Annotated in this window: 51 protein-coding genes, 1 tRNA gene and 1 pseudogene (1 of these 53 only partly in view); 29 read left to right on the forward strand and 24 right to left on the reverse strand. The window is 61.8% G+C overall.

Annotated elements, in window-relative coordinates:
* Positions 1-115 precede the first annotated feature (115 nt).
* The 6 genes from OIU37_RS26450 to OIU37_RS26475 all read left to right on the forward strand — a co-directional run bounded on the left by OIU37_RS26450 (position 116) and on the right by OIU37_RS26475 (position 8,139).
* Positions 116-595: a formate dehydrogenase subunit gamma gene (locus OIU37_RS26450; RefSeq protein WP_264259152.1), complete on the forward strand. Its 480-nt coding sequence runs from the start codon at positions 116-118 to the stop codon at positions 593-595.
* Complete coding sequence (locus OIU37_RS26455) at positions 592-2,148, forward strand: NADH-quinone oxidoreductase subunit NuoF (protein WP_264259154.1); 1,557 nt, start codon at positions 592-594, stop codon at positions 2,146-2,148. The genes OIU37_RS26450 and OIU37_RS26455 overlap by 4 nt, the downstream gene beginning before the upstream one ends.
* A gap of 57 nt (positions 2,149-2,205) precedes the next feature.
* Positions 2,206-5,085 carry a formate dehydrogenase subunit alpha gene (gene fdhF, locus OIU37_RS26460; RefSeq protein WP_264259156.1) on the forward strand — a complete coding sequence of 960 codons (2,880 nt, stop codon included), beginning with the start codon at positions 2,206-2,208 and terminating at the stop codon, positions 5,083-5,085.
* Between the two features lie 190 nt (positions 5,086-5,275).
* Entirely contained in the window at positions 5,276-6,100 is an 825-nt protein-coding gene (gene fdhD, locus OIU37_RS26465) for a formate dehydrogenase accessory sulfurtransferase FdhD (RefSeq protein ID WP_264259158.1), read from the forward strand.
* On the forward strand, positions 6,090-6,326 hold the full coding sequence (locus OIU37_RS26470) for a formate dehydrogenase subunit delta (protein WP_171604640.1): 237 nt from the start codon (positions 6,090-6,092) through the stop codon (positions 6,324-6,326). The genes fdhD and OIU37_RS26470 overlap by 11 nt, the downstream gene beginning before the upstream one ends.
* A 160-nt stretch (positions 6,327-6,486) precedes the next feature.
* The gene (locus OIU37_RS26475; RefSeq protein WP_182208508.1) at positions 6,487-8,139 is read left to right on the forward strand and encodes an OFA family MFS transporter; all 1,653 of its coding nucleotides are present in this window, start codon (positions 6,487-6,489) and stop codon (positions 8,137-8,139) included.
* Between the two features lie 133 nt (positions 8,140-8,272).
* Here OIU37_RS26475 and OIU37_RS26480 read toward each other — a convergent pair whose 3' ends face one another.
* The 4 genes from OIU37_RS26480 to rocF form a co-directional block, all read right to left on the reverse strand.
* Positions 8,273-8,749: a chemotaxis protein CheW gene (locus tag OIU37_RS26480; RefSeq protein ID WP_003543427.1), complete on the reverse strand. Its 477-nt coding sequence runs from the start codon at positions 8,747-8,749 to the stop codon at positions 8,273-8,275.
* Positions 8,749-9,054: a hypothetical protein gene (locus OIU37_RS26485; protein WP_264259171.1), complete on the reverse strand. Its 306-nt coding sequence runs from the start codon at positions 9,052-9,054 to the stop codon at positions 8,749-8,751. The genes OIU37_RS26480 and OIU37_RS26485 overlap by 1 nt, the downstream gene beginning before the upstream one ends.
* A complete protein-coding gene (rocD, locus tag OIU37_RS26490; protein ID WP_180696439.1) occupies positions 9,018-10,217 on the reverse strand; it encodes an ornithine--oxo-acid transaminase in 1,200 nt (399 codons plus the stop codon). The genes OIU37_RS26485 and rocD overlap by 37 nt, the downstream gene beginning before the upstream one ends.
* Positions 10,218-10,293: 76 nt before the next feature.
* Positions 10,294-11,229, reverse strand: a complete 936-nt coding sequence (gene rocF, locus OIU37_RS26495) for an arginase (RefSeq protein WP_025396247.1) — start codon at positions 11,227-11,229, stop codon at positions 10,294-10,296.
* Positions 11,230-11,352: 123 nt separating this feature from the next.
* Between rocF and OIU37_RS26500 the strand changes: the two genes are divergently transcribed.
* Positions 11,353-11,790: an Lrp/AsnC family transcriptional regulator gene (locus OIU37_RS26500; RefSeq protein WP_171376692.1), complete on the forward strand. Its 438-nt coding sequence runs from the start codon at positions 11,353-11,355 to the stop codon at positions 11,788-11,790.
* A gap of 56 nt (positions 11,791-11,846) precedes the next feature.
* On the opposite strand, the gene OIU37_RS26505 is transcribed toward OIU37_RS26500, so the two are convergent.
* From OIU37_RS26505 to OIU37_RS26515, 3 genes are all read right to left on the reverse strand, one after another.
* Positions 11,847-18,269, reverse strand: coding sequence for a translocation/assembly module TamB domain-containing protein (locus OIU37_RS26505; RefSeq protein ID WP_264259172.1), 6,423 nt, complete (start codon positions 18,267-18,269; stop codon positions 11,847-11,849).
* A gap of 66 nt (positions 18,270-18,335) precedes the next feature.
* Positions 18,336-20,264, reverse strand: coding sequence for an autotransporter assembly complex family protein (locus OIU37_RS26510; RefSeq protein WP_264259173.1), 1,929 nt, complete (start codon positions 20,262-20,264; stop codon positions 18,336-18,338).
* Positions 20,265-20,433: 169 nt separating this feature from the next.
* A complete protein-coding gene (locus OIU37_RS26515; RefSeq protein ID WP_065281468.1) occupies positions 20,434-20,691 on the reverse strand; it encodes a YMGG-like glycine zipper-containing protein in 258 nt (85 codons plus the stop codon).
* A gap of 325 nt (positions 20,692-21,016) precedes the next feature.
* Here OIU37_RS26515 and hemA point away from each other — a divergent pair, with 325 nt between their 5' ends.
* From hemA to OIU37_RS26550, 7 genes are all read left to right on the forward strand, one after another.
* Entirely contained in the window at positions 21,017-22,231 is a 1,215-nt protein-coding gene (hemA, locus tag OIU37_RS26520) for a 5-aminolevulinate synthase (protein ID WP_264259174.1), read from the forward strand.
* 346 nt (positions 22,232-22,577) lie between these two features.
* Complete coding sequence (locus OIU37_RS26525) at positions 22,578-23,549, forward strand: LacI family DNA-binding transcriptional regulator (protein WP_264259222.1); 972 nt, start codon at positions 22,578-22,580, stop codon at positions 23,547-23,549.
* A 60-nt stretch (positions 23,550-23,609) separates the two neighbouring features.
* Positions 23,610-24,848, forward strand: a complete 1,239-nt coding sequence (locus OIU37_RS26530; protein ID WP_264259175.1) for a sugar ABC transporter substrate-binding protein — start codon at positions 23,610-23,612, stop codon at positions 24,846-24,848.
* 74 nt (positions 24,849-24,922) lie between these two features.
* Entirely contained in the window at positions 24,923-25,840 is a 918-nt protein-coding gene (locus OIU37_RS26535) for a carbohydrate ABC transporter permease (RefSeq protein ID WP_264259176.1), read from the forward strand.
* Entirely contained in the window at positions 25,837-26,700 is an 864-nt protein-coding gene (locus OIU37_RS26540; RefSeq protein WP_012759218.1) for a carbohydrate ABC transporter permease, read from the forward strand. Before OIU37_RS26535 ends, OIU37_RS26540 begins: the two co-directional genes overlap by 4 nt.
* 19 nt (positions 26,701-26,719) lie before the next feature.
* Positions 26,720-28,642 carry a glycoside hydrolase family 127 protein gene (locus OIU37_RS26545; protein ID WP_264259177.1) on the forward strand — a complete coding sequence of 641 codons (1,923 nt, stop codon included), beginning with the start codon at positions 26,720-26,722 and terminating at the stop codon, positions 28,640-28,642.
* A gap of 24 nt (positions 28,643-28,666) precedes the next feature.
* Complete coding sequence (locus OIU37_RS26550; RefSeq protein WP_264259178.1) at positions 28,667-29,740, forward strand: ABC transporter ATP-binding protein; 1,074 nt, start codon at positions 28,667-28,669, stop codon at positions 29,738-29,740.
* Positions 29,741-29,795: 55 nt separating this feature from the next.
* Here OIU37_RS26550 and dxr read toward each other — a convergent pair whose 3' ends face one another.
* Entirely contained in the window at positions 29,796-30,986 is a 1,191-nt protein-coding gene (gene dxr, locus OIU37_RS26555; protein WP_264259179.1) for a 1-deoxy-D-xylulose-5-phosphate reductoisomerase, read from the reverse strand.
* Between the two features lie 376 nt (positions 30,987-31,362).
* Here dxr and OIU37_RS26560 point away from each other — a divergent pair, with 376 nt between their 5' ends.
* The gene (locus OIU37_RS26560) at positions 31,363-32,013 is read left to right on the forward strand and encodes a hypothetical protein (protein WP_264259180.1); all 651 of its coding nucleotides are present in this window, start codon (positions 31,363-31,365) and stop codon (positions 32,011-32,013) included.
* A 62-nt stretch (positions 32,014-32,075) separates the two neighbouring features.
* The gene (locus OIU37_RS26565) at positions 32,076-32,366 is read left to right on the forward strand and encodes a BON domain-containing protein (protein ID WP_171604653.1); all 291 of its coding nucleotides are present in this window, start codon (positions 32,076-32,078) and stop codon (positions 32,364-32,366) included.
* Positions 32,367-32,438: 72 nt separating this feature from the next.
* Here the strand turns inward: OIU37_RS26565 and OIU37_RS26570 are convergent, their stop codons facing one another.
* Positions 32,439-32,591 carry a hypothetical protein gene (locus OIU37_RS26570; protein WP_003543398.1) on the reverse strand — a complete coding sequence of 51 codons (153 nt, stop codon included), beginning with the start codon at positions 32,589-32,591 and terminating at the stop codon, positions 32,439-32,441.
* Positions 32,592-32,709: 118 nt separating this feature from the next.
* The gene (locus OIU37_RS26575; RefSeq protein WP_138389537.1) at positions 32,710-32,952 is read right to left on the reverse strand and encodes a hypothetical protein; all 243 of its coding nucleotides are present in this window, start codon (positions 32,950-32,952) and stop codon (positions 32,710-32,712) included.
* A gap of 159 nt (positions 32,953-33,111) precedes the next feature.
* On the opposite strand from OIU37_RS26575, the gene OIU37_RS26580 reads away from it, so the two are divergent.
* Positions 33,112-33,630 (forward strand): DUF2937 family protein, encoded by a 519-nt coding sequence (locus OIU37_RS26580; RefSeq protein WP_264259181.1) that lies wholly within the window; start codon positions 33,112-33,114, stop codon positions 33,628-33,630.
* Positions 33,631-33,779: 149 nt separating this feature from the next.
* Here the strand turns inward: OIU37_RS26580 and OIU37_RS26585 are convergent, their stop codons facing one another.
* Positions 33,780-34,106 (reverse strand): hypothetical protein, encoded by a 327-nt coding sequence (locus OIU37_RS26585; protein WP_264259182.1) that lies wholly within the window; start codon positions 34,104-34,106, stop codon positions 33,780-33,782.
* Between OIU37_RS26585 and OIU37_RS26590 the strand changes: the two genes are divergently transcribed.
* A complete protein-coding gene (locus OIU37_RS26590; protein WP_264259183.1) occupies positions 34,105-34,464 on the forward strand; it encodes a DUF3307 domain-containing protein in 360 nt (119 codons plus the stop codon). The two genes, OIU37_RS26585 and OIU37_RS26590, sit on opposite strands and share 2 nt — an antisense overlap.
* Positions 34,465-34,581: 117 nt before the next feature.
* The gene (locus tag OIU37_RS26595) at positions 34,582-34,797 is read left to right on the forward strand and encodes a hypothetical protein (protein ID WP_264259184.1); all 216 of its coding nucleotides are present in this window, start codon (positions 34,582-34,584) and stop codon (positions 34,795-34,797) included.
* Positions 34,798-34,839: 42 nt separating this feature from the next.
* On the opposite strand, the gene OIU37_RS26600 is transcribed toward OIU37_RS26595, so the two are convergent.
* A tRNA-Arg gene (locus OIU37_RS26600) sits at positions 34,840-34,916 on the reverse strand.
* A gap of 157 nt (positions 34,917-35,073) precedes the next feature.
* The gene (locus OIU37_RS26605) at positions 35,074-36,237 is read right to left on the reverse strand and encodes a M20 aminoacylase family protein (protein WP_171376685.1); all 1,164 of its coding nucleotides are present in this window, start codon (positions 36,235-36,237) and stop codon (positions 35,074-35,076) included.
* Between the two features lie 158 nt (positions 36,238-36,395).
* On the opposite strand from OIU37_RS26605, the gene OIU37_RS26610 reads away from it, so the two are divergent.
* Together OIU37_RS26610 and OIU37_RS26615 are read left to right on the forward strand one after the other, a co-directional pair.
* Positions 36,396-37,529, forward strand: coding sequence for a D-alanyl-D-alanine carboxypeptidase family protein (locus OIU37_RS26610; RefSeq protein WP_180696431.1), 1,134 nt, complete (start codon positions 36,396-36,398; stop codon positions 37,527-37,529).
* Between the two features lie 18 nt (positions 37,530-37,547).
* The gene (locus OIU37_RS26615) at positions 37,548-38,738 is read left to right on the forward strand and encodes a GTP-binding protein (protein WP_182208492.1); all 1,191 of its coding nucleotides are present in this window, start codon (positions 37,548-37,550) and stop codon (positions 38,736-38,738) included.
* A 30-nt stretch (positions 38,739-38,768) separates the two neighbouring features.
* Here OIU37_RS26615 and OIU37_RS26620 read toward each other — a convergent pair whose 3' ends face one another.
* The 9 genes from OIU37_RS26620 to OIU37_RS26660 form a co-directional block, all read right to left on the reverse strand.
* Positions 38,769-39,542, reverse strand: coding sequence for a FadR/GntR family transcriptional regulator (locus OIU37_RS26620; RefSeq protein ID WP_264259185.1), 774 nt, complete (start codon positions 39,540-39,542; stop codon positions 38,769-38,771).
* A 9-nt stretch (positions 39,543-39,551) separates the two neighbouring features.
* Positions 39,552-40,832, reverse strand: coding sequence for a TRAP transporter large permease (locus OIU37_RS26625; protein ID WP_264259186.1), 1,281 nt, complete (start codon positions 40,830-40,832; stop codon positions 39,552-39,554).
* A 4-nt stretch (positions 40,833-40,836) separates the two neighbouring features.
* Complete coding sequence (locus OIU37_RS26630; RefSeq protein WP_171604662.1) at positions 40,837-41,415, reverse strand: TRAP transporter small permease; 579 nt, start codon at positions 41,413-41,415, stop codon at positions 40,837-40,839.
* A 147-nt stretch (positions 41,416-41,562) separates the two neighbouring features.
* Complete coding sequence (locus tag OIU37_RS26635) at positions 41,563-42,540, reverse strand: TRAP transporter substrate-binding protein (RefSeq protein WP_171604663.1); 978 nt, start codon at positions 42,538-42,540, stop codon at positions 41,563-41,565.
* A 676-nt stretch (positions 42,541-43,216) separates the two neighbouring features.
* Positions 43,217-43,441, reverse strand: a complete 225-nt coding sequence (locus tag OIU37_RS26640) for a sulfurtransferase TusA family protein (protein ID WP_180696427.1) — start codon at positions 43,439-43,441, stop codon at positions 43,217-43,219.
* Between the two features lie 5 nt (positions 43,442-43,446).
* Positions 43,447-44,673 carry a murein L,D-transpeptidase family protein gene (locus OIU37_RS26645; protein ID WP_171604664.1) on the reverse strand — a complete coding sequence of 409 codons (1,227 nt, stop codon included), beginning with the start codon at positions 44,671-44,673 and terminating at the stop codon, positions 43,447-43,449.
* 306 nt (positions 44,674-44,979) lie between these two features.
* Positions 44,980-45,933, reverse strand: a complete 954-nt coding sequence (locus OIU37_RS26650; protein ID WP_264259187.1) for an acetyl-CoA carboxylase carboxyltransferase subunit alpha — start codon at positions 45,931-45,933, stop codon at positions 44,980-44,982.
* A 62-nt stretch (positions 45,934-45,995) separates the two neighbouring features.
* Positions 45,996-46,949 carry a site-specific tyrosine recombinase XerD gene (gene xerD, locus OIU37_RS26655; protein WP_171604666.1) on the reverse strand — a complete coding sequence of 318 codons (954 nt, stop codon included), beginning with the start codon at positions 46,947-46,949 and terminating at the stop codon, positions 45,996-45,998.
* A gap of 5 nt (positions 46,950-46,954) precedes the next feature.
* Positions 46,955-47,131, reverse strand: a complete 177-nt coding sequence (locus tag OIU37_RS26660; RefSeq protein ID WP_012759201.1) for a hypothetical protein — start codon at positions 47,129-47,131, stop codon at positions 46,955-46,957.
* 148 nt (positions 47,132-47,279) lie between these two features.
* Between OIU37_RS26660 and OIU37_RS26665 the strand changes: the two genes are divergently transcribed.
* Genes OIU37_RS26665 through OIU37_RS26675 form a run of 3 tightly spaced genes read left to right on the forward strand, consistent with a single transcriptional unit; the run spans position 47,280 to position 50,307 of the window.
* Complete coding sequence (locus tag OIU37_RS26665; protein ID WP_180696426.1) at positions 47,280-47,870, forward strand: shikimate kinase; 591 nt, start codon at positions 47,280-47,282, stop codon at positions 47,868-47,870.
* Positions 47,867-48,997, forward strand: a complete 1,131-nt coding sequence (gene aroB / locus OIU37_RS26670; RefSeq protein ID WP_264259188.1) for a 3-dehydroquinate synthase — start codon at positions 47,867-47,869, stop codon at positions 48,995-48,997. Before OIU37_RS26665 ends, aroB begins: the two co-directional genes overlap by 4 nt.
* The gene (locus OIU37_RS26675; protein WP_180696424.1) at positions 48,997-50,307 is read left to right on the forward strand and encodes an HlyC/CorC family transporter; all 1,311 of its coding nucleotides are present in this window, start codon (positions 48,997-48,999) and stop codon (positions 50,305-50,307) included. The genes aroB and OIU37_RS26675 overlap by 1 nt, the downstream gene beginning before the upstream one ends.
* 47 nt (positions 50,308-50,354) lie before the next feature.
* Here OIU37_RS26675 and OIU37_RS26680 read toward each other — a convergent pair whose 3' ends face one another.
* On the reverse strand, positions 50,355-50,639 hold the full coding sequence (locus OIU37_RS26680) for a BolA family transcriptional regulator (protein ID WP_018243805.1): 285 nt from the start codon (positions 50,637-50,639) through the stop codon (positions 50,355-50,357).
* 102 nt (positions 50,640-50,741) lie between these two features.
* On the opposite strand from OIU37_RS26680, the gene OIU37_RS26685 reads away from it, so the two are divergent.
* The 5 genes and pseudogenes from OIU37_RS26685 to OIU37_RS26705 all read left to right on the forward strand — a co-directional run bounded on the left by OIU37_RS26685 (position 50,742) and on the right by OIU37_RS26705 (position 56,249).
* Positions 50,742-51,359, forward strand: coding sequence for a J domain-containing protein (locus OIU37_RS26685; protein WP_018482761.1), 618 nt, complete (start codon positions 50,742-50,744; stop codon positions 51,357-51,359).
* Positions 51,360-51,669: 310 nt separating this feature from the next.
* Positions 51,670-52,662 carry a cobaltochelatase subunit CobS gene (gene cobS / locus OIU37_RS26690; protein ID WP_064647653.1) on the forward strand — a complete coding sequence of 331 codons (993 nt, stop codon included), beginning with the start codon at positions 51,670-51,672 and terminating at the stop codon, positions 52,660-52,662.
* A gap of 12 nt (positions 52,663-52,674) precedes the next feature.
* Positions 52,675-54,576: a cobaltochelatase subunit CobT gene (cobT, locus tag OIU37_RS26695; protein WP_264259189.1), complete on the forward strand. Its 1,902-nt coding sequence runs from the start codon at positions 52,675-52,677 to the stop codon at positions 54,574-54,576.
* Between the two features lie 13 nt (positions 54,577-54,589).
* The gene (locus OIU37_RS26700; RefSeq protein ID WP_182211759.1) at positions 54,590-55,612 is read left to right on the forward strand and encodes an esterase-like activity of phytase family protein; all 1,023 of its coding nucleotides are present in this window, start codon (positions 54,590-54,592) and stop codon (positions 55,610-55,612) included.
* Between the two features lie 81 nt (positions 55,613-55,693).
* A pseudogene (locus tag OIU37_RS26705) lies at positions 55,694-56,249 on the forward strand (adenylate kinase).
* Positions 56,250-56,255: 6 nt separating this feature from the next.
* Here OIU37_RS26705 and OIU37_RS26710 read toward each other — a convergent pair.
* A protein-coding gene (locus OIU37_RS26710) for a VUT family protein (RefSeq protein WP_264259190.1) crosses the window boundary here: on the reverse strand, positions 56,256-56,595 show its 3' portion. Its footprint extends 296 nt past the window's final position; 340 of the gene's 636 nt are visible here — the last part of the coding sequence; the start codon falls outside the window, past its right edge; its stop codon occupies positions 56,256-56,258.

Genomic DNA, 56,595 nt, shown 5'->3' on the forward strand with positions numbered 1-56,595 from the left:
GACGAGATAGCTTTATTGATCGCCGGCTGCTTCCCTGAGATGGTGGTGACGGAATAGCACTCGGCTGGGGAGGCCCGCTGTTTCGAAACGAGCAAGCCGCTGGGAGGGCTGCCTTATGACCATTCATATCGCCGAAGGCGATATTGCAGCACGCACCCGAGCCATCGTCGCCGATCTTCGCTTTCTCGAAGGGCCGCTGCTTCCCATTCTGCACGAGGTTCAGCAAGAATTCGGCTATGTGCCGCAGGAAGCCATGCCGATCATCGCGGAGGAATTGAACCTCTCCCGCGCCGAAGTGCATGGCGTGGTGACCTTCTATCACGATTATCGCGACCATCCCGCTGGCCGGCATGTGCTGAAGCTCTGTCGCGCCGAAGCCTGTCAGTCGATGGGCGGCGATGCGCTGGCCGAACGCGTCAAGGCGCTGCTTGGCATCGATTTTCATCAGACGACGCTCGATGGCAGCGTAACGCTGGAGCCGGTCTACTGTCTCGGGCTCTGCGCCTGCGCGCCGGCGGCGATGCTCGACGGCGAGGTCTATGGCCGGGTCGACGATCGGACGGCGGCGGAACTCGTCGCGGAGGCACGCCGATGACAGTCAGGATATATGTTCCGCGCGATGCCGCAGCGCTGGCGCTCGGGGCCGAAAAGGTGGCAAAGGCGATTGCCCAGGAGATCGCCGCCCGCGGCTTCGATGCCGAGATCGTGCGCAACGGCTCGCGCGGAATGTTCTGGCTGGAGCCGCTGGTCGAGGTCGAGCTTGCCGGCAAGCGCATCGGCTACGGGTCGGTGAAGGCGAGGGATGTGCCTGATCTGTTCGATGCCGGGATGACTGATGGAGGCGAGCATCGGCTCTGTCTCGGGGAGGTTGAAGACCTCCCGTTCCTCAAGGAACAAACTCGCCTGACCTTCGCCCGCTGCGGCGTCACCGATCCGCTTTCGCTTGGCGATTACGAGGCGCATGGCGGTCTTGCCGGCCTTCGCCGCGCCGTTTCGATGACACCAGTCGATATCGTCAAGGAAATCACCGATTCCGGCTTGCGCGGACGCGGCGGCGCCGGCTTTCCCACCGGCATCAAGTGGAAGACCGTTCTCGATGCCGTCGGCGACCGCAAATATATCGTCTGCAATGCCGATGAGGGCGACAGCGGCACCTTTGCCGACCGGATGATCATGGAGGGCGATCCCTTCGTGCTGATCGAGGGCATGGCGATCGCCGGCCTCGCCACCGGGGCGACCAAGGGTTTCGTCTATACGCGTTCGGAATATCCGCATGCGATCGCAACGATGACCGAGGCCGTCGGCATCGCGCGCCACGCCGGCATTCTCGGACCATCGGTGCTCGGATCCGGCCGCGCCTTCGATATCGAGGTGCGCACCGGCGCCGGCGCCTATGTCTGCGGCGAGGAGACGGCGCTGCTCAACAGCCTCGAAGGCAAGCGCGGCATCGTGCGTGCCAAGCCGCCGCTGCCGGCGCATAAGGGGCTGTTTAACTGTCCGACGGTCATCAACAACGTGATCTCACTGGCTTCGGTGCCGGTCATCATGGAAAAGGGTGCGGCCTTCTACCGCGATTTCGGCATGGGCCGCTCACGCGGCACCATCCCGCTGCAGATTGCCGGCAATGTCAGATATGGCGGCCTCTTTGAGACGGCCTTCGGTCTTTCGCTCGGAGATATCGTCGACGGGATCGGTGGCGGTACAGTGACGGGACGGCCGGTCAAAGCCGTGCAGGTCGGCGGACCGCTCGGCGCTTATTTTCCGCGGGCGCTGTTCGACACGCCGTTCGACTACGAATCCTTCGCCGCCAGGGACGGGCTGATCGGCCATGCCGGCATCGTCGTCTTCGACGACACGGCCGATATGCTGAAGCAGGCGCGTTTCGCCATGGAATTCTGCGCCGTCGAAAGCTGCGGCAAGTGCACGCCCTGCCGCATCGGCTCGACGCGCGGCGTGGAGACGACCGACAAGATCGCGCACGGCATCGAGCCGGAGAAGAACCGGGCGCTGCTTGCCGATCTCTGCAATACGATGAAGTTCGGCTCGCTCTGTGCGCTGGGTGGGTTCACGCCCTATCCTGTCATGAGCGCCATGACGCATTTCCCGGAGGATTTTTCGCCGGCACCTCAGGTGGAGGCGGCGGAATGACGTGTTTTTCATGGAACGCCTGCGCTGACCTCACCATCTCAAGCAAGGAGACCAATCATGTCTCTCATCCATGAAATCGACTACGGCACCCCCGCTTCGAAATCCGAGGCCATGGTGACGCTCACCATCGACGGACAGCAGATCAGCGTGCCGGAGGGCACCTCGATCATGCGCGCCTCGATGGAGGCCGGCATCAAGGTGCCGAAGCTCTGTGCCACCGATATGGTCGATGCTTTCGGCTCCTGCCGGCTCTGCCTCGTCGAGATCGATGGCCGCAACGGCACGCCCTCCTCCTGCACGACGCCGGTGGCGGCAAACATGGTAGTGCACACGCAGACGGGGCGATTGAAGGATATCCGCCGCGGTGTGATGGAACTCTATATTTCCGACCATCCGCTCGACTGTCTCACCTGCGCAGCCAACGGCGATTGCGAATTGCAGGACATGGCGGGCGCCGTCGGCCTGCGCGATGTGCGCTACGGCTATGAGGGCGACAACCACGTCAAGGCGCGCAGCAATGGCGACATCAATCTGAAATGGATGCCGAAGGACGAATCCAATCCCTATTTCACCTATGATCCCTCCAAGTGCATCGTCTGTTCGCGCTGCGTGCGCGCCTGCGAAGAAGTGCAGGGAACCTTCGCGCTGACGATCGAGGGGCGCGGTTTCGGCTCGCGCGTTTCGCCCGGCATGCACGAGAACTTCATCGAATCCGAATGTGTCTCCTGCGGCGCCTGTGTCCAGGCCTGCCCGACGGCGACGCTGACGGAGAAGTCGGTGATCCAGATCGGCCAGCCGGAGCATTCGGCCGTGACGACCTGCGCCTATTGCGGCGTCGGCTGTTCTTTCAAGGCGGAAATGCGCGGCGAGGAACTGGTGCGCATGGTGCCGTGGAAGGACGGTCAGGCCAATCGCGGCCATTCCTGCGTCAAGGGCCGCTTCGCCTATGGCTACTCCACCCACAAGGACCGCATCCTCAATCCGATGATCCGCGAAAAGGTCAGCGATCCCTGGCGGGAAGTGAGCTGGGACGAGGTCTTCGCGCATGTGGCGCTGGAGTTCCGCCGCATCCAGTATCAATATGGCCGCGAGGCGATTGGCGGCATCACCTCGTCGCGCTGCACCAATGAGGAAACGTATCTGGTGCAGAAGCTGATCCGCGCCGGCTTCGGCAACAACAATGTCGACACCTGCGCCCGCGTCTGCCATTCACCGACCGGTTACGGCCTCGGCCAGACATTCGGCACGTCGGCGGGCACGCAGGATTTCGACAGCGTCGAGCATTCCGACGTCGTCATCGTCATCGGCGCCAATCCGACCGACGGACATCCGGTGTTCGGCTCGCGGCTGAAGAAGCGGCTGCGCCAGGGCGCCAAGCTCATCGTCATCGATCCGCGCCGCACTGATATCGTCCGCTCGCCGCATATCGAGGCTTCCTATCACCTGCCGCTGAAGCCCGGCACCAATGTCGCGGTCATGACGGCGCTGGCGCATGTGATCGTCACCGAAGGGCTCTTTGACGAGGCGTTCATCCGCGAGCGCTGCGACTGGTCGGAGTTCGAGGACTGGGCGGCCTTCGTCGCCGAACCGCAGCACAGTCCCGAAGAGACCGAGATCTTCACCGGCGTGCCGGCGGCGGATCTGCGCGGCGCGGCAAGGCTCTATGCCAAGGGTGGCAACGGTGCGATCTACTATGGCCTCGGCGTTACCGAACACAGCCAGGGCTCGACCACGGTGATCGCGATCGCCAACCTGGCGATGGCGACCGGCAATATCGGCCGCCCCGGCGTCGGCGTGAACCCGCTGCGCGGCCAGAACAATGTGCAGGGCTCCTGCGACATGGGTTCCTTTCCGCATGAATTGCCGGGCTACCGGCACATTTCCGACGATGCGACGCGCGATATCTTCGAAAAGCTCTGGGGCGTGAAGCTCAACAACGAGCCGGGCCTGCGTATTCCGAACATGCTGGATGCGGCAGTCGACGGCACCTTCAAAGGCATCTACATCCAGGGCGAAGACATCCTCCAGTCCGATCCGGATACCAAACATGTCGCGGCCGGGCTTGCGGCGATGGAATGCGTCGTCGTGCAGGACCTGTTCCTCAACGAGACCGCTAATTACGCCCATGTCTTCCTGCCGGGCTCGACCTTCCTCGAGAAGGACGGCACCTTCACCAATGCGGAGCGACGCATCAATCGCGTGCGCAAAGTGATGTCGCCGCGCAACGGCTATGGCGACTGGGAAGTGACGCAGAAACTTGCCCAGGCGATGGGGCTCGACTGGAATTACACCCATCCGTCGGAAATCATGGACGAGATCGCCGCGACGACCCCGAGCTTCGCGATGGTTTCCTACGACTATCTCGAAAAAATGGGCTCGGTGCAGTGGCCCTGCAATGAGAAGAACCCGCTCGGCTCGCCGATCATGCATGTCAACGGCTTCGTGCGCGGCAAGGGCAAGTTCATCCGCACCGAATATGTGGCGACCGACGAACGTACCGGTCCGCGCTTCCCGCTGCTTCTCACCACCGGCCGCATCCTCAGCCAGTACAATGTCGGGGCACAGACGCGGCGGACCGAGAATGTCGCCTGGCATGCAGAAGACCGGCTGGAAATCCATCCGCACGATGCCGAGCAGCGCGGCGTTCGCGACGGCGACTGGGTGAAACTCGGCAGCCGCTCCGGCGACACGACGCTGAGGGCGCTGATCACCGATCGCGTCGCGCCGGGTGTCGTCTATACGACCTTCCATCATCCCACGACGCAGGCGAACGTCATCACCACCGATTTCTCCGACTGGGCGACGAACTGCCCGGAATACAAGGTGACGGCGGTGCAGGTCTCGCCTTCCAACGGGCCAAGCGAATGGCAGCTCGAATATGACGAGCAGGCGCGGCAATCACGCCGCATCGCCGGCAAACTCGAGGCGGCGGAGTGACGATGCGGGGGCGATCTGGTGTGGCTTCCCCTTCTCCCCTTGGGGAGAAGGTGCCCGAAGGGCGGATGAGGGGGCGGCTCGACAAATGCGAACTCGCTTTGGCTCGTTCGTTCGCGCCTATCGTCGCTCACCCCCTCATCTGCCCTAACGGGCATCTTCTCCCCGCTGGGGAGAAGGGGGAGTTTGCATCATGACCTTCACCGTCACCGCCCGTGCTCCCGAAACCGCCCGCCGCAACGGCATCCTCCAGACCGGTTCGCGCATCGTGCCGGAAGAGGTGCCGATCGCCTTTTCCTATGGCGGCAGTTCGCATGCGGTGATGATGGCTACGCCTGATGATCTCGAGGATTTTGCGATCGGACTCAGCCTGACCGAAGGGATCATCACCGGGCCGGCGGAGATATCAGGCATCGAGGTCGTCGAGGGCGAGCAGGGGATCGATGTGCAGGTGAGCCTGGTCGATGACGTCGCCGATCAGCTGCGGGCACGACGCCGCAGCATGGCGGGACCGGTCGGCTGCGGGCTCTGCGGCATCGAATCGATCGAACAGGCGGTCCGGCCGGTGCCTGATGTTTCAACATCGCCGTTGGCGCTGTCGCATGCGGATATCGTCCGCGCCGTTTCGCTTCTGAACGAGGCGCAGCCGCTGCATCGTGAGACGCGGGCGGTGCATGGCGCCGGGTTCTATCTTCCCGGCAGGGGGCTGATTGCCGTGCGCGAAGATGTCGGCCGGCACAATGCGCTGGACAAGCTCTGCGGCGCCGTCATCCGCGCCAGTGAAAGAGGCGGGGACGGCGCCGTCGTCGTCACCAGCCGGCTCTCCGTCGAGATGGTGCAGAAGGCGGCGATCCTCGGCAGCCCGGTGCTCATCGCCATTTCGGCGCCGACGGCTCTCGCCATCCGCACGGCCGAAGAGGCCGGCATGACGCTCGTTGCGCTGGTGCGTGGCGAGGATTTCGAGATTTTCACCCACCCGCACCGCATCTCGCCCGGAAGCATTGCCGATGTCGCATGATACCAAGACCAAGCTCGTTTATATGGCAAACCAGATCGCCACCTTCTTCAAGAGCCAGCCGGAAAGCGAGGCCGCGCAGGGGGTCGCTACCCATATCAACAAATTCTGGGACCCGCGCATGCGGCGGCAATTGTTCGAAATTCTGGAGAATGAGGAGAACGGCCTGGACGCGCTCGTGCTTCAGGCCGTTCCTCTTATCCGAAAGCCGGAGCCGGCAACACACTAAAGCGCGTTCCTCGCGCTTTAGGTCTTTATTTCAATGCTTTAGTCCTAAAAACCAGGATCGATCCGTGCGGGAGGGGAGGCAGGAGCAACCTGCCTGCGCATGTGCCGGTGACCAGTAAAAAGCTGAAATCAAACCCGATTTGAATCAAGGAGGAGTTTTCATGACTGCAGCGGAAACACGTACAGACGGGGCGTTGGCGGGCCTGCTCGATCGGGAAAGGATCGTCGCAAGGCCTGGGTTCAATCGGTGGCTGGTGCCGCCGGCAGCGCTCGCCATTCATCTCTGCATCGGCATGGCCTATGGTTTCAGCGTGTTCTGGCTGCCGCTTTCCAAATCGCTCGGGATCACGGCCTCGACAGCCTGCCCCGATCTGACACTCGCCTCGGCGCTGTTCACCACGACTTGCGACTGGCGCGTTGCAGACCTCGGCTGGATCTATACGCTGTTCTTCGTCCTGCTTGGTTCATCCGCCGCCATCTGGGGCGGCTGGCTCGAGCGGGCCGGTCCGCGCAAGGCCGGCGTCGTTTCCGCCTGCTGCTGGTGCGGCGGCATCATTCTTGCCGCGATCGGCGTCATCACTCATCAGCTCTGGCTGATGTGGCTGGGTGCCGGCGTCATCGGCGGCATTGGTCTCGGCCTCGGTTACATCTCGCCGGTCTCGACGCTGATCAAATGGTTTCCCGACCGGCGCGGCATGGCGACCGGCATGGCGATCATGGGCTTCGGCGGCGGTGCGATGATCGGCGCCCCATTGGCCAACCTGCTGATGAATAATTTCAAGACCGACAGTTCGGTCGGCGTCTGGCAGACCTTCATCGTCATGGCGGCGATCTATTTCGTCTTCATGATGGGCGGCGCCTTCGGCTATCGCATTCCGCCGGCCGGCTGGCGTCCCGAGGGTTGGACGCCGCCTGCAGCCAAGAGCACGATGATCACCACCAAACATGTGCACCTGCGCGATGCCCACAGGACAAAACAGTTCTGGCTGATCTGGGCGGTGCTTTGCCTTAACGTTTCCGCCGGTATCGGCGTTATCGGCATGGCCTCGCCAATGCTGCAGGAAATCTTCGCCGGTTCGCTGATCGGCCTGCCGGATGTCGGCTTCGCCCAGCTCGACGCCGGGCAGAAGGCATCGATTGCCACGATCGCCGCCGGTTTCGCCGGTTTGCTGTCGCTCTTCAACATCGGCGGACGGTTCTTCTGGGCGTCGCTGTCCGACAAGATCGGCCGCAAGAATACCTATTATTGCTTCTTCGTCCTCGGCATCGTGCTCTATGCGCTGGCGCCCACTTTCGCGGGCATGGGCAACAAGGCGCTGTTCGTTCTCTCCTTCGGCATCATCCTGTCGATGTATGGCGGCGGCTTCGCGACCATCCCGGCCTATCTTGCCGATATTTTCGGCACGCAGTTCGTCGGCGCCATCCACGGCCGGCTGCTGACGGCCTGGGCAACGGCCGGCATCGTCGGGCCTGTCGTCGTCAACTATATCCGCGAAGCGCAGATCGCCGCCGGCGTGGCACCCGGGCCAACCCTTTATACCGGCACCATGTATATCCTCGCAGGCATGCTGGCGCTCGGGCTCATCGCCAATGCGCTGATCAGGCCGCTTTCGGACAAATGGTTCATGTCCGATGACGAGGTCGCCGCGTTGCAAGCGAAGTCGGCGGCCGTCAATGCCGGGCCGACGGGTTCTTTCGGCATCGGCACTGGCGGGTTGGACGCCAAGGCGATGCTTGCCTGGGCCGTCGTCGGCATTCCGCTGCTGTGGGGTGTCTGGGTGACGCTGAGGGCGACTTTCGCGCTGTTCGGATGAGCAAAAGTGCCGCCTCGCGGCGGCACAACCAATCCAGTGAGGCTGCCGTTTTCCTGCAGCCTGCTGCTTGTTCCGCAATAAAAAACCGCCCGTTACCGGGCGGTTTTCGAATATCTGAATTGTATCGACCGGATCAGGCGGCCAGTTCGTCCGTTTCGTTTTCCTTGAACATCTTGGCGAGGTTCAGGAAGCAGATCATGCCATTCTCCGAGGCGATGATGCCTTCGCAATAGGCGCGGTCGAAGGAGGCGGTCACTTCAGGCACCGGCTGGACCTGGCTGGACGAGATGGTGAGAATATCCGAGACGCGGTCGACCAGCATGCCGATGACCATGCTGTGAACTTCGGCGACGACGATGGCGCTGCGCTCATTGGCGACCGTGCTCTTCATGCCGAGCTTGAAAGCAAGATCGATGATCGGGATCACCGAGCCACGCAGATTCATGACGCCGATGACATCGGCCGGCGCATGCGGGATCGGCGTCGACGGCGCCCAGCCGCGGATTTCGCGGATGGTCGTGGTCTTGACGCAGAATTCCTGGTCATGCAGGCGGAAGGCAATAATTTCGAGCGTATCGCCGCTGAAGTTAGTCGAATTGATCGTGGCCATTAGAATTCTTCCCAACTATCGTAAGCCAGGGCAGAAGCGGATGCGCCACCATTGGCGCGGACAAGCTTTGCCTTCATACCACGCGATGGCTTTGCGCTCGGCGAAGCATCGTTACGGTTATTGACGACTTTAGCGAAAGAGTGTTGCCCAAATCTAAATTGGCAGGCGGGATTGCGAAGGTTTTTAACCTTGGATGAAAGCCAGGCGGTTTTGCTGCCGATCTCCTTCGCTGTAGTCGAGATCGTGAGAAGAATTTTCGCCAATTTACTCAGCTGATCGTCTTTTCGATCTGCGAGACCGCCCAATCGACCTGCCCCCTTGATATGACCAGTGGTGGAGCGAGGCGAATCGTGTGGTCGTGGGTATCCTTGGCGAGAAGACCGCGCTCCTTCAGCGCATGGCAATATTGCCGGGCGCCGCCGGCTTCGGGTTCCAGCTCGATGGCCATCATCAGGCCGCGGCCACGCACGTCCCTGACGATGTTTGAGCGGATCGACCTGAGGCCTTCGAGGAAGTAGTCGCCCATGACAGCGGCGTTCTCGATCATGCCCTCTTCCGTCAGCACCTTGAGTGCTGCGCGCGCCACTGCGCAGGCGAGCGGATTGCCGCCGAAGGTCGAGCCGTGTTGACCTGGCTTCAGCACCCCCAGAACTTCGGAATTCGAAAGCACGGCCGACACCGGATAGAAGCCGCCGGACAGCGCCTTGCCGATCAGCGTCATGTCGGCCTCGATGCCTTCGTGCTCTTCGGCCAGCAGCTTGCCGGTACGGCCGAGGCCGGTCTGGATCTCGTCGAGGATGAGGGTGACGTTGTTTGCCGTGCAAAGCTCGCGGATGCGGGTGAAATAACCCGCCGGCGGGATAATGACGCCGGCCTCCCCCTGGATCGGCTCGATCAGCGCCGCCACGGTATTTCCGTTGATTGCGGCGGCGAAAGCCTCGGCATCGCCGAAGGGAATGATGCGGAAGCCCGACGTGTAGGGGCCGAAACCGCTGCGGGCATCGGGATCTGTGGAGAAGCTGATGATGCTCAGCGTACGGCCATGGAAATTATCGGCGCAGACGATGATCTCCGCCTTGCCCTCCGGCACACCCTTGACCTCGTATCCCCATTTGCGCACCGCCTTGATGGCGGTCTCCACCGCTTCGGCACCGGAATTCATCGGCAGGATCTTGTGCGATCCGGTGAGAGCCGCGAGCTCTTCGTAGAGATAGGCGAGCTGATCGTTGCGGAAGGCGCGGGAGGTGAGCGTCAGCCTGCCCGCCTGCTCGACCATGGCGGCGAGGATCTTCGGATGGCAATGGCCCTGGTTGACGGCGGAATAGGCCGAGAGGCAATCGAGATAACGGTTGCCGTCGGTATCCCAGACATAAACACCTTCGCCGCGCGTTAACACCACGTCGAGTGGTTTGTAGTTGTGGGCGCCGAGCCGCTGTTCCGTGGCGATCAGTTTTTCCGAAGTGTTCATGGCCGTTCTCCCTCTAATCTTATTTCAACACATGTCGTTTTCGCAAAACCGCTGCACACTTTTGCTCGACATGCTCTTATGCGGCGCGTGTCGGGCGATCGAAGATGCGGCGACCGAAGAGGCTTGCCGTCAGCTCCACCAGGATGCGGGCGCTCTTGCCGCGATCGTCGAGAAATGGATTGAGCTCGACGAGATCGAGCGACGAGACGAGGCCGCTGTCCGAAAGCATTTCCATCACCAGATGTGCCTCGCGAAAGGTCGCGCCGCCAGGCACCGTCGTGCCGACGCCCGGGGCAATCTCGGGATCGAGGAAATCGAGGTCGAGGCTGACATGCAGCAGGCCGTTCGCCTTGGTGACGACATCGAGGATCTCACGCATGATGGCGCCGATGCCCTGCTCGTCGATTGCCCGCATGTCGAAGACATTGACGCCGTGTTCGTGGATTTCCTCGCGCTCGCGCGCATCGACCGAACGGATGCCCACCTGGAAGACATTCTTCGGATCGACGAAGGGGCGGTCCTTCGGCAGGATCTCGGCGAACTCCGCCTCGCCGCAGAAGAAGGCGACCGGCATGCCGTGAATATTGCCGGAGGGCGAGGTGGCCGGGGAATTGAAATCGGCATGGGCGTCGAGCCAGAGCACGAAGAGCGGGCGGTCTTTGCTGGCGGCATAACGGGCCATGCCGGAGACGCTGCCCATGGAAAGGCTGTGGTCGCCGCCAAGAATCAGCGGGAAACGGCCGGAGGCGGCGACGTCGTGGACGCTGCTTTCGAGGGCGCGCGTGAAGGCGCCGACGATCCTCAGATTGTGGGCCTTCGGGTGGTTCGGCAGATCCATTGCCGGTACGATCCTGAGATCGCCGATATCGGCGACGTCATGGCCAAGCTCGATCAGCGTCTGGTCGACGCCGGCAATGCGCAGGGCCGCGGGGCCCATGGCAGCCCCTCTGCGGCCGGAGCCTTCTTCCAGCGGCGCGCCGATGAGGGTGACAGATCGCGATTGGGCATTCATGTGGAGGGCTCCGTGTTGAGGCCTGTTTCGGCCGATAGTGGGATAAAGGGCTGGCGGCAAAAAGATGGAAAAGTGTCAGAAATGGACTATGATTGCGCAGATTGATAAACCTATTTTGACAAAGTGATTAGCGTGGATGATCTCGACACCGAACTTCTGAGTGCGCTTCGCCATAACGCCCGGATTTCCGTCTCTTCGCTTGCGGCGATGACGGGCGCATCACGGGCGACGGTCGCTGCCCGGATCGACCGGCTGGTCGCCAGCGGCACGATCGTCGGCTTCACCATCCGCACCGGTCATGAGACGCGCTCCGCCGGCGTGCGCGCCATCGTCATGATCGAGGTGCTCGGCAAGCTCGCCGACAGGGTGGCCGATCAGCTGCGGGGCCTGCCGCAGGTGCGCGCGCTGCACAGCACCAACGGCAAATGGGATTTCGTCGCCGAACTCGAGGATCGCGACCTTGCCGCCTTCGACGAGACGCTGCGCCGCATCCGGCTGATCAACGGCATCAATTCGACCGAGACCAACATCCTTCTCAAGACCAGCAAGACCGGTTTCTAAGCCGGCTTAAAGCCCATGCTGTCCTCAAACTGCTGCACGGCTTCGGGCGAGATGCATCAGTATTCGCGTTCGTAGACAATGCCGGCTTCGCCCTCACCGTTGCCACCGGCCCCTCCGCGCAGCTTGACGCCGCGGCCGACATCGAGGTTGATCACCGCCTTGGCGCCGGCCGAGCCGCCCTGCTGCAATTCGAAATAGGTGCGGTCGTTGAGATAGCGGCCGACGCTGACGCTCGTCTGCCCCTTGGAATCGGTGCTGACGTCGAAATCGTCGACGCCGAGCTGGTTGCGCAGGCCTTCGAAAAGCGAGGTGGAGCGGTTGCCGGCAAGCTGACTGACGGCGTCGGCGAGCTGGGCGATCTGCACCGGTGAGAGCTTCGACATCGACTGGCCGAAGATCAGCTGCGCCAGCACCTCGTCCTGCGGCAACTGGGGTGAGGAGGAAAAGGTGATCGCGGGGTCGGTGGCGAGGCCCGCAACGTCGACGGTCAGCGTCGTCGAGCCGGAGGCCGAGGTCGCTTCCATATCGAGCGCCGGCGTCAGATCACCGGCAAAGGTGATCCTGCTCTTGTCGGAGAAATCCAGACGGCGGTTGAGAATGGTCATGCGGCCGCGGCGCATGGTGAAACCGCCGGTCACGATGGGTGCAGCCGCCGTTCCGCGGATCGTGACCAAGCCGCCAAGCTCGGCATCGATGCCGCGGCCGCGTACGAAGATATGCGAGGGCGCATCGATTTCGAGATCCAGCGTGATCACGGAGGATTTCTCGCCGGGTTTTCGCTCGCCGTCATCGCGCAGCTGCGCAATGACGGCCCGCGGCGCATTCTTGTGCCGGATGTCGATTTCTCTCAGCGAGGTCGGCAATTTTTCTGGGACCGTGATCGAGGTCTTGTCCAGCCGAAGCTTGCCGCTCAGCGTCGCATTCATGATCGGCCCCCGCAGGCCGACCGTGCCATTGACGGTCGAGACGACAAGGGTTCCATCGACATAGACCGCCTTGTCGAGCTTGATCGAAATATCGGCGGGAAAGCCGCCCGCCGGCTGGATGCCGATGGTGCCGGTGGCGGAAATCGTGCCGCCGCCGCCAAGGTTGCCGCTAAGGCGCGATATCACGGCCTGGCTGCCATTGAAAGTCACGGTCGCCGTCAGATTGTTGACGGCCATATTGCGCCGGACGTCGACGAGCTTGGCGCCATTGGTCGAGACGGTGCCGTTGATGACGGGTGCTGCGGCTGTCCCGCCGATCTGCAGGTTGACGGTGGCGACGCCGTCGGCGACGAAGCCTTGTTGCGCAAGCGGGGCGCCGAGCACAGCGAAAGGAAGATTGCCTGTGAAGCGCATGTCCATGGCGCGATTGCCTGAAATCACCACGCTGCCGCCGCCCTTCAGCGACATGCCGGCATCACCGGCAAGGCTGGTGTCGACCGTCAGCCTGTTTCCGGCAAGTTTGCCCGATGCGCCGATGGTGAACGGCGAAAGGCCGGCACCTTTTGTCTGGCTCGTCGCCGCGTTCTTCCAGTCGACCTTGAAGTCGACGGAGGGCGCCGATAGCGCGCCGGTGGCCTTTGCGGTCGCTGAGACCGCACCCTCGGCGGCAAGACCGGGAACGAAGCCGTTGGCGATGCCGGCCGGAACATTGGTGGCGTTCGCCGTGACGTCGACCGAGCGGATCGACGTACCGGCGATGGCAAGATTGCCGGTAGCTTTCACCGCGATGCCGCCGCCACCAGTAAGGTTGGCGTCGAAATCCAACCTGTCACCGGCGTATTTTCCCGTCGCCGCCAGCGCAAGGCGGGACAGGCCGGCAGCCTTGGTATGACTGGTTGCGGCATTCTTCCAGTCGAGCTTGAAATCGACGATCGGATTTGCCGGCGTTCCCGACGTTATGGCGCTTGCCGAAAGCGTGCCCTCGGCACCGAGGCCGGGAACGAAGGCATTTGCGATATTTGCCGGCAGCGCCGGAATATCGGCATTGATCGAAAGGTCCCGGATGGCCGTTCCCGCGATCGTGACGCCGCCCTTCGCCTTGGCCAACACGCCGTCCTTGCCGGCGAGATTGGCGTCGAAATCGACCCTGTCATTGGCGAACTTGCCGGAAGCCGCAGCACTCAGGCCCGAAAGGCCGCTGCTCTTGGTCTGGGCGGTCGCGGCGTTCTTCCAGTCGAGTTTGAAATCGACCGCCGGCTTCGGCAGCGCTCCGGAGGCGGATGCCGTTCCCGAGACGGTGCCTTCGGCGGCAAGACCCGGGACGAAGCCGTTGGCGAGGCCTGCCGGAAGGTTGGCGAGATCGGCCTTGACGTCAAGATTGCGAACCGACGTGCCTGAAATCGCAACATTGCCGGCGGCCTTCAGCGAGAGGCCGTCCTGACCGGCGAGATTGGCATCGAAATCGAGCCGGTTGTCGGCGAAGCGTCCCGATGCGGCAAGTGCGAGGCCCGAGAGACGCGCGCTTCTGGTCTGGCTGGTCGCAGCATCCGCCCAGTCGAGCTTGAAGTCGGCTTTCGGTGCGGCGGGTGTGCCGGCTGCGGACAGGGTGCCGGAAATCGTGCCGCCGGCCGCCAGATCGGGAACGAAGGTATTTGCGAGACTGGCCGGAAGCTTGGCGATCTCGGCATCGACCTTGATGCTGTCGATCGCCGTACCGGCCAATGCGACATTGCCCGTGGCCTTCAGCGAGAGGTCTTTGTCGCCGCTGACTTCCGCATTGAAATCAAGCTTGTTGTCGGCAAATTTTCCCGATGCGGTCGCGCCGATCGCGGCAAGGCCGGCACGTTTCGTGTGGCGCGTCGCAGCATTTTTCCAATTGAGATCGAAATTGGCGGTCGGGGCGGAAAGAGAGCCGCTGGCCGAGACCGTTCCAGAGATCGCGCCTTCGGCGGCGAGATCGGGGACGAAGTTGTTTGCGATATTTGCAGGGATATTTGCCAGCGCGGCGTCGACTTTGACATTGCCGACTGTTGTGCCGGTGACGGCGATATTGCCGTTAGCCTTCAGCGAGACGCCGTCGGCGCCGCCGATCACGGTGTCGAAATCGAGCTTGTTGTCTGCGAATTTTCCCGATGCCTTCAGGCCAAGATCCGCAAGGCCGGCGCGTTTCGTCTGGGTCGTCGCAGCGTTTTTCCAATCCAGATCGAAATTGGCAGTGGGAGCAGCGAGCGAGCCGGAGGCCGCTACCCTTCCTGAGATCGTCCCTTCGGCGGCGAGATCGGCGACGAAGCTGTTTGCGATGCTTGCCGGAACATTTGCCAGCGCGGCGTCGATCTTGACGTTGCCGATCGTCGTGCCGGTGATGGTGACATTGCCGTTTGCTTTCAGCGAGAGGCTGTTGGCGCCGCCGATCACTGTATCGAAATCGAGCTTGTTGTCGGTGAATTTTCCGGATGCCTTCAGGCCAAGATTCGCAAGGCCGGCGCGTTTCGTCTGGCTCGTCGCGGCATTCTTCCAATCGAGATCGAAATTGGCGGTGGGTGCAGCGAGGGAGCCGGAGGCCGCCACTTTTCCTGTAATCGTGCCTTCGGCAGCGAGATCGGGAACGAAACCATTAGCGATACGGGCAGGCAGATTGAGGATATCGGCGTTGACATCCAGCACCGGTGCCTTCGGGTCGGCGAGCGCGACATTGCCGGCGGCCTTCAGCGAGAGGCCGTCATTGCTGCCGACCGTCGTGTCGAAGTCGAGCTTGTTATCGGCGAATTTGCCGCTGGCGGTGATGCCGAGCGGTGCCAGGCCCGCCCCCTTGGTCTGGCCGGTCGTCGCATCCTTCCAGTCGAGCTTGAAGTCGGCGACCGGTGCTGCCGGCGTTCCGGTCACGGCAATCGTTCCGGAGATCGTGCCGCCGGCTGACAGGTTCGGCACGAAACCGTTGGCAAGTGCTGCCGGCAGCTCGCGAATATCTGCATCGATCTTCAGCGTTTCGCCGGCGGAACCGGTGACGGTCACCGAGCCGGTGCCGGTTTTCAGCATCAGTCCGTTCAGGCTGGCCGCACCGCCGCCGATTGCGACCTGCGTCGGTGCGGCAAGCTCGATCGGGATATTGCGGGGGCTTGCCGAGAAGCGATCAAGGTTCAGGTGCATCGTGCCGCCCGCCGCTTCGATATTGCCGGCGGCCAGCACGGGATTGCCGTCATAGGCAGCGTCGAGATCGAAATCGGTATGGTCTTGCTGCTTGGTAAAATCGAGCGAAAGGCCGGCAAGCCTGTTCGTTCCGGCACTCACCTCTTCAGCCTTGACCGTGCCGTTTGCCGCAAGGGCTTTGAGATCGCTGACCGTGACATCTATATCCGGCTTGACGATGGCAAGCGTATCACGGCTGATCGAGCCGCCGGTCGCAAGCAGCTTGAGCGCAATCCTGCCGCTGTCGCTGCTGACGCCGAGCGACCCTTTGAGATCGCCTTCGGCCTTCTGTCCGCCGAGTGCGGCGAGCAGGCCGACATTGGGGAAATCGAAGGTCAGCGCGCCTGTCGGCTCCAGGGAGGGCGAGAATTCAACGTTGCCGGTCAGCCGGTTGCCGCCGATGTCGGCGGTCAACGCCGGAATGCTCGTTTTGCCGTCCCGCGAACTTATGTCGCCGTTGATGCTGATCGGCTGGCCGTCGATCGTGCCGGTGGCGGCGATCCTGCCCTGCGGCGCCTTGGGATCGGCGAGACCCGACAGGTCGATATTGAGGTTGCCGAGCATGCGGTCGGCCATTTCAAGGCTGGGCGCCTTGAGATTGGCCGTGACTGAAATTGCCGGGAGCTCACCCCCCACTCTCAACGCATAACCCGCGCCACCGCTGGCGCCGGGGATGAGCTTGCCGATGTCAGGCAGCCGGCCGGAGAGATCGGCATTCAACATCCCGCCGTCGAGCGCGACGTTGCCGGCCGCTTCCAGCGTGCCGGACTTCAGGACGAGGTTGGACAGCGCGAATTTCGACGGGATGGTGCCGACCACCTGGCTTTCGAGCGAGATCGGTCCGTCGAACCTGCCTGTTGCCGCAGCCGGCAGGGCTGCCGGGTTGATGGTGAGCTTGAGGTTGCCCGTCAGCGCTTGGTCTGCCAGCCGATAGGAGCCGTTGAGACCGCCGTTGATATTGGCGGTTTCGACGGTGGTGCCATTGAAGCCGATACCACTGGGAGAGATCTGCAGCGGCGAGGCGATGGTGATCGGGCCCTGAACCGCGCGATTGAGGTTCGGCTCGGCAAAGGTCGCGTCGCCGGCAACAAGGCGCAGCTGGACGCTGCCGGAACGGGCGGCGAGATTGAAGGCGTCGCTCTTTGCCGTCAGCTTGACATTGCCGATATCGGCCTGCGGCAGGGTTGCGGTGTCGAGCGAGCCGCTGACATTCAGTCGGGCGGTTTGCGCATCGCCGGTCAGTGCCAGGTTGAGGCCTGATATAAGAAAGCGTGCTTCGCCTTCGGCGAGCGGCCACCGGAAATCGACAGGCCCCGACGTGCCGAGTAGATTGGCGTTCAGGCTGTTGTTGCCGGCCGGATCGAGGGTGCCCGAGGCGGCGATTACGACGCTGCCGGTGGCGATATTGCCGGTCTGGATATCGATCTTGCCGTGATTGTCGAAGGTGGTGGCAAGATCGATATTGGTCTGGCCGGCAAAAAGCGGCCGGAATGCCGATGGAAGCAGCGAGCTCAGGTCACCGCCGCCCTTGAGGTCGAGGTGGTGCAGCCCGTCTTCCGTAATCTGATGGCGGGCTTCGATTGCGGCGCGCTGCTGCCCGTCGAGGGCAGCCTGCAATTTGCCTTTCCAATCGGATATCGGCCCCTGGCCGTCCAGGTCGATGTTGACGGCCGGGCTGTCCGGCAGGCCGAGAAAGCCTGCCAGCAGCCCGCCCTTCGGCTCGGACAGCTGTGCCTTCAGCCGCAGCCGGTTTTCGGCTGGCGCAAAAGCGATGTCGGCGGCAAGCCGCGCATCCGGAACCGCGTGACGGCTGACATTGGCGACGGCCTCGCCGCCATCGCCGTTCGCCGAAAGGCTGCCTTCGGCGGCGAGCGCAAAGGCGCGGCCGGCCAGCGGTGCGGCAAGTTTGATATCGGGCAGCGCGATGCGGTCTATACCGACCTTGATCGGAAGGCTGAATCCGCCGGAATTTTCAGCCTGGGGCCGCGAGGGCAGGGTGCGTACCGGCTTGCGCAGCACGTTGATCGCTTCGATCTCGAAGCGTTTGGCATGGAAGGTTCCGGTCAGCAGCGCAAGCGGATTCCAGTCGATCGCGACGCCATGAATTTCCGCAAAGACGCCCCTGGTGTCGGAGATGGAGATCTCGGCGGCGCGAAGCCCGCCGGTCAAAAGGCCTTGCGGTTCGCGAACCTCGATCGTCATGTCGCGATTGGAAAGCGTGGAGGCTATCTTTTCGGTGACGATGCGGGCGCCAAAACTGGTGAAGCCGAAGATCGCCAGTGCCGCGACCGCGAGAATCAAGGTGGCGCCGACGACATAGCCGGTGAGCCGTACGATCCAGTTGACGATTTTTGTCAGCGTTTGCATCGGCGCGGACACTACCCCGTTTTCATGACGGCCCACAGATCGAAAACACGAGCGGAATCGGCAATCCTAGAAGGATTGGCCGATGCCGGCGTAGATTCCGTAATCTGTGCCATCTTCGTACTTGTTCAGCGGCACGGCAAAATCAAGCCGCAGCGGGCCGAAAGGCGTTGCATATCGTATTCCGGCGCCGGCGCCGGCGCGGATATCGGAAAAACCCGGAAAGGTGCTGTCCGATACGGTGCCGACGTCGATGAAGGGCACGATGCCGATCGTATCGGTGATCTTGATGCGGGCCTCCAGCGAACCGGTCACATAGGAACGGCCGCCGGTGGGATCGCCATTGTCGTTGTAGGGCGAGATTTCCTGATAGCTGTATCCGCGCACGGAGCCGCCGCCGCCGGCAAAGAAGCGCTGTGTGGCGGGAATGTCCCCAATGCTGTCGCCGCCGATCAGGACGCCGGCGGCAATCTTGCCGGCAAGCACCAGGCCGTCTTCCTGGCCAAACGGCAGATAGCCGGAAATCGAGCCCTCGAATGCCGCATAGGGCGTGGCGTTGAAGATTTCGTAGCCGGGCTTTGCCGACAATGTTGCGCGATAACCCTCCGTCGGGTTGAACTTGTCGTTGCGTGCGTCGCGATCATATTGGATCGGCAAGGTGAAAGTCAGATAGTCGTTCGTGCCGAAGGCGTCGTCGTCGCGCTCCCAGCTGAGCTCGCCGCTTGCCGAGACCGTGTCCTGGTCGGTTAGTTCGTAGGAAAGGCCGAGCGAGGCGGTGACGAGCGTGGCGTTATAGGCATCCGGATTTTCGGTCTTGGCGACGATGCCGGCCTTCAGCGTGGCGGCGGGGAAGAAGGCGCCGGGTTTGGTGAAGAGAATGCCGGCGGAATAGTCGAGGCTGCCGACATCCGTCGTTTCGCCAAGCCGCGAGACCGATCCCTCGATCCTCAGTGTTTCCGCCTCGCCAAACAGGTTGCGATGACCCCAATAGCCCTGAATACCGAAGCCGTCGGTGGTGGAATATTGCGCGCCGACACCGAAGTAGCGCCTCTTGCCTTCGGAAACCTCGATCGTCATCGGCAACGTGCCGTCCGATGCCAATGCATCTCCTTCGTGAATGGTGACGCTCGAAAAGACACCGAGGGCGCGAAGGCGCTCGCCGGCTTTCTTCAGCGTTTCCGGCGAATAGGCTTCACCCTTGTTCAGCCGGGAATAACGCTGGATGAAAGCTGGCCTGACGGTCTTCTCGCCGGTGACGCCGACATCGCCGATTGGAGCGATGGGACCGCCCTCGGCAGCAAGGACGATATCGACGGTGTCGCTGTTGTGATCGGCAACGACCTTGCGTTCGGTCAACTTGGCGAAGGGCCGGCCTTCGCTCTTCAATTGTTCGACGATCTTGTCGCCGGCCTTGATGATGGCGAGCGAGCCGGCCTCAGCGCCCGGGGCAAGATCGTAATCGGCGGGATTATGGTTTGCGGCATCGCCGCCGAACTGGACCTCCCTGACCTTGAAAACGGGGCCGGGAGCAATGTCGACGGTGACGGGGATCGGCCCTGACCGGTCGAATGTCGGATTGGGCGGCAGGTCGTCGATATTTTTACCGTCGATGGTAATCGTCACCAGGCCGCCATAACGGGCCTTTTCATACAGAGTGGCGATCAGCCGCTCTCGATCGTCGCGCGCCTTGACGACGACGCCGAGATCGCCGGACACCGGCTGCTTCTGGTCACTGAGGAGACGGGAGCTGTTTTCCAACGCTTCTTTCAGGTCGGGATCGGCGGTATCGGCTTTGAGGTCGACGTGGTAGCGCACCGGGTCGGGCACCTGTTCGCCTTCGTCTTCTTCTTTGCCGAAAATGGTGATGCCGAAAAGCTTGAAGGCGTAAGCGTCGCCGATCAGGACCGGTGAGAACGCAGCTGCCGCTGCGACCACCATCATGGTGCCTGTTCGCCGATACGCAGTACCTGTTTTCGGGCTTGTCCCTCTGATCCGCATCCGCCGCTTTTGGTTATGCCTACAATGAAGCTTCGTTGCCCAGCCATGAACAGCTTAGCGACAAAATCGCGCGGGGTGTACCATTTTAAATTGCCAACGCGCTAATTTAGCACAAAAAATCCCGGACCTGTGTCCGGGATTTCCTGAATTTGCCGATTTCAGAGCGCGCTCAGCGCGGGCAGGTATCGATATAGCGGCGGCCGTAACGGTCGCGATAGTAGCACTGGCCGGGCTGTTCGGCGACGCTGCCGATCAGGGCGCCGGACACACCGCCGATAGCGGCGCCGACTGCCGCGCCACGGACGTTGCCGGTGACCGCGCCGCCGATGACGGCACCGGATGCAGCGCCGATGCCGGCGCCCTGCTGCGTCGGTGTGCAGCTTGCGATCGACAGGCCGATCAATGCGAGTATGACAACTTTCTTCATCTTTTCTCTCCGAGGTTGTTGCCCAGCGGGCAAAGGCCGTCCCTTTTATTTTTTTGTCAGGCTAGACCGAAAACTATGTCGGAAGAAAGGGTTGTCCACTGCTGCGCCGATTTTTTTGCGATCGGGCTGTCGTCGCCTTTTGCACGGTCCGCAAACTCGGCTGCCTTCTGCGGCATCAATTTCGTTGATCGCGGCTCGCATATTTTTTATCTGGAATCATTCAAAAATATGGGCCTTTTGCCGCAGTTGATGTTAAAGCAAAGGGTAAGCATTGACGCGCGGACGTCCAGTCATCAAGAACATTCGCGCGATACTGGAGCATATGATGGATTTCGAAGCGTTTTTCAAAAACGAGCTGGACGGGCTTCATACCGAGGGCCGTTACCGCGTTTTTGCCGATCTCGAGCGTCACCGCGGCAATTTTCCCCGCGCGACGCGCTACACCGCGGATGGCCAAAAGGAAGTCACCGTCTGGTGCTCCAACGACTATCTCGGCATGGGCCAGCATCCGAAGGTGATCGAGGCGATGAAGAACGCCATCGACCACTGTGGCGCGGGTGCGGGAGGCACCCGGAATATTTCTGGCACCAACCACCATCACGTCATGCTCGAACGTGAGCTTGCCGACCTGCATGGCAAGGAAGCAGCGCTGATCTTCACGTCGGGCTATGTTTCCAACTGGGCAGCCCTCGGCACGCTCGGCGCCAAGATCCCCGGCCTCATCATCTTCTCCGACGCGCTGAACCATGCCTCGATGATCGAGGGCATCCGCTATGCCAAGTGCGAAAAGGTGATCTGGAAGCATAATGACGTGGCCGATCTCGAAGCCAAGCTCAAGGTCGCCGATCCGAAGGTGCCGAAGCTGATCGCCTTCGAGAGCGTCTATTCGATGGATGGCGATATCGCTCCGATCAAGGAGATCTGCGACCTCGCCGACAAATATGGCGCGATGACCTATCTCGACGAAGTGCATGGCGTCGGCATGTATGGCCCGCGCGGTGGCGGCATCGCCGAGCGCGAGGGGCTAATGGACCGGCTGACCGTCATCGAAGGCACGCTCGGCAAGGCTTTCGGAGTGATGGGCGGTTATATCGCCGCTTCGACGGCACTTTGCGATTTCATCCGCTCGTTTGCTTCCGGCTTCATCTTCACCACGGCGCTGCCGCCGGCGCTTGCCGCCGGCGCCGTCGCCTCGATCCAGCACCTGAAGGTCAGCCAGTTCGAGCGCGCCCGCCATCAGGACCGTGTCCGCAAGCTGAGGGCGCTGCTCGACCAGAATGGCATCCCGCATATGCCCAATCCGAGCCATATCGTGCCGGTGCTGGTCGGCGATGCGGCCAAGTGCAAGTGGATCTCCGATCTGCTGCTCGACAATTGTGGCGTCTATGTCCAGCCGATCAACTATCCGACCGTGCCGAAGAAGACCGAGCGCCTGCGCATTACGCCGACACCGCTGCATTCCGACGCCGATATCGCCCATCTGGTCGAGGCGCTGCATTCGCTCTGGTCGCGCTGTGCGCTCGCTAGGCACGTCGCCTGATTTTTCGATGACCGCTCGGTTCGAACCGTAATTCAGGGCCTCCACTTGGAGGCTCTGACAGCGATCGGTCTTGCTCCCGCAAGGCGCTGCAGCAAACCTCCCTTGCTCGTCCAAGATCATCCGCTCTGCGCTTGGTCTTAACGCCTCTGACACATCGCAATCGGCCTGACCAATGAATCTTTTCCCTGTGTTTGCCTCCTGCCGCAACTGCGAGCCTCGGGTGTCGCGTGAGAAAACCTTTTCTCACTTGACATAAGGATTGGTAAAAGCTTTTCTCAGATCACTTCAGAAGGAGGACGTTCTGAACATATGGGGAGGAAAAAGAGGCAGGATCACCATCCACGAGGTGGCGGCGGCTGCCGCGGTGAGCATCTCGACGGCGTCGAAAGCTCTCAATGATACCGGCCGGATGGGAGCGGAAACGCGCGAGCGGGTGAAGCGGATCGCCGCCGAAATCGGATATCGGCCGAATGCGCTGGCGAGAGGTCTTCTCAGCAAGCGCAGCTTCACCATCGGGCTGCTGACCAACGACACCTACGGTCGTTTCACGCTGCCTGTCATGGCGGGTATCTCGGATGCTCTCGTCGATCACGGCGTTTCGGTCTTCCTGTGCGCCATCGAAGACGATCCGGCGCTCGCCCAGATCCATGTCGATGCGATGCTGGACAAACAGGTCGACGGCATCATTGCGACGGGAAAACGCCTGGATCGGCGCCTGCCTGTCGATCTTTCGAATTTGCATGTGCCTGTCGTCTACGCATTCACGGAGGGGACGCAGAACAGTGTCACCTTCCGTTCGGACGACGAACAGGGTGCGCGGCTGGCTGTGGAATGGCTCGTGAAGATCGGACGGCGGCGGATTGCGCACATCACCGGCCCGCAGGACTTCTTCTCGGTGCGGGAACGTGCCGGCGCCTATCACGAGGTGGCAGGTCACCGTGAGCCAGTGCTCTACGGGGTCTGGTCGGAAAGCTGGGGGCATGATGCGGTCGAACAGCTTTGGAAGAGGTCGGGAGAAAAACCGGATGCTCTCTTCTGCGGCAACGACCAGATCGCCCGCGGCGCGGTGGATGCGTTGCGCGAGCGCGGCGTCAAGGTGCCGCAGGACGTCTCGGTCATCGGCTTCGACAATTGGGAGATTGTCGCGGCCCAGACGCGACCGCCGCTGACGACGGTGGATATGGAACTGAAGGAGCTCGGGCGGCAAGCCGGTTTGACGGTGCTCGCGCTTGCGGAAGGACGGCCTGTCGAACCGGGGGTGAGGAAATTGCCGTGCCGGCTGATCGTCCGGCAGTCATGCGGGGGTGAAGCCCCCTAGGAATGAGAACAAGAGAATGAGCAAAGGCGCGAGGAGATGCGCCATATCGGGAGGAGTGTCATGATCAAGCGTCTATTGGCGGCGACCAGCATCGCTACCTTGTGCCTGTTTTCGGCCGCGTCGGCTGCTGAGAATGTCGAAATGTGGGTTCGTACGGGGATCGGCGACGCCTTCAAGAAGGTCGTCGAAGCCTATAATTCCGGCCACGAGAACAAGGTCGTCATGACCGAGGTGCCGTTCTCCGAGCTCGTGCAGAAATATGCGACGGCGATCGCCGGCGGACAGGCGCCGGACGCCCTGTCGATGGACCTCATCTATAATCCGGCCTTTGCTGCGGCCGGCCAGCTCGAAGACCTGACGGACTGGGCAAAATCCCTCCCCTATTTCAACTCGCTTTCGCCATCGCATGTTCGCCTCGGCACCTATCAGGACCGGATTTACGGCCTGCCGCTTTCAGTCGAGACCTCCGTCTTTGCCTGGAACAAAGATCTCTACAAGAAGGCTGGTCTCGACCCGGAAAAGGCACCTGTGAATTGGGACGAAATCACCGCCAATGCCGAGAAGATCCGGGCGCTGGGTGACGATACCTACGGCTTCTATTTCTCCGGCGGCGGCTGCGGCGGCTGCATGATCTTCACATTCACGCCGCTCGTCTGGGGTGCGGGCACCGATATCCTGTCGGCCGACAGCAAGACGGCGACGCTCGATACGCCGCAGATGCGCAAGGCCGTCGATATCTACCGCAACATGGTCAAGAAGGACCTCGTCCCGGCAGGAGCCGCCAGCGACAACGGCGCCAACTTCCTGACCTTCACCAACGGCAAGATCGGTCAGCAGAGCCTTGGCGCCTTTGCCATCGGCACGCTGGTGACCGAGCATCCCGATATCAACTTCGGCGTAACGCTCATTCCCGGCGTTGACGGAAAGCCTTCGTCCTTTGCCGGCGGCGACAACTTCGTGATCACCAAAGGCACCAAGAAGATCGACGCGGTGAAGGAGTTCCTCGAATATGTATATTCGATGGACGGCCAGAAGATCATGGCGAAGTATGGCAGCCTGCCGACGCGCGGCGATATCGCCGACAAGGTGCTTGAGGGCCTCGATCCGCGCATGCAGGTCGGCCTGAAGGCGATCGGTGTGGCCAAGACCCCCTATACGCTGCAGTTCAACGACTTGATCAACAGCGCCAACGGGCCATGGGCAAGCTTCACCAACGCCGCGATCTTCGGCGACGACGTCGACGGCGCGTTTTCGAGTGCGCAATCGGAAATGCAATCGATCATCGATAGCGGCCAGTAAACTCTCCCTCGGCCGCGGCCGGGGAGCGGTGGCAGCTTCCCGGCCAAATTCAATTGACAGATGCGGAGCGTTTGATGACCGGTTCCGGTTCAGAGACCCTATTGCCTCGGCGCAGGCGACGGCGCCGATCGAACTGGCGCGGCCTCGTCTACATTGCGCCGGCCATGGCGCTGGTCATCGTCTTCTTCATCATGCCGGTTCTCTTCACCGGATGGATGAGCCTGCACAACTGGCCGCTGATGGGAGCGTCCCGTTGGATCGGCTTCAACAATTATTTTCGCATGGCCAACGATACCCGTTTCATGACGGCACTGAATTTCACGGCCTACTACACCGTGATCGTCACCATCGCGATCTTTGCGATCGCCTTTCCGCTGGCAATCTTCGTCGAAAAGGAACGGCAGTTCGTCGGCGCCTACCGCACGATCATCTTCCTGCCCGTCGTGGTCGGTCTTGCGACCTCCTCGCTGCTGTGGGTCTGGCTCGCCAATGTCGATAGCGGCTTCATCGGCCCGGCCTTGAAGGCGCTCGGCCTCGTCGAAAAGAGCCCCAATCTTCTTGCGACCTTCGACACCGCCTTTCTGACGATCGTGGTGATGGTCGTCTGGAAGATCGCAGGCTTCACCATGATCATTCTTTTGACCGGGCTTCAGGCCATTCCGTCCGAGCTGACGGAGGCCGCCCGCATCGACGGAGCCGGCCGCTGGCAGCGTTTCCGGCATCTGACGCTGCCGCTGATGCGCAAGACGATTGCGCTGGCGCTGATCGTCTCCGTCACCGGTTCGATCCTCGCCTTCGACCAGTTCTACATCATGACGTCAGGCGGACCGCAGAACAAGATGATCTCGGTGGTCTACTACATCTTCAATCAGTCCTTCGTGTCGTTCAATCTCGGCTATGGCGCAGCGCTCTCGATCGTGCTTCTCGCCATCCTGGTGGCGATCAGCATCGTGCAGCTCTGGCTGCTTCGCGTCGGGGAGGAGCGTCCATGACCACCTCAAGGGAGCGCCGCGCGCGCAAGGCCATCCGGACGAAGTCGGCCTATCACCTGACCGGCATCGCTATCTCGATCTTCTTTCTCGCCCCCTTCGTGATCACGCTGTTATCGTCCTTCCGGCATGGCACGGAGGCCAGCCTGCCGCCCTTGCCGCCATGGCCGACCTCAGGCGTCAGCATCGATTCCTATGCGCTGCTCGATACGTTCGGCGCCGGCATCTGGCGGCACATGATCAATTCGCTGTTCGTTTCGGTCGCCACCGTGGTGCTCACCGTCGCCGTCAGCCTGCTCGCCGGTTACGGCTTCTCGCGCTATCGATTCCCGCTGAAGAATGCGCTCTTCGTGCTGATCATCGCGACGCTGATGATCCCGTTCCAGTCGATCCTGACGCCGCTCTTCATCATCCTGGCAAAGCTCGGCCTCAACAATTCGCTGCTTGGGCTGACGCTGGTCTATGTGACGTTGCAACTGCCCTTCTCGGTCTTCATGATGCGCAACGCCTTCGATGCCGTGCCGAAGGAGATCGAAGAGGCTGCGCGCATCGACGGCGCGCGCGACCTCAGGCTCTTGGTCCGGGTTCTTCTGCCGCTGGTGCTTCCCGGCGTCGCGACGGTGGCGATCTTTGCCTTCCTCAATGCCTGGAACGAGTTTCTCGCCGCACTCGTGCTGCTCTCCAGCAATGAGAAATACACCCTGCCGGTGCTGATGACGGCGGTTCGCGCCGGACGGCTCGGCGCCATCAATTGGGGAGCGGTCCAGGCCGGTGTCGTCGTCATGACGATCCCTTGCCTGATCGTCTTCCTGCTCCTGCAACGCTACTACATGCGCGGGCTGATGGCCGGCGCCGTGAAATGATCCCAAGAAGGTAGAGCCCATGACCAAATCAACCAATGACCGCCAGTTTCGTCCCGTCGCCGTTCCCGATGTGGAGCTCGGCGGCTTCTGGGGCAAATGGCAGGACGCCGTCTGCAATTCCACGGCCGAAACCCTGCTCGACCGCTGCGTCGAGGCCGGCATGCTGAAGGCGATCGATGTCGACCAACCGAGCCCGGGGGTCGTCATTCCCATTCAGCCATGGGGCGGGACGACGCAGATGTTCTGGGATTCCGACCTCGGCAAGTCGATCGAAACGATCGCCTATTCGCTCTATCGCCGGCCGAACCCGAAGCTCGAGGCCCGCGCCGATGAGATCATCGATATGTATGAGAAGCTGCAGGACGAAGACGGCTATCTGAACGCCTGGTTCCAGCGCGTCGAGCCTGCCCGCCGCTGGACCAATCTGCGCGACCATCATGAGCTCTATTGCGCCGGCCATCTGATGGAAGCAGCGGTTGCCTATTATCAGGCGACCGGCAAACACAAGCTGCTCGACATCATGTGCCGCTATGCCGATTACATGATCAAGATTTTCGGCCATGGCGAAGGCCAGATCCCGGGCTATTGCGGCCATGAGGAAGTCGAGCTGGCGCTGGTCAAGCTCGCCCGCGTGACGGATGAGAAGAAATATCTCGACCTGTCGAAATACTTCATCGACGAGCGCGGCACCGAACCGCATTTCTTCACCGCCGAGGCAAGCCGCGATGGGCGTGATGTCTCCGAGTACCACCAGAAGACCTATGAATATGCGCAGGCGCACCAGCCGGTGCGCGCGCAGACAAAGGTCGTCGGTCACGCGGTGCGCGCCATGTACCTTTATTCGGGCATGGCCGACATCGCCACCGAATACAAGGACGACAGTCTGACGGCAGCGTTGGAAACGCTCTGGGACGATCTGACGACCAAGCAGATGTATATCACTGGTGGTATCGGACCGGCTGCTTCCAACGAAGGCTTTACCGATTATTTCGATTTGCCGAACGATACCGCCTATGCGGAGACTTGCGCCTCGGTCGGCCTAGTGTTCTGGGCGAGCCGCATGCTTGGCCGCGGTCCGGATCGGCGCTATGCCGACATCATGGAGCAGGCGCTTTACAACGGTGCACTGCCGGGGCTTTCGACGGACGGCAAGACGTTCTTCTATGACAATCCGCTCGAAAGTGCCGGCAAGCACCACCGGTGGAAGTGGCACCATTGCCCCTGCTGCCCGCCGAATATCGCCCGGCTGGTGACCTCGATCGGCTCCTACATGTACGCCGTTTCGGATAATGAGATTGCCGTGCACCTCTATGGCGAGAGCACCGCGCGGCTGAAGCTTGCCAACGGCGCCGAGGTCGAACTTGAGCAGACCACCAACTATCCGTGGGAAGGTGCGGTCGCCTTTACCACCAGGCTGGAAAAACCGGCGCGCTTTGCGCTGTCGCTGCGCATTCCGGACTGGGCCGAAGGCGCTACCCTCAGCATCAATGGAGAGATGCTCGATCTCAACGCCAATATGCGCGACGGATATGTCAGGATCGATCGTGAGTGGGCCGCGGGCGATCGTGTCGCCCTCTACCTGCCGCTGGCGCTTCGGCCGCAATATGCCAATCCGAAGGTGCGCCAGGATGCTGGCCGCGTCGCATTGATGCGCGGCCCGCTGGTCTATTGCGTCGAAGCGACCGACAATGGCGAAGACCTCAACGCCATCGTCCTGCCGCGTGAGCTCTCCACAGCCGAAACCGTCGTGTTGAAGGATCTCAATGATGCCGTCGCCCTCGATCTCAAGGTCGAGCGCGAGGAAACGTCGACCTGGGGAACAGCGCTCTACCGCAAGGCGCCGGCCGCAAGGCAGGTCGCCACCGCGCGTTTCGTGCCCTATCATCTCTGGGACAACCGCGCGCCCGGAGAGATGCTCGTCTGGGTCCAGTCGGACAGATAGGTCTTTTTGGGGATGACGAACGGTATGGGTAACAAGAGCGTCGTGCTCCAGGACGTGCGAAAAAGCTATGGCAATCTGCAGGTGGTCCACGGGATCGACCTGACGATTGCGGAAGGCGAATTCGTCGTCTTCGTCGGCCCTTCCGGCTGCGGAAAATCGACGCTTCTGCGTATGATCGCCGGCCTGGAAGACGTGACCGACGGGGAGGTCGAGATCAAGGGACGTGTCGTCACCGATCTCGATCCGTCCGAGCGCGGTATTGCCATGGTCTTCCAGTCCTACGCGCTTTATCCGCATATGAGCGTGCGCGACAACCTGGCCTTCGGCTTGAAGATGGCGCGCACCAATGCTGCGGAGATAGAGACGCGCGTCAAGGCCGCCTCCGCAATCCTGAAAATCGACCATCTTCTCGACCGGCGGCCGGGACAGCTTTCCGGCGGCCAGCGGCAGCGTGTGGCGATCGGCCGGGCGATCGTGCGCAAGCCCGATGTCTTCCTGTTCGACGAGCCGCTGTCCAATCTCGATGCGGAACTGCGCGTTTCGATGCGCATCGAGATCGCCCGCCTCCACCGCGAGCTCGGCAACACGATGATCTATGTCACGCACGACCAGACCGAGGCGATGACGCTCGCCGACAAGATCGTCGTGCTGCGCGACGGCCGCGTCGAACAGGCGGGAACGCCGCGGGAAATCTACGAGAATCCCTCCAATACCTTCGTGGCGGGCTTCATCGGCTCGCCCCGGATGAACCTGCTCAATGCCCGCTGGGGTGAGGGCGGCCTGGTCGAAGTCGCCGGCCGGCAGATCGAAAGCGGCCTGCCGCCGGCAGGCAGGCCGGTTGGTGGCGTAGTGACGCTCGGCCTGCGGCCGGAGCATCTGAAGGTGGCATCCGACCTATCGGGCAGGCTGACGGCCAGGGTCGATTTTTCGGAATATCTCGGAGGAACGCAATATCTCTATTGCCAGCTTGCCGATGGCCAGTCGCTGACCGTCGAGCATCGGTCACCGGTCAGTATTGCGGCGGGCGAGCAGGTGAGCCTGTTGTTTGAGCCGTCGGATTGCAGATTGTTCGACGAGGGCGGGAACCGGTTGCGCTAATAGCGGTCGTTAGGACCAAGGCGGGCGACCACTCAGCGATCGGCCCGTCTGAACTTCACTCGGCGATCGCTAGCGTCATGAGCTCCGCCGCCCTTTGCCGGGCTTCCCTGTCGGCGGCGAAGACATCGTCCATGGCGGCAGCCGGCGGCAGGCCGGCCAGATCGTCCATGACCCTCTCGGTGACCTCGGCCATGGCGAGGAAGGACAGCTGCCCTTCGATGAAGGCTTCGAGCGCCACTTCCTTGGCGCCGTTCAACACCGCGCCCTGAACACCGCCGCGGGTCATCGCGAGGCGCGCGAGCCGCAGCGCCGGAAACCGCACCTCATCCGGCGCCTCGAAATCCAGCCTGGCGAGCTTGGCGAAATCCAGCCGCTCGACCGGCAGGTTCGGCCGGCGCGGAAAGGACAGGGCATAACCGATGGCGGTGCGCATATCGGGCGCGCCGAGCTGTGCCAGCACCGACCCATCGGTATAGCCGACCATGGAATGGATGATCGATTGGGGATGGAAGATGACCTCGATCTGTTCGGGTCTCAGGCCGAAAAGGTGCCGGGCTTCGATCATCTCCAGCGCCTTGTTGAACATCGAGGCGCTGTCGATCGAGATCTTCAATCCCATCGACCAGTTCGGGTGGGCGCGCGCGGTTTCCACCGTCACATCCGCCATGTCACGCAGCGAGGCGGTACGGAAGGGACCACCCGACGCCGTCAGGATGACCCGCTCGACGGCGTGGCGCTGGCTCTCTTCCAGCACCTGGAAGATCGCGTTGTGCTCGCTGTCGACCGGAAGCAGCCTGCCGCCGCCTTCCCGGATTGCTGCGATGAACAGATCGCCGGCCGATACCAGGCATTCCTTGTTGGCAAGGGCGATATCGGCGCCGCGGCGGGCGGCGGCAAGGGTCGGTGCCAGGCCTGCAGTGCCGACGATTGCCGCCATTACCCAGTCAACTTCGCGGTCCGCGGCTTCCATCAGCCCGGATTTTCCCGAAGCGACCGCGATGCCGGTGCCGGAAAGTTCGCTCTTCAGTGATTCGTAATGCCGGTCGTTTGCCGTCACCGCCAGCCGCGCGCCGGATGATTTCGCTTGCCGGGCCAGCAATTCGACGTTGCCGCTGCCGGTCAGCACGGAGATTTCGAAGTTCTCCCGTCCGCCCAGGTGATCGACGACATTGAGTGTATTCTGGCCGATCGAACCCGTCGAACCGAAGATGCTGAGGCGCCGCGGCGCGCTTTTGCCGGTCATCATGTAGAATTTCGCGAAAATTTCTCTCGTAGGCTCAGGCTCTACTAGGCTTTGGAGGGAGCGGCAAGTGTGCGGTGCAGCAGATTTCAACCCCTGAGGGGTTTACAGAACAGCGGCCGGATGTGATCCTTCTAACATTGCTGGCGGATTCGCTTCCGCCGCGGCCGGTGATGGTCGCATGGCAAGTCGGGGCGCCGCGGCGTCCATCGAAGAACAGGCACTCGGTGCCGCCGGCCCTTTGGCCATACATTAAATCGAGGATGAAACCGGGATGAGCGGCTTGGCCGTGATCCCTCATCGCGTTCGCTGCGAGCGCTTCCGTGCGCTGCTGCTTCGGTTTCGGAGCCGCAGCCCTGTGTCAGGCAAAACGTTCTGCTTCATGACGACATTCAAAATAGCATGCATTCTTTTCGCCATCCTGCCCTCGCTCACTGCCACAGCCAGGGCGGACGACCTGCTGATCTGGTCGCCGGCCAAGCTTTCGGACCGGTCCTACAAGGCGACGATGGGTTTTCGCCTGCCGGCGGAATGGGAGACGAGCGCTGGCGCCGACATCGCGCTTGCCTCGACCAAAGGCGGGGCGCTGCTGCCCGATTCCGAACAAGCAATGCTTTGGGGCAGTATCACCAGGACGAGCGTCACCCCGGCAAGCCGGTCACAGCAGGGTGCCAGAGTCAGCGTCGATACGCTGCGCGGCAGCGGCGCGCTCACCCTCAGCCGCTCGCGCAGCTGGATCCTGTCCGATTCGCTCGATATGCAGTCGAGCCGATCCATCAGCGTGCAATATGACGCGGTCGAGGCCCGGCAGGCTTCGGTGACGGCATCGCAGGCGCTGAAGCTGATCCATCCCTGGACGGGAACCTCGCTTTCGGCAGGAACAGGTGTCAGCAATGCCAGCGGCGACTTCTCGAGCACGGTGGGGGTCAGCCAGGCCATTCTGCCGAACCTCAATCTCGATGCTGCGGTGAGCAACCCATTTTCCGGGGGTGAGGCGGGCAGCGTCAATCTCCGCTATCGCGTCAACTGGTAGCGGGTGCTGAACCAAACTCCGCCGATCAGCGTTTCCTACGAGGTTTCACGGAGGAACGGATCATGGTTTTCAAGGAGCAGACATTTCACGGGCTCGAACCCGAGATGGAAATAGAGATCGCCAATCGCGCATCGGTCGAGGCGGCTGTCGCCAACGCGCTGGCGATCGCCGGCGGCATCGATGCGTCCGATGTCGAGGTGACGATGGAGAACGACCAGATTGTGTTGAGCGGCACAGTTGGCACGGTGGGCGAAATCGAACGGGCAACCGCGGTCGCCAAGGCGGTCGAGGGCGTGCATGCGGTGCAGAACCGGATCCTGCTTGGGGGATCTCCGCTCGACGGGCCGCATTAACCAACGACGGGCCGCTCCGAGCCCGGCCCCCGCCGGGCGAGGACTATTTCCACAGCATCGCCTATAAGCCGGTCAACCGGCGAAGCGTTCGACGAGGAACGACGAGCCGGCCAGACGATCCGTTTTCTGCGCAGCGCCTGATCCCTGCGGCTGGTAAGCGATGGCGAGCAGCAGGACGCTGACGGCGACATAGGCGATGGCCAAAAGAGTCATCTTGATACGCATGATGAATACTCCTGTTTCGCGATAAACGCGGCTGTTATGGCGAAGTTCCTCATCGGCGAGATCAGAAGAAAAGCCCGGCCGGGGAGGATCGGCCGGGCTTTTCCTGCCATGGATTGCCTTATCGGCAGATCCGGGTTTCCTTGACGATCGTGTGACCGTGGCGGCGGATCTTTTCCGTCTTGGTGAAGCAATCGCGGGAAACGTGCCGCGCCCTCATGTGATGGCGGTAATCGGGCCGTTCTGCATGCCGGTAATGGGGACGCGCGTCATCTGTGGTGATCGTCACACTTGCCGCCTGGGACGGCATTGCTGAAAAGATGGACGCAGCAGCGAGCGTGCAGGCAAGGATAATCTGTTTCATGACAAGCCTTCTTTCTGAGTTGGTCATTCTGGGTTGGTCAGGGCATCAACTCACCGGAAGCGCCGCCGGTTCAATCACATAGAGTTACCGACTGTCTCGACGGCAGAAACCTTTCCGGCCGCGGATCGTTAGCGCAGGGGATAGCCGGAGGCATCGATCATGGGACCGATTGCAAGGATCATCACCATCGTCGCCGGGCTTGCCAGCGGCACGGTTTTTTCGCAGGCGCCGGAATTTACGCAGCAATACCGACAGCGGATCGGCGGGGCGATCGACGAACTGCGCGTCATCGTCGAGGATTTCAATCGCCAAGCCGCCGAGCACGATCTCGATCGCCAGCAGGCGCTGAACGCCTATTCGCAATCATCCGACGATTTCCTGCGCGATCGCGGCGTCTCGATGCAAAGCACGATCACGCGCTACGAAACGCTGCTCTCGCAGCAGCTCCGCCTCGGCACCGCCGCCCCCGTCGCCAAGCCCTTCGTGCTGATGCGGAATGCGGATGATGTGGTTTTCGCCAATACCTGGCGGGACTTCGTGCCTGGGGTGCCGGTGAGCTTCGCCGGCCTCGTCTGGGGCGTAATCGGTTTTGTCGGCGGATGGGTTGTGGCAGCGCTGCTGGGGTTGGGCGCCCGTCGAGCTTCGCGAAGACGGAAGGGCGTTCGTCAAGCGAGCTGACCGGGCGGCGAGCGTGGCCTGCGTGTCCGGATAGCTCCCACGTCCACAAAATCGAGGGCGCTTTAAGCCGGTCGCCTTTCGCCTGCATCGTTCATCCTTGACTGCCAGCCTTGGGGGTTGCTTCGGATTATCCAGCCTGGGCCGACCGGCTATCGAAACATCTCGATGCTCGGCCGCCGATGTGGTGATAAGCGTTCCCACGCGAGCCTATAGACTTCTCGGATATTGCTTTCACCATCTTCAAGCTTTTGGTATTCTTGCAGGGAAAGGCCATGACCTTCGCAACCTGCGTCTGGGTCATTTGCATTTTCTTGCGCATAGAAACCAGTTCTTGGGCTGTCATTGAAAGCGCTCCTTTGATTTGGGTTTTTACGCACTTTGTACACATTGCCAGCCGCTCCGTTACCGCCGGGCGGCTTTTGCCATCTGGGGAATGAATGCCAGCTCTCTAACGCATCCATCAAAGGTATGGCCATGATCGAATCCATTCTCTGGCTGGCGCTTATGCTCCTCGCCGTCCATTGGCTTCTCGATTATCCCCTGCAGGGCCAGTTCCTCTCCGACGCCAAACAATCAGGCCCGCTGCGCGTTTATCACCTGATCGCTCACTCCGGCATTCAAGGCGCTGGCGTCGCAGTGGTCACGGGCAACATGTGGCTAGGTCTTCTCGAATGGCTGGCACACACGACGATCGACGAGGCGAAGGTGAGGGGGAAGACGACTTTCGCCCAAGACCAGGCCTTGCACATCATCTGCAAGGTCATCTGGCTCGCCTACCTCGTCTTGTTCGCAACGCTCTCGCATGGTGCGTCTATCTCGCTCTGGTGGCGCTGACGTTCGGTCTGGCATCTCTACCAGGATGGTGGCCGTTATGAGCGGGAAGATCGAGCGAGGCACGCTGCTGGTCATTTGCGTCTGCGTTGTACTCGCGCTGATATGGATGTTCTGCCCGTGATCCGACCCCTGCCGCCTGACGACATGATCGAAGACACCGGTATCCGCTTCGAACCCGCCCATGATCTTCTCGAATGGCGCGGTCATCGAGGGCCAAAGGCAAGCCGGCTGATGACCGATCGCTCCGTGGCAAAAGGCGGCGCAGAGTTCCTGCTTAGGCTTCTGATCCTGTTTCATCTGGAACAAGCCCGACGGTCACGTCAAAACATTTGAACACGGAGGCAGGCAATTAGGGATCTACGTGATTGAAAAGAATGGTGATCCCGGCGCGATTCGAACGCGCGACCCCCAGATTAGGAATCTGGTGCTCTATCCTGCTGAGCTACGGGACCACTTGAGCGCCATGCATACAAAAGGCTTGGCGCGAAGCCAAGCCTTAATTGTTGCCAGAGCATGTCGCGCAAAAGTGTGCAGCGGTTTTGCGCCAAGGACATGCGGAAAACAAAGACCTAAAGTGCGGCAAGCGAATCTGAAAGATCGCGACGCGCTTTAGAGACCGAGGCGTTGTTCGGCAAGTCGGACCCAGTAGGAGATGCCGTGGGCGATGGCTTCGTCGTTGAAGTCGTAGGCCGGGTTGTGGAGGCCGGCGCTATCGCCATTGCCGATGAAGATGAAGGCGCCGGGGCGGGCGTTCAGCATGTAGGAGAAATCCTCGCCGCCCATCATCGGATCGATCTCGGCGTTGACGTTTGCCTCGCCGGCGATGGCGCTGGCGGTGGCGACCGCATGCTCGGTCTCATCCGGGTGGTTGACGGTGACGGGATAGTTGCGGTGGAAGCTGATTTCGGCCTCGGCGCCGTGGGCCGCGACCAGACCCTCGATGATCTGCCGGAACCGCGTCTCGGCGAGCGTGCGCACCTCGGGGTCGAGGGTGCGAACCGTACCGGCGAAGGTCGCATCGTTCGGAATGACGTTATGAGCGAAGCCGGCATTGAACTTGGTCACCGAGACGACCACCGAGCGCAGCGGATCGGCGGTGCGCGAGGCGATCATCTGCAGATTGGCGACGATCTGGGCGCCGATGGCGATCGGGTCGATCGTCTTATGCGGTTGGGCGGCATGGCCGCCGCGGCCCTTGATGGTGACGGTGAATTCGTCGGTCGCCGCCATGATCGCGCCCTTGCGGGTGGCGAACTGGCCGACAGGCAGGCCCGGCAGATTGTGCATGCCGTAGACCTCTTCGATATCGAAGCGCTCCATCATGCCGTCCTTGACCATCAGATTGCCGCCGCCGCCGCCCTCTTCGGCGGGCTGGAAGATGACGGCGACATTGCCGTTGAAGTTGCGGGTCTCGGCCAGGTATTTCGCGGCGCCGAGCAGCATGGCGGTGTGGCCGTCATGGCCACAGGCATGCATCTTGCCCGGCGTCTTCGAAGCCCAGGGCTTGCCGGTGATCTCGGTGAGCGGCAGGGCGTCCATGTCGGCGCGCAGGCCGACCGTGCGGCGGCCTTCGCCCTTGCCCTTGATCAGGCCGACGACACCGGTGCGGCCGATGCCGGTGACGATCTCGTCGACGCCGAATTCCTTGAGCTTTTCGGCGACGAAGGCAGCCGTATTTTCCACAGCGAAGAGGAGTTCCGGCCGGGCGTGGATGTGGCGGCGCCATTCGGCGACCTCGTCCTGCAACTCCGCGGCTCTGTTCAAAATCGGCATATCGGCGTTCCTGTTATGAAATCTCGACAATCTTTCATCGCATCACGAGGGTGTGAGGCTCACGGAAATTACTTAGTCAATGACCTTTGCCATGTCATAGCCATATAGGCTAAATAGGGGAAGATTTCGAGATTTTCCTGATATCCGAAGGACGAACCGTGTCGACGAGCCACTTCCGTTTGTTTGCTGCCTTGCGGCCGCTTTCTTTCGTGTCAGCGGCGACTGCCGTGTTTCTGGCTTCCGTTCCGCTGGCCCATGCCAATCCGCACATTCTCGTCGATGTGCAGACCGGCCGTGTGCTCGAGCATGAAGAAGCCTTCCGCAAATGGTATCCGGCCTCGCTGACCAAACTGATGACTGTTTACACCGTGTTCGATGCGATCCGCGCCGGGCAGATCAGCCTCGATACGCCCATCGTCATCAGCAAACGCGCCGCCGCGCAGCCGGCCGCCAAGATGTATTTCAAGCCGGGGCAGAAACTGACGCTCGATAGCGCATTGAAGATCCTGCTGGTGAAGTCCGCCAATGACGTGGCGGTCGCGGTCGCCGAAGCTATCGGTGGCACGCAGGAAGGCTTCGTGACGCGGATGAACGGCGAGGCGCTGAAGCTCGGCATGACGGATTCGCACTTCGTCAATCCGAACGGCTTGCCCGGCAAGGGGCAGTATACGACGGCACGCGACCTTGCGGTGCTGACGGTGGCGCTGCGCCGCGATTTTCCGCAATATGCCGGTTATTTCGCACTGGAGGGTTTTACCACCGGCCAGCAGAACGTGCCGAGCCTCAACATGTTGATCGGCCGTTTCGCCGGCGCGGACGGCATGAAGACCGGCTTCATCTGCGCTTCGGGCTTCAACCAGATCGGGTCGGCGACGCGCAACGGCCGCACGCTGGTCTCCGTCGTGCTCGGCACCGACAGCCTTGCAGCCCGCGCCGATGCGACGGCGAACCTTTTGCAGAAGGGCTTCACTACCCAGCCTGCCAGCAACGACACGCTGGGTTCGCTGAGACCCTATGGGTCGGGGCAGGACCAGGTGACCGACATCAGCGCCGATATCTGCAGCGCCAAGGGCGCCAAGGTGCGCAGCGAAACGCGCGACGAAGTCGGCCGCATGAAGGTGCAGTCACCCTATATCCAGCCGATGGACCACGATCCGCAATTCGTCTTTGCCGGCCTCATTCCGGGCCAGGATCCGCAGCCGGCCGCGGAAGCCGAAAAAATGGCGCGCGGCGATACGGCGGGCGCGATCGCCAACGTGCCGGTGCCAATGCCGCGCCCGACATCCTTCTGAGCTTTAAGGTAAAATAACATGAGCGCGTTCAACGACAGGATTCCGGTCACCATCCTGACCGGCTTTCTCGGCGCCGGCAAATCGACGCTGCTCAACCGCATCCTCAAAGATCCGGTGATGAAGGATGCGGCCGTCATCATCAATGAATTCGGCGATGTCGGCATCGACCACCTGCTGGTCGAAAGTTCCGGCGATTCGATCATCGAGCTGTCCGACGGCTGCCTCTGCTGCACCGTGCGCGGCGAGCTTGTCGATACGCTGGCGAACCTGATGGACGCCGTGCAGACAGGCCGCGTCAAACCGGTCAAGCGCGTCGTCATCGAAACGACGGGCCTTGCCGATCCCGCACCGGTCATGCAGGCGATCATGGGCAATCCCGTCATCGCCACGAATTTCGAACTCGACGGCGTCGTTACCGTCGTCGACGCGGTGAACGGGCTGCAGACGCTCGACAATCACGAGGAAGCGCGTAAGCAGGCGGCGGTCGCCGACCGGCTGATCGTCTCGAAAAAGACGATGGCCGAGTCAACGGACGGGCTGGAAAAGCGGCTGCGGGCGCTCAATCCGCGCGCCGTGATGATGGATGCCGACAGCGCCGAGGCGGGCAGTGCCGCGGTGCTGGTCAACGGGCTCTACGATCCGGCGACGAAGATCGCCGATGTCGGCCGCTGGCTGCAGGACGAGGATGCACACGAGGCGCATCATCATCACCATCATGATGGGGACCACAATCACGATCATGATCGTGATGGCCACGGTCACCACCATCATGATCATCACCATCTTGGCGAACAAGGGCACGCGCATCAGGATCCGCACGACGTCAATCGTCACGATGCCTCGATCCGCTCTTTCTCGATCATCGAGGAAAAGCCGATCGATCCGATGGCGCTCGAGATGTTCATCGATCTTCTGCGCTCTGCCCATGGCGAGAAGCTGTTGAGGATGAAGGCGATCGTGTCCGTCTCCGACCGGCCGGATCGGCCGCTGGTGCTGCATGGGGTGCAGAGCATCTTCCATCCGCCGGTGCGGCTTCCCGCCTGGCCGGGGGAGGACCGGCGCACGCGCATGGTGCTGATCACCCGGGATCTGCCGGAAGCCTTCGTAAAGGATCTCTTCGACGCCTTCCTCGGCAAGCCGCGCGTCGATATGCCCGATCGTGCGGCGCTGTCGGACAATCCGCTCGCCATTCCCGGCATGCGGATTTAAATCGTTGATTTTGTTGTTATGCGACCTTCTTCAGGTCTTGCGTTTAAGGATACTTGAGAGCCACTTGGCCTGCTGGCCGCTCAGAAGGGTGCGATAGCGCTCCTGGCTTGCCGCCAGATGGGCGCGCATGGCGGCGCGGGCGGCCTCCGGGTCCCCGGCAGAAATCGCCTTCAAAATCGCCAAATGCTCGCGCTGCAGGCCTTCCTGATAGTCACGCGACAGGGTGCTATGTGTACCCCAAGGCGAGGCGACGTCGCAGGGGATCGCCCGCAGGCCAAGCGCATCGAGAACTTCGACATAATATGAATTATTGGTGGCAGCCGCGATTTCTCGGTGGAAAGCGAAGTCACTCTTCCCGGTTGCTTCGCCGCGCTCGAGCAGCCGGTCGAATTCGAAGAATGCTTCCTGAATCTGCGCTTCCTGGGCCGCATTGCGCCGTAGCGCAGCAAGCCCTGCGCTTTCGATTTCCAGCCCCATGCGCACCTCGATTATGTTGAGCGCATGGGAAACCTTGTTGCCGACATCGGCGCTGATCGAACCGAAGGCAATCGTCGGATGGTTCTTGACGAAGACGCCGGCGCCTTGCCGCGCCTCGACGAGGCCGTCGGCGGCAAGGGTTGCAATCGCCTCGCGGACAACGGTGCGGCTGACGCCGAAGAGCTCGCCCATCCGGGTCTCCGTCGGCAGCTTTTGGCCGGGCGCATATACTCCGGACACGACCTGAGCGCGGATGGCCGAAACGACGCCTTCGGAGAGTTTCGGCCTTCGCTCGACCCTGAAACCTGCGGCCGTGTCGGTCGCCATGTCGCACTCCTATTTGAACACGCTCGGCAGCCACAGTGAAATCGCCGGGATGTAGGTGACCAGCCCGAGCACCACGATGCCCGCACCGTAGAACGGCCAGATCGAGCGCATAGCCTCCCAGACCGTGATCTTGCCGACTGCACAAGCCACGAATTGCACCGCGCCGACCGGAGGCGTGTTCAGCCCTATGCCGAAATTGAGGATCATGATCACGCCGAAATGCACCGGGTCGACACCGTAAGCCTGCGCAACCGGCAGGAAGATCGGCGTGCAGATAATGATGGTCGGCCCCATGTCCATAAAAGTGCCGAGCACAAGCATGAGGACATTGAGCAGGAGCAGCACCGTCAGCGGATCGTCGGCGACGCTCCTCATCCAGATCACCAGCGAGGCAGGCACCTTGAGGAAGGCCATCAACCAGGAGAAGGCGGCGGCTGTGCCGATAATCAAAAGCACCATCGCCGTCGTGCGCACGGCGCCCTGCGTGGCGTGAACGAAGTCTCTCCAGCTCATCTGCCGGTAGACCAGGAGGGTTATCAGCAGCGCGTAGAGCACTGCGATGCAAGAGCTTTCCGTCGCAGTAAAGACGCCGGACCTCACCCCGCCGAAGATGATTGCGATCAGCAGCAGCCCTGGCAGCGCGACGGCGAGCAAATTCGCCACCATGACGAAGCCCGGAAAGGGTTCTGTCGGATAGCCGCGCGAGCGCGCAACGATGTAGGCGGTCACCATGAGCGCAGCCGCGAGCAATAGTCCGGGCAACACGCCGGCGGTGAACAGGTCGGCGATGGAGATCTTGCCGCCGGCCGAGATCGAATAGATGATCATGTTGTGGGAGGGCGGCAGGAGCAGCGCGATCAGCGCTGCCATCGAAGTGACGTTCACTGCATAATCGGCGCCATAGCCGCGCTGCTTCATCTGCGGGATCATCAGGCCGCCGACGGCTGCGGCTTCTGCCACTGCCGAACCGGAGATGCCGCCGAACAGCGTGGCGGTGACGATGTTGACCTGGCCGAGGCCGCCGCGCACGTGGCCAACCAGGGATGCGGCGAAGGCGACGATGCGGGAGGCGATGCCGCCGCGCACCATCAGGTCGCCGGCGTAGATGAAGAAGGGGATGGCGAGGAGCGAAAATACGCTCATGCCGGAATTCAGCCTCTGGAAGATGACCAGCGGCGGCAGGCCCATGTAGAGCACCGTGGCGAAGCTGGCGACGCCGAGGCAGAAGGCGATCGGCGTGCCTATCAGCATCAGGGTGGTGAAAACACCGAACAGGATCCAGAGTTCCATCGCGCTACACTTTCAATTTGACGTTCGGATCGGCATTGATGTTTTCGATCTCGACGGCGATTTCCGCCGGCAGAATCTCATCCAGCGCATCGTCGATCGGTTCGCCGGCGAGGCGGAGCACGATGCGCTCCAGCGAGAAGATCACGGCAAGCACGCCGCCGCCTGCGAGCGGCAGATAGTCGAACGCGCCGGAAATACCCAGCGACGGCAAGATTGTGTTCCAGGTCAGGCTCATGAGCGCGCCGCCGTACCAGACCATGCCGGCGCCGAAGGCGAGAATGACGATGTCCGAGATCATGCGCAGGACGCGCTTGCCGGATTTCGGCAGTACATAAAGCAGCACGTCGAAACCAAGATGATTGTTCTCCCGGATGCCGACGGCGGCGCCGAGGAAGATGAACCAGCTCATCAGCATGACCGAGCCCGGCTCCGTCCAGCTCGGCGAGTCGTTCAGCACATAGCGGCAAAATACCTGCCAGGCGACAAAGACCGTCATCAGCACCAAGCCGGTGCCCGCGAGCCAAAGGGCGGCGTTGCTCAGGCGCGTCAGAAAATTGACGACGGGTGTCAGGTTGTTCGACATCAGGGCCTCGTCGAAATTGGGCGCTCACTCTCCCTTGGCGGGAGGAAACGAGAAAGATGTGCACGAAGCGGCGGTGAACCGGGGTGGCGATAACTCTCCACCCCGATAACCGACGCCGCTTTCCGCGACAAAGAAAGCAGGCTAGGGCTACTGCACAGCCTTTACATCCTCGACCATCTTCTTCAGTACGTCGTCTTTCACGTGCTTTTCGTAAACCGGGGCCATGGCGTCGATGAACCCCTGCTTGTCCGGCATGGTGATCTGGGCGCCGAGCTTTTCGACATTGGCGCGCGATTCAGCGACCTTGGCTGACCACAGCTCGCGCTGCTTGGCGACGCTGTCTTTGGCTGCCTGTTTGAAGACCGCCTGATCCTCCGGCGTCAGCTTGTCGAACGCCGCCTTGTTCATGACGAACACTTCCGGCAGGATCGTATGCTCGTCGAGCGAGTAGTTCTTCGCCACTTCGGCGTGCTTGGCGGTGTCGTAGCTCGGAAAGTTGTTTTCCGCGCCGTCGATGACGCCCGTTTCGATTGCCGAATAGACTTCTCCATAGGGCATCGGCGTGGCATTGGCGCCGAGGGCCGCCACCATGTCGACGAAGATATCGGACTGGATAACGCGGAACTTCAGACCTTTCATATCGGCAACCGAATTGATCGGCTTCGTCTTGTTGTAGAACGAGCGCGCGCCGGCATCGTAGAAGGCAAGCACCACCAGACCGGCCGGCTCGAACGCCTTCTTGATCTGGTCGCCGATGGCGCCGTCCATGACCTTGTGCATGTGCTCTTCCGAACGGAAGATATAGGGCAGGGCCGGAACGATCGATTCCTTCACAGTGCCGTTGAAGGGCGCCATCGACACACGATTCAGCTCGATTACGCCGGAGCGCACCTGCTCGATCGTGTCTTTCTCCTCGCCGAGCTGGGCGGAATGATAGACTTCGAGGGAATAGCGGCCCTGCGTGCGCTCCTTCAACAGCTCGCCGAAATATTTGACGCCCTCGACTGTCGGATAGCCGTCCGGATGCGTATCGGACGATTTCAGCACCGTTTGAGCGCTGGCCGCGCCGCTCATGAATGAAGCGGCAACCATAAGACCGGCCGCCAGTCTAACAAAGTTCTTCATGCTTTCCTCCCGTTTTGCATGACGATGAATTCTCAGAGTCTGTATCCCCGGCTTTGCGACTTAGAGGAAAGTCCTCTGCACGCTTCGCCTCCTTCCAGCGATATTTCCACGCTCGGGCACTGATGGTCGGCCCGAAAGGTGCGCGAGTTGGAAGGCTCATCGAGACATACCAACATGGATCAGCGATGCTCATCGGGTCCGATGGAGCAGCTGCTTACCTCTACACGCGAACACTGTCGCTCTTCTTGTGGAAACAGAAGACTTGGATCGATAGCCTCCTCTATTCTTGCCGTTCCTCCGACCGGCTCACTATGGCTAGAACCTGTAAAGTGCAATGTCAACATACAAAAGCTGTGTAGTTGTATGATGAATTTTCGCCGCGCCTGGTCTCCCACCGGCGGCTGCGAAAGCGCGAGCAGGCAAGGTTGGAGACGCGGGCGACAGCCTTATGGTGGAGGCGTACGCTTCGTAAGAACCCTCAGGCTCGTTCATGTGCACTGTGGGGGTTCGACGGATCGCTAGTCTCTGCCTTGGTTGGCAGAGATGTGCGCCGCAAAAATCTAGGGTCAGATACCTCAGCGCGTGGCGATCGTTCAGGTTTGCCCGCCGCGTTCAGGTCTTTGTTTTTACGCATCTCGCTATCGCGAAAACCGCTGCACGGTTTGCGCAACGCGCTTTAGCACTTGCGGATCAGGAAGCGGTGGCCGCTTTCGGTCTTTTCCGTCTCGACCAGCTCGTGGCCGTCCTCATTGCAGAAATGCGGCATATCGATCACGGCGAGCGGATCGGTGGTGTCGACGCGAATGAGCGTGCCGCTCGCCATGGCGGCAAGCTTCTTGCGTGTCTTGATCACGGGGAGTGGGCATTTCAAGCCGCGAAGATCATAGAGAACGGGGTTCAAGCCGTTCAGTTCCTCGCCCAGAATTTCCAGAACGGCTTCTTTGCCGTGGCGTCCGCCGTTTCCTGCGGTTCGGGCGCCGCAAAGGCCAGCGGGTTCTGCATCGGCACCGGCACGGCCGCAGGTGTCGCGGCAGCGACAGCCGTTGCCTGCGGCTGGGCAGGTGCTGCAGGCGTGGCGCCCGGCGCGGTCTTGGCGGCGAGGCCCTGCGCGGTGCGCTTGGCCATCAGGTCTTCGAGTTCGGCGACCTTGACCATGCGGCCGGCCTCCAGCGAGGTGCCGGTCGGAGCGTAAGCAAGTTCGCGGCCCTTGCGCAGCTTGGCGACCACGGCCTTGCGTTCGGCTTCCGTGGGATCGTACCAGGCCATGCCGTCAAATTTGCTCATCGCCTTGGCATAGTCGGCATCGTAGGTCTTGCCGTAGGAGGCGAGAGCCGCCGTCAGTGCCGGCGGCGTCGACATAGCAGGGCACTTGCCGGCGGCATTGAAGGCGCCGCCGTCGGTTATCTGCTGATTGAAGACGTATTTCTTCTCGCAGACATTCACCTCGGGCGGGCGCTTCGTCACTTCGAAATTGTCGTAGCCGACCTTCAGCATCTTCCAGAAGTCGTAATTGCTGTCGAGGCGATGTTTGACCATGTTTTCCGCGGTCATGCGGAAGGGGAAAGCCTGCAGCTGCACTGTCGCCTGGCCGCCCTTGAAAGCGTCGCGGGCAAAAGCGTAGATCTCCAGCACCTGCTGGTCGGTCATCGAATAGCAGCCGGAGGAGGAGCAGGCGCCGTGGATCATCAGATCGGAACCGGTGCGGCCGTTTGCTGCGTCGTAGCGGTTCGGGAAGCCGGTGTTGATCGCCAGATAATATTTCGAGTTGGGGTTCAGGTTGGCGCGCGTCAGGTCGTAGAAACCTTCCGGCGCCTGCCGATCGCCGGTCTTTACCTTCGGGCCGAGACGGCCGGACCAGGCACAGATCTTGTAATCGGCGATCTTGTCGAAACGGTTATCGGTCTTCGCCTTCCAGATCTCCATGGCGCCTTCTTCCTTGAAGATGCGGATCATGATCGGCGAATTGCGGTCCATGCCCTTGGCGGACATCTGAGCGAGGATATGGCTGGGAAGCGGCTGCTCGACCTTGTTCTTGACCTTGGAAAGATCGACCTGCGCGGTTTCCAACGCGTCATTGCAGCCGGACAGAGCCAGCGCCATGAGGGAGATATAGGCAAAATGACGTATGCGCATCCCAACTAGCCCATAAAGATAATGCGACCCGGTCCGCCCATGGAGTCCAGGCATCAAACGGAATCATAGACGGTTTATACTTTACAAGTCCTTACCAGCCTATGACGTGCTTGGAACATCCCCGCAAGCGCGAATGCTACAGATAACATCAATGTGGCCAAGATTTGGCCCCAATCGGCGATGAGCCGAATGTTGCGCCCAGATCCGGATGTTTTAGGCCGGATCGGCCTAAAACATCCGGATCTAAATCAAAGAAATAGAGCATGATGTCATCCGAAAACCGCTCACACTTTTCGGCATCATGCTCTAGAGATTGCGGCCCATGGCGAGGAATTTCTGGCGGCGGTCATTGCGCAGCTGCTCGCCGGAGCGAGGTGCCATTTCGGCCAGAGCATTGGCGATCACGTCACCGGTTGCCGCTATCACGCTGTCGGGATCGCGATGCGCGCCGCCGAGCGGCTCGGAAATGATGCCGTCGATAACGCCGAGCGATTTCAGGTCCTCGGCAGTGATCTTCATGTTGGTCGCCGCTTCCCGGGCGCGGGTGGAATCGCGCCAGAGGATGGAGGCGGCCCCTTCCGGCGAGATGACGCTGTAGATCGAATGCTCGAGCATATAGACCTTGTTGCCGGTGGCGATGGCGATGGCGCCGCCCGAGCCGCCTTCGCCGATGACGACGGAGACCAGCGGAACCTTGACGCCGAGACACATTTCCGTCGAGCGGGCGATCGCCTCGGCCTGGCCGCGCTCTTCGGCGCCGACGCCAGGATAGGCGCCTGCCGTATCCACCAGCGAAATCACCGGCAGGCCGAAACGATCGGCCATTTCAAGAATGCGGATCGCCTTGCGGTAGCCTTCCGGGCGGGGGCTGCCGAAATTATGCTTCAGGCGGCTCTTGGTGTCGTTGCCCTTTTCCTGGCCGATGACGGCGACGGGCTGGCCGCGGAAACGGGCAAGGCCCGCCTGGATCGCGGCATCCTCGGAAAATTTGCGGTCGCCGGCGAGCGGCGTGAATTCCTGGAACAGCGTCTTGGCGTAATCGGCGAAATGCGGGCGCTGCGGATGGCGGGCGACCTGCGTCTTCTGCCAGGGATTGAGCTTGGAATAGATTTCGACGATCGCCTCGCGGACGCGAACCTCCAGCCGGCCGATCTCATCGCTAGTGTCGATGCTCTCGTCTTCCGTTGCGAGCTTCTTCAGCTCGATGATCTTGCCTTCGAGGTCGGAGATCGGCTTTTCGAAGTCGAGATAATTGTGCATGAGGTGCGTTTCCGTTCCTTGTGCCCGGGGCGTTTTCCTGGCTCCGCCCCATGTCGCCGGTCCTATTCGTGCTTTTTCGCCTGTTTGGCAAGGGGGTGATGCGTCTGGACAAGCTGCTGCAGCCTCTCTTCGAGGACATGCGTGTAGATCTGTGTGGTCGAAATGTCCGAATGGCCGAGGAGTTCCTGTACGACGCGCAGATCGGCGCCGTTGGCAAGCAGGTGGCTGGCAAAGGCGTGGCGCATGACATGCGGCGAGATCAGCGACGGCGTCAGGCCGGCGCGGATCGCCAGGTTCTTGAGGTCGCGGGCGAAAACCTGGCGCGGCAGATAGCCCTCCTTCGAGGCAGCGGGAAAGAGCCATGGGCTTTCCTGTGGCTCCTTCACTGCTGCATTTTCCGCCGCCAGCAGGCGCCCGTAGGATTTGAGCGCCGATATTGCCGAATGCGACAGCGGCACCAGCCGTTCCTTGTTGCCTTTGCCGCGGATCATCAGGAAACGGCCTTCCTGATCGAGCACGCGGGCGGGAAGCGAGACAAGTTCACTGACCCGCATTCCGGTGGCATAGAGCAGTTCCAGGAGCGCCAGCATGCGCAGGCGCTGCAGCTGGCCGGGAGCCGCATCTTCCGCCTCGGCCACTGCCTGCGAAAGCAGCCTGCCGACCTCTTCGACGCCCATCGTTTTCGGCAGCGGACGGCCCTTCTTCGGCGCGTCGAGTATGCCTGTGGGGTCGTCGGTCCTCAGACCCTCGGCATAGAGGAACTTGTAGAATTGCCGCATGGCGGCAAGCCGGCGCGCCTGGGACGAGGGTTTGAAGCCCTTTCGGGCGAGCGAGGAGAGATAGGCGGCGAGATCGGCGGAGGCGGCTTCGGTGAGCCGTATGCTGCGCTCCGTCAGGAAGGAGCGGACGTCGTCGAGATCGCGCTCATAGGATTGCAGCGTATTGGCGGCAGCACCGCGCTCGGCGCTCATCATCTCCAGGAAGGATTCCACGTGGACGCGGCCGAGATCCACCATGCCGGTCACTTCCTGGTCGTGTCGATGGCGCCCGTGGCGGGCGGATTGACCCGCTCGGACGGAATGCGGATCGTCACGTCGCGCTGCTGCGGCTCCACGAAGGTCACAAGCGCCAGCATCGCTCCGTAGACCGTCCCGGCGAGGATCGCGCAGACGAACAGGAAACGGAACAGGGTCGGCATCCAGCAACTCCTTCATGCTCTGCTTCTGTTATAAGAAGCCTATCTGCAAGTGCAAGAAGCGGTATTCAAGCCATGATTCCCTTGCCTGCGACTTGACGCTCCACCTGCATTTGTCGATACCGTTTGCAAACAAAGTGTGAATGGACCGATGAGTGAACAACTGCTGACCGTTGCTGACAGCTTGAAAGACAGAGCTCGCGCCGCGCTCGGTTCACGCAATCTGATCCTTGTCGGCCTGATGGGCGCCGGCAAATCCTCCGTCGGGCGCATCGTCGCCAGCCAGCTCGCCATTCCCTTCATCGACAGCGATCTCGAGATCGAGCGGGTTTCGCGCATGACGATCGCCGAGCTTTTCGCCGCCTATGGCGAGCAGGAGTTCCGGGCGCTGGAAGCGCGGGTGATCAAGCGGCTGCTGAAGAGCGGGCCGCGTGTCGTCTCCACCGGAGGCGGCGCCTTCATCAACGACCGGACGCGCAAGCATATCAAGAAGGGCGGCCTTTCCGTCTGGCTCAAGGCCGATCTCGACGTGCTCTGGGACCGGGTTGCGAAGCGCGATACGCGGCCGTTGCTCAAGACCGAAAATCCGAAGCAGACGCTCGAGGGCCTGATGAATGCGCGTTATCCGATCTATGCGCAGGCCGATCTCACCGTGCTCTCGCGCGACGTGCGCAAGGAAATCATGGCCGACGAGGTCTTACAGGCCGTGATCGAAGCTCAGAAGGAAAGTGCAGCGTCATGAATGCGATAACCTCCGCCTCCGCCATCCGAACGGTGCATGTGCCGCTCGGCGAGCGCGCCTACGACATCCTGATCGGGCCGGGGTTGATTGCGCGGGCCGGCGCCGAGATCGCCACCCGCCTCAAGGGCCGCAAGGCGGCTATTGTCACCGACGAAAATGTCGCTCCGCTCTATCTCAAGGCCCTCGTCGCAAGTCTGGATGAAGCGGGTATCGCCTCGGCTGAGGTCGTCCTGCCGGCCGGCGAGAAGACCAAGAGCTTCGAACATCTGATGACGGCCTGCGACAAGGTGCTTGAGGCGCGCGTCGAGCGGAATGATTACGTCATCGCGCTCGGTGGCGGCGTCATCGGCGATCTTTCCGGATTTGCGGCCGGCATCGTCCGTCGCGGCGTGCGCTTCGTCCAGGTGCCGACCTCGCTGCTGTCGCAGGTCGATTCCTCCGTCGGCGGCAAGACCGGCATCAATTCCCGCCACGGCAAGAATCTGATCGGCGTCTTCCATCAGCCGGACCTGGTTCTGGCCGACACGGATGTGCTGAATTCGCTGAGCGAGCGCGAATTCCGCGCAGGTTACGCCGAAGTCGCCAAATACGGACTGATCGACAAGCCGCATTTCTTCGCCTGGCTGGAAGCGAACTGGAAGTCGGTTTTTGCAGGCGGCTCCGCGCGCATCGAGGCGATCGCCACCAGTTGCCAGGCGAAGGCCGATGTCGTCGTTGCCGACGAGCGTGAAAATGGCCAGCGGGCGCTGCTCAATCTCGGCCATACCTTCGGCCACGCGCTGGAAGCGGCGACCGCCTATGACAGTTCCCGCCTCGTGCATGGCGAGGGCGTTTCGATCGGTATGGTGCTGGCGCACGAATTCTCCGCACGAATGAACCTCGCAAGTCCCTACGATGCGCGCCGCGTCGAGCGGCATCTGAAGGAGGTCGGCCTGCCGACCCGCATGTCCGAGATTCCGGGCGACCTGCCGCCGGCGGAATCGCTGATGGACGCGATCGCGCAGGACAAGAAGGTCAAGAGCGGCAAGCTCACCTTCATCCTGACACGCGGCATCGGCCAGTCCTTCGTCGCCGACGACGTTCCGGCGTCCGAAGTGATCAGCTTTCTCCGGGAAAAACATCCCTGATGTCGGTCGAAGGCGCTCTGGCATTTCTTTCGACATACTGGCCGGAGATCCTTTCGATCACGGCGCTGGTGCTCATGTCCGCCTTCTTTTCCGGCTCCGAGACTGCGTTGACCGCCGTTTCACGCAGCCGTATCCATACGCTCGAGGTCAACGGCGACGAACGTGCCGGCCTCGTCCGGCAGTTGATCGAGCGACGCGACCGGCTGATCGGCGCACTGCTCATCGGCAACAATCTCGCCAACATTCTGTCCTCTTCGATCGCCACCAGCCTCTTCCTCGGGCTGTTCGGCAGTTCCGGCGTGGCGCTGGCGACGCTGGCCATGACTGTTATCCTGGTCATCTTCGCGGAAGTGCTGCCGAAGAGCTGGGCGATTTCTAGGCCTGAGCGCTTCGCGCTCGCCGTCGCATTTCCAGCCAGGCTTTTCGTCCTCGTCGTCGGCCCGGTTTCCTCTTTCGTCAACGCGATCGTGCGCCGGATCCTTTCGTTGTTCGGCATCAACCTCTCGCGGGAGATGTCGATGCTGACGGCACATGAGGAGCTGCGCGGCGCCGTCGACCTCTTGCACCGCGAGGGATCGGTGGTGAAGGCCGACCGGGACCGGCTCGGCGGCGTACTCGATCTCGGTGAGCTGGAACTGTCCGACATCATGGTCCACCGCACCGCGATGCGGGCGATCAACGCCGACGATCCGCCGGAAGCCGTGGTACGCGTCATCCTCGAAAGCCCCTATACGCGCATGCCGTTGTGGCGCGGCACGATCGACAACATCATCGGCGTCGTCCACGCCAAGGATCTGCTGCGCGCGCTTGCCGAACCCAACATGGAGCCGCAGAACCTCGATATCGTGAAGATCGCGCAGAAGCCGTGGTTCGTGCCCGACAGCACCAACCTCGAGGACCAGCTCAACGCCTTCCTGCGGCGCAAGCAGCATTTCGCCGTCGTCGTCGACGAATATGGCGAGGTGCAGGGCATCGTCACGCTGGAGGATATTCTCGAGGAAATCGTCGGCGACATTTCCGACGAGCACGATATCGAGATACAGGGCGTGCGCCAGGAGGCCGACGGTTCCGTCGTCGTCGACGGCGGTGTGCCGATCCGCGACCTGAACCGAGCGCTCGACTGGAACCTGCCCGATGAGGAGGCGACGACGATCGCCGGCCTCGTCATCCACGAATCGATGACCATCCCGGAAGAGCGACAGGCCTTCACCTTCTACGGCAAGCGTTTCATCGTCATGAAGCGGGAGAAGAACCGCATCACCAAGCTGCGCATCCGTCCGGCCGGGGAAGACGGCGCAAAGCCAGCCTGATTTTGCTTGGATCTTAGACGGCCAATGCCCATATGGGTTGCGTGCCGCTACCAGCGGGTCGGTTCGCCGGGTGCTGCCGGTTCGACAGCCAGCGCATGCAGGCCGGCATCGAGCTCCGGTTTCAACAGGTCGGTGATTGCCCGGTGGCGCGCCAGCCGCGACATGCCGGCGAATTTTCCGGAAACGATCCTCACTCGCATATGGGTTTCGCCGGTGCCGGTGATATCAGGTTGGTGGCCGGCATGCAGATGGCTTTCGTCGATGACGCTTACGCGTTCGGGCGCGAAGGCTTCGACAAGTTTTTCTTCGATGCGGGTTCGCAGGGTCATCATCCGGTCTTGCTGGTTCGCGAAAAGGGTACCTACCAAGCCTGCAACATTCCCGTTTGTCAATTCTTGTTGTCGCTTCGCGACAGCCCCATAATTAGCGCCGTCATGAGACTTGATTCCAAATATTTCGATCGCATCCGTACACGCCGCAAACGCGAGCCGGAGACAGAGCAGGCGCCGCCTACCTGTCAATGGGACGGGTGCGACAAGAAGGGGGCGCATCGCGCTCCCGTCGGCCGCAATGCGGAAGGCCAGTTCTTCTTGTTCTGCTTCGAGCACGTCAAGGAATACAACAAGGGCTACAATTATTTCTCCGGTCTTTCGGACGGCGAGATCGCGCGTTACCAGAAAGAGGCGATTACCGGCCATCGGCCGACATGGACGGTCGGCGTCAACAAGGCGGCGAAGGACAGTCCGCTGCATTCGGAGATCCGCTCCGGCGCCTATACCCGCGTTCGCGATCCCTTCGGCTTCGTCAAGGAAGGCGGTAAGGGCAGCGGGCCGCGTTTTCCGCAGGCGCGCAAGCTGAAATCTCTGGAAAGCAAGGCCTTCGAAACGATGGGCCTCGACGCCAATGCGACGTCGGCGGAGATCAAGAGCCGCTACAAGGAACTGGTGAAGAAACACCATCCGGATGCCAATGGCGGCGACCGCGGCTCGGAGGAGCGTTTCCGCGCCGTCATCCAGGCCTATCAATTGTTGAAGCAGAACGGTTTTTGTTAATTCCCGTCCTTGCTCTTGGGCTTCAATCGGGTATGGTCCAAATCGGCTGAGGCCGCAGGCAAACGCGGCTCATATTTGTGCGTTTTCCCGACATCGCCTCCGCCGACCTTCCGGACGCGGCGTTTCTTGTCCGGGACTCTTTCAAGAATGCTCGCACGCGGTCATTATCCCGCCGAGGTTTCGTTTCAGTCCCGGAGAAGCATCGCCGACGTTCCGACCTGGACGGGCGCGGAATAAAAAACGCGGCGTCACGGTTGCGACATGGCCTGAGACAGTATGGCCGGGTGGCATCACCCGCCTTGGAGACATGATGAGCAAGATCGACCTTGATATTTCCGAACTGCCCGATACCACCGTTTCGGTTCGCGAGGCCTTCGGCATCGATTCCGACATCCGCGTTCCCGCCTACAGCAAGGGCGACGCTTATGTGCCGGACCTCGATACCGACTACCTGTTCGACCGCGACACGACGCTCGCCATTCTCGCAGGCTTCGCCCATAACCGCCGCGTGATGATCTCCGGTTATCACGGCACGGGCAAGTCCTCGCATATCGAGCAGGTGGCGGCGCGGCTCAACTGGCCTTGCGTGCGCATCAACCTCGACAGCCATGTCAGCCGTATCGATCTCGTCGGCAAGGATGCGATCGTCGTCAAGGACGGGCTGCAGATCACCGAATTCAAGGACGGCATCCTGCCCTGGGCCTATCAGCACAATGTCGCGCTCGTCTTCGACGAATATGATGCCGGCCGTCCTGATGTGATGTTCGTCATCCAGCGCGTGCTCGAATCCTCCGGCCGCCTGACGCTGCTCGACCAGAGCCGCGTCATTCGGCCGCACCCGGCCTTCCGCCTGTTTGCGACCGCAAATACGATCGGCCTCGGCGACACCACCGGCCTCTATCACGGCACGCAGCAGATCAACCAGGCGCAGATGGACCGCTGGTCGATCGTCACCACACTGAACTACCTGCCGCATGATCACGAAGTGAATATCGTCGCCGCCAAGGTGAAGAGCTTCGGCAGTGACAAGAACGGCCGCGAGACGGTTTCGAAGATGGTGCGCGTCGCCGACCTGACGCGCGCTGCCTTCATGAACGGCGATCTCTCGACCGTGATGAGCCCGCGTACCGTCATCACCTGGGCCGAGAATGCTGAAATCTTCGGCGACCTTGCCTTTGCCTTCCGCGTCACCTTCCTCAACAAGTGCGACGAGTTGGAACGCCCGCTGGTCGCCGAGCACTATCAGCGTGCCTTCGGCGTCGAGCTGAAGGAAAGTGCCGCCAATATCGTTCTCGGAGCTTGAGACCGACCGATCATGGCAGCTCGCGGTGACAATTCAAAAGCAAAGCCCGGTGCGCCCGTCGACGTCGAGCCATTGCGCCGGGCGATAACCGGCTGCGTGCGCTCGATCGCCGGCGACGGCGATGTCGAGGTGACCTTCGCCAATGAACGGCCGGGGATGACCGGCGAGCGCATTCGGCTGCCGGAACTTTCCAAGCGGCCGACGGCGCATGAGCTGGCGGTCACTCGCGGCCTTGGCGATTCGATGGCGCTGCGGCTTGCCTGCCATGACGAGAAGGTGCATGCGACGATGGCGCCGCAGGGCTCGGATGCCCGGGCGATCTTCGATGTGGTCGAGCAGGCGCGCGTCGAATCGATCGGCGCGCTGCGCATGGAGGGCATGGCGTCGAACCTGCGCTCCATGACGGAAGAGAAATATTCCAAGGCGAATTTCACCGGCATCGAGCGCCAGGAAGACGCACCGGTCGGCGAAGCGGTTGCGATGATGGTGCGCGAGAAGCTGACCGGCCAGCGCCCGCCGGCCTCCGCCGGCAAGGTGCTCGACCTTTGGCGCAGTTTCATCGAGGACAAGGCAGGGTCCGAACTGGACAACCTGTCGAACGCGATCAACGACCAGCAGGCCTTCGCCAAGGTCATCCGCAACATGCTGTCGGCCATGGAAATGGCCGAGGAATACGGCGACGATGACAGCGACGCCGACAATGACGACCAGTCGGAGCAGGAAGACCAGCCGAGCGGCGACGAACAGGACCAGGACGAGGTTGACGAGGATGCCGGCACCGATGCCGCCCCCGTCGAGGACAGCGAGGTCGCCGACGAGCAGATGGAGGACGGCGAGACCGAAGGCGCCGAAATCTCCGACGACGACATGATGGAAGAGGGTGAGGACGATTCGGAAACGCCGGGCGAGACCCGCCGGCCGAACACGCCTTTTGCCGATTTCAACGAGAAGGTCGATTATCACGTCTTTACCGAAGAGTTCGACGAGATCATCACCGCCGAGGAACTTTGCGACGCCGCCGAGCTGGAGCGCCTGCGCACCTTCCTCGACAAGCAGCTGGCGCATCTCCAGGGCGCCGTCGGTCGTCTCGCGAACCGGCTGCAGCGCCGCCTGATGGCGCAGCAGAACCGCTCCTGGGATTTCGACCTGGAAGAGGGCTATCTCGATCCGGCCCGGCTGCAGCGTATCATCATCGATCCGATGCAGGCGCTCTCCTTCAAGATGGAGCGCGACACCCAGTTCCGCGATACCGTCGTTACCCTGCTCATCGACAATTCCGGCTCGATGCGCGGCCGGCCGATCACGGTTGCTGCCACCTGTGCCGACATTCTCGCCCGCACGCTGGAGCGCTGCGGCGTCAAGGTCGAGATCCTGGGCTTTACGACCAAAGCCTGGAAGGGCGGGCAGGCGCGTGAAAACTGGCTTGCCGGCGGCAAGCCGCAGACACCGGGCCGCCTCAACGACCTGCGTCATATCATCTACAAGTCGGCCGACGCGCCGTGGCGGCGCGCGCGCGCCAATCTCGGGCTGATGATGCGCGAGGGCCTGCTCAAGGAAAATATCGACGGCGAGGCGCTGATCTGGGCGCATAATCGCCTGCTCGCGCGCCGCGAGCAGCGCCGCATCCTGATGATGATCTCGGACGGGGCGCCGGTGGACGATTCGACGCTGTCGGTCAATCCGGGCAATTATCTGGAGCGGCACCTGCGCGCCGTCATCGAACGGATCGAGACGCGCTCGCCTGTCGAACTGCTGGCGATCGGCATCGGCCACGACGTGACGCGCTACTATCGCCGCGCCGTGACGATCGTCGATGCGGACGAGCTTGCCGGTGCGATGACCGAGCAGCTTGCCTCACTGTTCGAGGACCAATCCGTCCAGCCGCGCGGCGGCCGGATACGCCGTGCCGGCTGACGCTGCTGGAAGAATGACGGTCAAGCGCCTCTGCCGTGCGGCGTCGATCGCTCTCTGCATCGCAGCCGGCGCTTCCTCGTCATGGGCCGGCGACGAGGTGCCGGTCATTAGCCGGCAAATCTCCGATTTCAGGATCGGCTCTTCAGAGACGCAATTCGGATCGCTGGAATTTCTCGGCGGGCTGGAGATGGTCTCCAGCAGAGCGCTATTCGGCTCGCTCTCCTCCATCCGTTTCCGGCCGGACCAAAAACATTTCGTCGTCGTGCTCGATACCGGCCAGTGGCTGACCGGCAGCATCGAGCGCGACGTCAAGGGCAGGCTTTCCGGCCTTTCGGATGTCGAGATCACGCCGATGAAGAACGGCGCCGGGGTGAGCTTCGAAGGCAAGGGACATATGGATGCCGAAGGCCTGGCGCTTGACGGCGACCGGATCCTGGTCTCCTTCGAGCAGGCTCATCGCGTCGATGTCTATCCCGATCCCGGCTTTGCCGACTCGGGAGCGATCGCCACTTTGCCGATCCTCATCCCGCGGAAGATGCTGGACGACAACCGCGGCATCGAAACCATCACCGTGGCGCCGGCATCAAGCCCGCTGCGGGGCGGCGTAGTCGTCGTCTCGGAACGCGGTCTCGACAGTGACGGCAATCGGCTGGCGGCCATTCTCAGCGGGCCGCTGAAAGGGCGTTTCTCGGTCAAGCGGGACGGCAGCTTCGACATCACCGACGGCGCCTTCCTGCCGGACGGCGACCTGCTGCTGCTGGAGCGCCGCTTCAACATGGCCGAAGGCATCGGCATGCGCCTTCGGCGCATCAAGGGCGCCGACATCAGGCCCGGCGCCGTCGTTGACGGCGAATTGCTGCTGGAAGGCAATTTCAACTCGCAGATCGACAATATGGAAGGGCTCGATGCTTTCCAGGCCGCCGACGGCATGACCCATATCATCCTGGTATCGGACGACAATCATTCGATCCTGCAGCGCAATCTGATGCTGGAATTCCGGCTTTCCGACAGTGTGAAGCAGGCTGCGTCAGACTGATGTCACAAGCTTTGGCTATCGGATTGAACCGCAGCCGGCCGGCTTGAGCCTTTGTTCTAAAGCAGCTATCGGAGGAAAATCATGGTGCATATCCATGTCATGGGCGCGTCCGGTTCCGGCACGACATCGCTCGGCCGTGCGCTCGCCGAAAAGCTCGATATCGCCCATCTCGACACCGACGATTTCTTCTGGTTGCCGTTCACGACGCCGAGGGAAGCCGACGAGCGCATGGGGCTGCTCCTCGATGAGGTGGCGCGGCACGAAGGCTGGCTACTTTCCGGATCGGCGCTCAAATGGGGGGAGGCCGATTGAGCCGCTCTACGATCTGATCGTGTTCCTCAGGATAGACCCGGAGCTTAGAATGGCGCGCATCCTTGCGCGGGAGCTTGCCCGATACGGAAACAGAATCAGGCCCGGCGGCGACATGGCCGTAAAGAGCGGGGAATTCCTGGAATGGGCGGCCAGCTACGATACGGCCGGTCCCGAACGCCGCAGCCTTGCGGCACATGAGCAATGGCTGGAAACACAGACGGCGCCGGTGCTGCGGCTCGATTCATCGCGTGATATCGATGATCTGACGGCAGAGGTGCTGCTGCATCCAGCCATCGCCGCCGGCGCGGTCCGGCGGCGTCCGTAGCTTCAATTAGCTGACGCGAGCCGCCTGCATCGGCCGCAGCACATTCATCAGCGCGCCATAAGGCAGCAGCATGACGAGGCCGACGATCATCTTCACGGCGAAATCGCCGATCGCCCAGGAAATCCAGCGCGGAGCCTCGGTGACGAAAACGCCGAGGATGGGGGCTGCTTCCAGCGCAAAGGGGTCGTTCGGGCCGAGGAAGACGAAGAACGCGGCGAAGGACAGCGAGAAGAACATCACCGTATCGAGCGCCGAGCCGATCAGCGAACCGACCAGCGGCGCGCGCCACCAGGCCTGGCGGCGAAGGCGGTTGAAGACGGCGATATCGAGCAGCTGGCCGGCGAGA

Source organism: Rhizobium sp. BT-226 (assembly GCF_025847085.2).
GTDB classification, from domain to species: domain Bacteria; phylum Pseudomonadota; class Alphaproteobacteria; order Rhizobiales; family Rhizobiaceae; genus Rhizobium; species Rhizobium sophorae.

Excerpts from the sequence above, each read along its gene's own strand:
- OIU37_RS26605 (WP_171376685.1), bottom strand. The coding sequence starts at position 36,237 with ATGCCGATTTTGAACAGAGCCGCGGAGTTGCAGGACGAGGTCGCCGAA.
- OIU37_RS26680 (WP_018243805.1), bottom strand. The coding sequence starts at position 50,639 with ATGATGACCCTGCGAACCCGCATCGAAGAAAAACTTGTCGAAGCCTTC.
- OIU37_RS26455 (WP_264259154.1), top strand. The coding sequence starts at position 592 with ATGACAGTCAGGATATATGTTCCGCGCGATGCCGCAGCGCTGGCGCTC.
- OIU37_RS26660 (WP_012759201.1), bottom strand. The coding sequence starts at position 47,131 with ATGCCGACCCTGTTCCGTTTCCTGTTCGTCTGCGCGATCCTCGCCGGG.
- OIU37_RS26580 (WP_264259181.1), top strand. The coding sequence starts at position 33,112 with ATGGGACCGATTGCAAGGATCATCACCATCGTCGCCGGGCTTGCCAGC.
- OIU37_RS26530 (WP_264259175.1), top strand. The coding sequence starts at position 23,610 with ATGATCAAGCGTCTATTGGCGGCGACCAGCATCGCTACCTTGTGCCTG.
- OIU37_RS26545 (WP_264259177.1), top strand. The coding sequence starts at position 26,720 with ATGACCAAATCAACCAATGACCGCCAGTTTCGTCCCGTCGCCGTTCCC.
- OIU37_RS26620 (WP_264259185.1), bottom strand. The coding sequence starts at position 39,542 with ATGGCGACCGACACGGCCGCAGGTTTCAGGGTCGAGCGAAGGCCGAAA.
- OIU37_RS26645 (WP_171604664.1), bottom strand. The coding sequence starts at position 44,673 with ATGCGCATACGTCATTTTGCCTATATCTCCCTCATGGCGCTGGCTCTG.
- OIU37_RS26510 (WP_264259173.1), bottom strand. The coding sequence starts at position 20,264 with ATGCGGATCAGAGGGACAAGCCCGAAAACAGGTACTGCGTATCGGCGA.
- OIU37_RS26515 (WP_065281468.1), bottom strand. The coding sequence starts at position 20,691 with ATGAAGAAAGTTGTCATACTCGCATTGATCGGCCTGTCGATCGCAAGC.
- OIU37_RS26505 (WP_264259172.1), bottom strand. The coding sequence starts at position 18,269 with ATGCAAACGCTGACAAAAATCGTCAACTGGATCGTACGGCTCACCGGC.
- OIU37_RS26625 (WP_264259186.1), bottom strand. The coding sequence starts at position 40,832 with ATGGAACTCTGGATCCTGTTCGGTGTTTTCACCACCCTGATGCTGATA.
- OIU37_RS26635 (WP_171604663.1), bottom strand. The coding sequence starts at position 42,540 with ATGAAGAACTTTGTTAGACTGGCGGCCGGTCTTATGGTTGCCGCTTCA.
- cobT (WP_264259189.1), top strand. The coding sequence starts at position 52,675 with ATGGCAGCTCGCGGTGACAATTCAAAAGCAAAGCCCGGTGCGCCCGTC.
- aroB (WP_264259188.1), top strand. The coding sequence starts at position 47,867 with ATGAATGCGATAACCTCCGCCTCCGCCATCCGAACGGTGCATGTGCCG.
- OIU37_RS26615 (WP_182208492.1), top strand. The coding sequence starts at position 37,548 with ATGAGCGCGTTCAACGACAGGATTCCGGTCACCATCCTGACCGGCTTT.
- fdhF (WP_264259156.1), top strand. The coding sequence starts at position 2,206 with ATGTCTCTCATCCATGAAATCGACTACGGCACCCCCGCTTCGAAATCC.
- fdhD (WP_264259158.1), top strand. The coding sequence starts at position 5,276 with ATGACCTTCACCGTCACCGCCCGTGCTCCCGAAACCGCCCGCCGCAAC.
- cobS (WP_064647653.1), top strand. The coding sequence starts at position 51,670 with ATGAGCAAGATCGACCTTGATATTTCCGAACTGCCCGATACCACCGTT.
- OIU37_RS26470 (WP_171604640.1), top strand. The coding sequence starts at position 6,090 with ATGTCGCATGATACCAAGACCAAGCTCGTTTATATGGCAAACCAGATC.
- OIU37_RS26480 (WP_003543427.1), bottom strand. The coding sequence starts at position 8,749 with ATGGCCACGATCAATTCGACTAACTTCAGCGGCGATACGCTCGAAATT.
- OIU37_RS26650 (WP_264259187.1), bottom strand. The coding sequence starts at position 45,933 with ATGCACAATTATCTCGACTTCGAAAAGCCGATCTCCGACCTCGAAGGC.
- OIU37_RS26685 (WP_018482761.1), top strand. The coding sequence starts at position 50,742 with ATGAGACTTGATTCCAAATATTTCGATCGCATCCGTACACGCCGCAAA.
- OIU37_RS26450 (WP_264259152.1), top strand. The coding sequence starts at position 116 with ATGACCATTCATATCGCCGAAGGCGATATTGCAGCACGCACCCGAGCC.
- dxr (WP_264259179.1), bottom strand. The coding sequence starts at position 30,986 with ATGATGACCGGCAAAAGCGCGCCGCGGCGCCTCAGCATCTTCGGTTCG.
- OIU37_RS26700 (WP_182211759.1), top strand. The coding sequence starts at position 54,590 with ATGACGGTCAAGCGCCTCTGCCGTGCGGCGTCGATCGCTCTCTGCATC.
- OIU37_RS26575 (WP_138389537.1), bottom strand. The coding sequence starts at position 32,952 with ATGAAACAGATTATCCTTGCCTGCACGCTCGCTGCTGCGTCCATCTTT.
- OIU37_RS26535 (WP_264259176.1), top strand. The coding sequence starts at position 24,923 with ATGACCGGTTCCGGTTCAGAGACCCTATTGCCTCGGCGCAGGCGACGG.
- OIU37_RS26585 (WP_264259182.1), bottom strand. The coding sequence starts at position 34,106 with ATGGCCATACCTTTGATGGATGCGTTAGAGAGCTGGCATTCATTCCCC.
- OIU37_RS26590 (WP_264259183.1), top strand. The coding sequence starts at position 34,105 with ATGATCGAATCCATTCTCTGGCTGGCGCTTATGCTCCTCGCCGTCCAT.
- OIU37_RS26630 (WP_171604662.1), bottom strand. The coding sequence starts at position 41,415 with ATGTCGAACAACCTGACACCCGTCGTCAATTTTCTGACGCGCCTGAGC.
- rocD (WP_180696439.1), bottom strand. The coding sequence starts at position 10,217 with ATGAACACTTCGGAAAAACTGATCGCCACGGAACAGCGGCTCGGCGCC.
- OIU37_RS26570 (WP_003543398.1), bottom strand. The coding sequence starts at position 32,591 with ATGCGTATCAAGATGACTCTTTTGGCCATCGCCTATGTCGCCGTCAGC.
- OIU37_RS26675 (WP_180696424.1), top strand. The coding sequence starts at position 48,997 with ATGTCGGTCGAAGGCGCTCTGGCATTTCTTTCGACATACTGGCCGGAG.
- xerD (WP_171604666.1), bottom strand. The coding sequence starts at position 46,949 with ATGGTGGATCTCGGCCGCGTCCACGTGGAATCCTTCCTGGAGATGATG.
- OIU37_RS26560 (WP_264259180.1), top strand. The coding sequence starts at position 31,363 with ATGACGACATTCAAAATAGCATGCATTCTTTTCGCCATCCTGCCCTCG.
- OIU37_RS26550 (WP_264259178.1), top strand. The coding sequence starts at position 28,667 with ATGGGTAACAAGAGCGTCGTGCTCCAGGACGTGCGAAAAAGCTATGGC.
- OIU37_RS26565 (WP_171604653.1), top strand. The coding sequence starts at position 32,076 with ATGGTTTTCAAGGAGCAGACATTTCACGGGCTCGAACCCGAGATGGAA.
- OIU37_RS26665 (WP_180696426.1), top strand. The coding sequence starts at position 47,280 with ATGAGTGAACAACTGCTGACCGTTGCTGACAGCTTGAAAGACAGAGCT.
- rocF (WP_025396247.1), bottom strand. The coding sequence starts at position 11,229 with ATGAATGCCCAATCGCGATCTGTCACCCTCATCGGCGCGCCGCTGGAA.
- OIU37_RS26540 (WP_012759218.1), top strand. The coding sequence starts at position 25,837 with ATGACCACCTCAAGGGAGCGCCGCGCGCGCAAGGCCATCCGGACGAAG.
- hemA (WP_264259174.1), top strand. The coding sequence starts at position 21,017 with ATGGATTTCGAAGCGTTTTTCAAAAACGAGCTGGACGGGCTTCATACC.
- OIU37_RS26475 (WP_182208508.1), top strand. The coding sequence starts at position 6,487 with ATGACTGCAGCGGAAACACGTACAGACGGGGCGTTGGCGGGCCTGCTC.